This window comes from uncultured Allobosea sp., from assembly GCF_945957345.1.
GTDB lineage: Bacteria > Pseudomonadota > Alphaproteobacteria > Rhizobiales > Beijerinckiaceae > Allobosea.
In genome coordinates, this window is the sequence record NZ_CAMFKW010000014.1 from 56,623 (window position 1) to 108,251 (window position 51,629).

Here is a 51,629-nt window from a genome sequence, read left to right on the forward strand (position 1 = left end):
CGGGCAGTTCAGCGTGCTGGCGACCGATGCCTACCGGCAGGTTGTCGGCCAGCAGAATTTCCCGATGGGCGCCGTCGTTGGCATCATCCTGCTGGTGCCGGCCGTGCTCGCCTTCTTCGTCGACCGCGTCGTGCAGCGGCGCCAGAGCGCGATGCTCTCCGCCCGCGCCGTGCCTTACGTCCCGCGCGCCGACAAGCGCCGCGACCTCGCGCTACTCGGCTTCGTCAGCCTGATCGCGCTCGCCATCGTCGGTCCTTACGCGATCGCCTTCTGGGGCTCCTTCGTCAAATACTGGCCCTACAACCTGTCGCTGACACTGAGCAATTACGACTTCGCGCAGGTCGAGCCCGACGGCTGGGGCACTTACGCCAACTCGCTGATGCTGGCCTCGCTGACGGCGGTGATCGGCACGGCGTTGATCTTCACCGGCGCCTATCTGATCGAGAAGGTGAAGCTCTTCCCGCGCCTGCGTGCCTTCGCCCAGTTTCTCGCGATGCTGCCGATGGCGGTGCCCGGCCTTGTGCTCGGCCTCGGCTATGTCTTCTTCTACAATGCCGGCTGGAACCCGCTCGGCTTCCTCTATGGGACGTTGACGATCCTCGTGATCAATACGATCGCGCATTTCTACACGGTCGGGCATATCACGGCCCTGACCAGCCTGAAGCAGCTCGACGGCGAGTTCGAGTCGGTTTCTGCCTCGCTCAAGGTGCCGTTCTGGTCGACCTTCCGTCGGGTGACCGCACCGATCTGCCTGCCGGCGATCCTCGACATCGCCGTCTATGTCTTCGTCAACGCGCTGACCACGGTCTCGGCGGTGATCTTCCTCTACGGGGCTGACACCAAGCTCGCCTCGATCGCCATCGTCCATATGGACGAGGCCGGCGCCATGGCCTCCGCCGCGGGCATGGCCAGCATCATCATGGCGACCGCCATCGCCGTGAAGCTGCTCCATGTCGGCCTCGACCAACTGGTCTTCGGGCGCCTGCAGCAATGGCGCCAGCGCTAGGATGTCGAGTGTGCGTCTGGGCGTGATCGCCGACATCCACGGCAACCTGCCCGCGCTCGAAGCGGTGCTGGCGCGGCTCGACGCCCTCGCGCCGGATCACATCGTCAATCTCGGCGACTGCGCTTCCGGCCCGCTCTGGCCGGTCGAGACGACAGCACTGCTGAGATCGCGCACGATGAGCCATATCCGGGGCAATCACGACCGGGCGATGGGCGCGGCCTCGCCGGAAGGGCTCGGCGCTTCCGACAGCTACGCCTGGCAGGCTCTCGCGCCGGAAGCTCGCGCCTGGCTCGCGGGCCTGCCGGCTGGGATCACGGTCGAAGGCGCGCTCTGCTTCCACGCCTGTCCCGGCAACGACTCCGCTTATCTGATGGAAGAGGTTCAGAACGGCCATCTTGCGCCGTCACCGATCGCCACGATCGAGCAGCGTCTCGCCGGGCGGACGGCGCCATTGATGCTCTGTGGGCACAGCCATCTGCCGCGTGCCGCGCGGTTGAGTTCCGGCGTGATCGTGCTCAATCCCGGTAGTGTCGGCAATCCGGCTTATCGCGACACGAACCCGGCCCATGTCTCCGAAAGCGGCATGCCCCACGCCCGCTTCGCCGTGGTGACGCTCGGGGCTGAGATCGCGGTCGAGCATCACCTCGTCGCCTATGATTGGGAACGCGCGGCGCGGCGTGCCGAGGATAACGGGCGGGCTGACTGGGCCTATGCCTTGCGGACGGGAAGGGCGCTGCCCTAGCGCCGTCAGCCGCGCAGGGACTGCGCCAGCGCGAAGAAGGCCTGGATCGCCTTGCTGTTGCGGCGCTCATGCAGGCAGATCAGCTTCTCGTGCATCGGGAGCGTCGGCCCCTCAAGTGGGATGCGGACGAGCCTTGGATCATCCTCGCCGAACTCGGCTGCCGAGACGAAGCCGACCCCGCCGCCCGCCGCCACGATGGCCCGCACCGCCTCGCGCCCCTCGGCCTCGATCGCGTAGCTCAGCGCGATGCCCCGTTCCGACGCGCGCTGTTCGAGCAATTGCCGCGTGCGCGACCCGCGCTCGCGCATGACCAGTGGCCAACTCGCCAGCTCTTGCAGCGAAAGCGCTGAGCGCGCCGCGGCCGGATGACCTTTGGCGGCAAAGGCGATGATCGGGGAGACGTTGAGCGGCAGAACTTCGAAGGGCCGCTCGTCGGCGAGTTCGCCGAGGACGCCGATCTCGGCATCGTAGCCGATCAGCGTCTCGACAATGCTGCCGGTATTGCCCTGCGCGATCGAGATCTGGATGCCGGGATGGCGCGCGCGGAAGGCGGTGAGCACATCGAGCACGTGATGCACGGAATCGGCGACGATCCTGAGTGCGCCTGTCCGCAGCGAGCGCTCCTCTTGCAAAAGCTCCAGCGCCTCGCCTTCGGCCCCGAACAGGCGATGCGTGACGGAGAGCAGCCTCTGCCCCGCCGGGGTCAGGACGACCTGGCGATGGCGGCGGCTGAACAGCGCGACATCGTATTCCTCCTCCAGCTTCCGGACTTGGTCCGAGATCGCCGGCTGGGTGAGGTTGAGCGCGAGCGCCGCCTTCGAGAAACCACCGGACAGCGCGACCTGATGGAAGGCACGAAGCTGGACATGGCGCATGGTGGGCGAAGCCTCGTAGAGACGATGCAGAACGATATCGCTGAAATTTATACTTGGATATGAAATAGCGATTTTTCAGATCAATGCGGCGCAGGCATTGTGACCTTCGACAGCGCCCGACAGGCGCGAACCGAGGCTCTTCCATGCGCGCCGAAACCGCCGCCATCGTCCATACCGAAGGCGAATCCAACACATCCGCTGCCCGCAGCGACTGGTCGGCCGGGATCGGCGATGCCGGAACCCGCGAATTGCTCGCGCGCGACTCCGCAGTCTTCCTGCACCAGAGCCTGTCGAGCCCCTGTCTCACCGCCATAGCCAAGGCGGAGGGCATCTGGATCGAGGATACGATGGGGCGCCGCTACATGGATTTCCATGGCAACAGCGTCCACCATATCGGCTATGGCCACCCGCGCCTGAAGGAGGCGATCAAGGCGCAGCTGGACGATCTCTGTTTCGCGCCACGCCGCTTCACCTGCGAGCCGGCCGTCGAACTCGCCGAGACGCTCGGGCGGCTGGCGCCGGGCGATCTCGGCAAGGTGCTTTTCACCACCGGCGGTTCGGACGCGATCGAGGTGGCGCTCAGGCTCGCCCGCGCCGCGACCGGCCGCTTCAAGACGCTCTCATTCTGGGATGCCTTCCATGGCGCGGGCTTCGGCGCCTCCAGCGTCGGCGGTGAGGCGACTTTCCGCTCCGGCATCGCCGGGCCGCTCCTGCCGGGTGCCGAGCATGTTGCGCCCTGGGGCACCCGCAACTGCGCCTATGGCCATGATAATCTGGAGGATTCGGCGCGTGCCTGCGCCCGCATGATCTCCTATGTGCTGGCGCGGGAGGGTGATGTCGCGGCTGTTGTCGCCGAGCCGATGCGGGCGACGCCTTATCCGCCGGCGCCCGGCTTCTGGAAGAGCGTGCGCGAGGCCTGCGACCGGCATGGCACGTTGCTGATCTTCGACGAGATACCGACCGGGCTCGGCAAGACCGGACGCTTCTTCGCCCATGAGCATGACGAGGTGCAGCCCGACATGGTCGTGCTCGGCAAGGCGCTGGGCGGCGGCATCCTGCCGATCGCCGCGGTTATCGCGCGGCGCGATCTCGATGTCGCCGGCGGCTACGCGATCGGCCACTACACCCATGAGAAGAACCCGGTCACGACCCGCGCGGCGCTGACCACGATCAACATCATCCGCGAGGAGGGGCTGACCGAGCGCGCAGCCGAACTCGGCGCCTATGCGATGGAGCGCCTGCGGAATTTCGGCGCGAGCTGCCCGGCCGTCGGCGACGTGCGCGGACGTGGCCTGCTCTTCGGTGTTGAACTGGTCTCGGATCGCGATGCCTGGGCTCCGGACAACGCCTTGGCCGAGCGGGTCTATTACCGCTGCCTGGAAGCCGGGCTCAGCTTCAAGATCAGCCAGGGCAATGTGCTGACCCTGTCGCCGCCGATGATGATCGCGCGGGCCGATCTCGAACGCGCGCTCGGCATCGTCGAGCAGGCGATCCTGGCCGGCTGAGGGGAGGGGTGATGAAGGCTGTCCGCACCGACCGGGAACTGGAGTGCCCGGAGATCGATGACGGCTTGCGTGCGCGGGGCGTCGAACTCGTCACGCTGCCCGACGGGATTTCCGAGGAGGCGCTGACGCGGGAGGTCGCCGACGCCGACCTCCTGCTGATGTGCTACACCCCGGTCACCGCGCGCGTGATAGCCGCCGCGCCCAAGCTCAAGGGCATCGTCAAATACGGCGTCGGCATCGACGCGATCGATATCCCCGCTGCGATCGCGCGCGGCATCCCCGTGGTCAACGTGCCCGAATATGCCGAGGAGACGGTCGCCGAAGGCGCTTTCGCCCTGATGATCGCGCTGGCGAAGCGCCTGCCGGAGATCGGCGACGCCATGCAGAGCGAGGGCTGGATTTGGCCGGCTGCACGCTGGCTAGGCCGTGACATTTCTGGCGCGACGTTAGGGCTGGTCGGCACCGGTAAGATCGGGCGCAGCATGGCGCGGATGGCGGGGCAGGGGTTCCGGGCGCGCGTCCTCGGCTACGATCCGCATGTCGATGCCGCGACGATGGCGGCAGCCGGGATCGAGAAGGTCGACGACCTCCACGCGATGCTCAGGCAATGCGATCTGGTCTCGCTGCACAGCGTGCTGAACAACGCGACCCGTCATATCATCGGCCGGGCCGAGTTGGCCTGCCTCAGGCCGGATACGATCCTCGTCAACGTCTCGCGCGGCGCGCTGATCGACGAGGCGGCGCTGGTCGAGGCGGTGCTGGCGGGCAAGCTCGGCGGCGTCGGGCTCGATGTCTATAGCCAGGAGCCGCTCGCCCGACAGGGCCATCCGCTCAGCCCGCTCTTCGGCCGCGACGACGTCATCCTGTTCCCGCACCTGACCTTCTTCACGGTCGAGGCGATGCGGCGGCTTTCGGACGACACGCTGGCGCGCTGCTTCGAAATCCTCGACGGCAAGCCGGTCCAGATCCGCTCCCACGACCCGCGCCTGCGGGCGCAGGCGCGGAACGTGATCTTCGCCTGAACCTATCGGAAGATCACCGTTCGGCGCCCGGCCAGCATCACCCGGCGCTCGATGTGGAGCCTCAGCGCCCGCGCCAGCACCACCGCCTCGATATCGCGCCCGGCGTCGACCAGATCGTCCGGCGCCAGCGAGTGATCGGCGCGGCCGACGTCCTGGTCGATGATCGGGCCTTCGTCGAGATCGGGCGTGACGTAATGGGCGGTCGCGCCGATCAGCTTCACGCCGCGATCGTAGGCCTGGTGATAGGGCTTGGCACCCTTGAAGCTCGGCAGGAACGAGTGGTGGATATTGATCGCCCGCCCGTCCAGCGCCCGGCAGAGATCGTTCGACAGCACCTGCATGTAGCGTGCGAGCACGACCAGCGATGAATTCGTCTCCGCGACGATCTCGAGCAGGCGCGCTTCCTGTTCCGCCTTGGTCGCTGGCGTAACCGGCAAGTAGTGGAAGGGGATGCCGTAGCTCTTGGCCAGCGCCTCGAAATCACGGTGATTGGAGACGATCGCCGGGATTTCGATGTTGAGATTGCCGGTCGCCTGCCGGAACAGCAGGTCGTTCAGGCAATGGCCGAAGCGCGAAACCATCAGGAGCACGCGCGCCGGGGCGGCAGCGTCGATCGCGTCCCAATCCATGCGGAAGGTGCCGGCGATGCCATCGAATTCGCGCTCGAACGCGGCCTCGTCGAAGCGCTCGCCGGTCGCGAAGGCGACGCGCATGAAGAAGCGGCCGTCGCGCGGATCGCTGAACTGTGCACTCTCCAGGATGTTGCAGCCATGGCGGTAGAGCACGCCGCTGACGGCATGGACGATACCCGGCCGGTCCTCGCAGGATAGCGTCAGGATGCGGTCGGGCTTCTGCACCTTGAAGTCCCGCCCCGGAGCCGGGGCGTGCGCGGGATGGGCCTCTGTCATGGTCTCGCTTCCCCGCTACGCCTTGCGGTCGAGCGGCGCAGCGAGGCTGGCGCTGACCGGAATGGCGGTGCCGGCGAGGTCGATCGTCCAGCTCCGTGCATCGAGCCAGGCCTGGTCGATCGGCTGGTCGCTCGAGGCCCAGCCCAGCGCGACGATGCCGTCGAGGGTCGCACCGAAAGCCGCGGAGGTGATCTCGCCGACCGGCTTGCCATCCGCCAGGATCGCCTCGCCACCCCAGGCCATTTGCCCGTTCGGGCGCGGCCCGACAAGAGCGATCAGCCGTTTCGTCCGCGGCGCGGCCTTTGCGGCGACCAGCGCCTCGCGGCCGAGGAAATCGCCCTTGCCGAGCTTCACTGCGAACCCGAGCCCGGCCTCGTAAGGATTCACGTCCGGCGTCAATTCGCGGCCCCAGGCGCGAAAACCCTTCTCGATGCGAAGCGAGTCGACGGCGTAGTAGCCGGCATCGACCAGCCCGAGATCGGCCCCGGCCTCATGCAGCGCATCGTAGATCGCGGCGGTGAATTCGACAGGGGCATAGAGCTCGAACCCGTCGCCGAGATAGGAGCGGCGGCAGGCCCAGGTCGTGGCATAGCCGATCGTGATCTTGCGGATCGCGTTGGCCGGGAAATCGGCGAGGTCGAAGGAGGTCGGCGAGAGGCGGGCCAGAATCTCGGGGACCTTTGGCCCGGCGAGCGAGAGCACGGCATAGGACGAGGTCACGTCCGTCAGCGTCACGCCTTCCGGAAGCTGGCGCCTGATCCAGTGCGCATCGCGCGTCGCCTGTGCCGTGCCAGTGAGCAGGAGATAGGTATCGGGTGCGATGCGGGCGGCGGTGAGGTCACTCTCGAACGTACCTCGGCCATTGAGCAGCGCCGTGTAGACGGAGGTGCCGACCGGCACGGCGACGTCGTTGGCGGCGAGGCGTTGCAAGGCGGCCTCGGCCTGCGGCCCCTGCAGCAGGAACTTGGCGAAGCTCGACATGTCGACGAGCCCGGCCGCCTCGCGGCAGGCGCGATGCTCGGCAGCGACGGTCTCGAACCAGTTCTGCGGACCGAAGGAATAGCCGATCGTGCGCTCGTCCTCGGCCCGGGCGAAGTAGTTCGCTCGCTCCCAGCCCATCTTCGAGCCGAAGACAGCGCCCTTGGCCGCGAGCCGGTCGTAGAGCGGCGAGCGCCGAAAGGGGCGGGCGGTATCGAGCTCGCGGTTCGGCCAGGGCATGGCGTAATGCAGGCCGAGCGTTTCCTTGATGCGGTCCTTCAGCCAGGCCGGGTTGTTGTTGAAATCGGCGAAGCGGCGGATATCGACCGGCCAGAGATCGCTCGTCGCCTCGCCCTCGACGATCCATTCCGCCAGCGCCCGGCCGGCGCCGCCGGCGGAGGCGATGCCCATGGAGTTGAAGCCGGCGCCGACATAGACGCCGGCCACCTCCGGCGCCTCGCCAAGCAGGAAGTTGTTGTCCGGCGTGAAGCTCTCGGGGCCGTTGAGGAAGGTCTTGATCTCGGCGGTCTCCAGCGCCGGCACGCGCTGCAGCGCGTTCTCCATCAGGATGCCGAACTGGTCCCAGTCATCGGGCAAGAGCTGGAATTCGAACGGATGGGGGATGCCGTCCATGCCCCAGGGCTTCGCATCCGGCTCGAAGCCGCCCATGACGAGGCCGCCGACCTCCTCCTTGAAATAGATATAGCCGTCGGGATCGCGCATCACCGGCAGGTCCGGCGACACACCCGCGATCTTGCCGGTGACGATGTACATATGCTCGGCCGAATGCAGCGGCACCGAGACGCCGCACATCTGGCCGATCGTGCGCGACCACTGCCCGGCGCAGATGACCAGCACCTCGCATTCGACCCGACCCTGGTCGGTCTGGACCGCCTTGATCCGGCCCTTCTCCGTCTCGATGCCGGTGACGCGGATGCCCTCGCGCACGGTTGCGCCGCCGCTGCGGGCGCCGCGCGCCAAAGCCTGCGTGATGTCGGAGGGATTGGCCTTGCCGTCGCCGGGCAACCAGACGCCGCCGCCGAGATCGTCCGTGCGCATCACCGGCCATTTCTCGCCGGCCTCCTGCGGGCTCAACTCCTCGATCTCGACGCCCTGCGCGCGCGCCGCGGAGATCGTCCGGCGCAACTGCGTCATCCGCTCCTCAGAGCGGGCGACCGAGACCGAACCGCAGCGCTTCCAGCCGGTGGCAAGCCCGGTCTCGCTCTCCAGCGAGGCGTAAAGCTCGGTCGAATAGCGGATCAGCCGGGTCATGCTCGACTGGCTGCGGAGCTGCCCGACGAGGCCGGCCGCATGCCAGGTCGTGCCCGAGGAGAGGCGCCCCTGTTCGAGCAGCAGCACGTCGCGCCAGCCGAGCTTGGTCAGGTGATAGGCGACCGAGCAGCCGATGATGCCACCGCCGATGATGACGACACGGGATTGGGTAGGAATGGACATGAGCGCCTCCGCGATGGAGGGCAGCTTAACGAGTCGAATTCATAAAACAACAAAAAACCACAAAAACGGGCAATTCATCCAACGTGGATTCGGGCCCCTTGCTCCGACAGTTTCGCAGCGAGCGGGGCAGGTGGAGCCTGGTCGACCAGCAGGCCGGCGCAAGGCTTGTCGCCCCCGATGCGGCTGGGCAGGACGAGCCCGAACTTGCTGTGATCAGCCATCAGGTAGCCCTGCTCGGCGGCGTTCAGCAGGGCGGTTCGGGTCGCGGCGCCGGCGCGGGTATAGTCGGTGAGGTGCCCGTCCGGGCCGACGCCGCCGACGCTGACGAAGGCAAAATCGGCGGAGAGCCGCGCGATCGCCCTGAGCGTCTCCGACCCGGTGGTCGCATCCTCGTTGCGGTCGAACTCGCCGCCGATCAGAAAGACGCGCGTGCCCGTAAGGCGGCTGACGAGCCGGGCATTCTCCAGCGAGGTCGTGTGCACGATCAGGCGCTTGCGGTCGGAGCGTGCGAGCGCCCGTGCCAAGGCCTCGGTCGTCGTGCCGGAATCAAGCAGGATGGTCATGCCATCGCCGATCAGCGAGACCGCGAGATCGGCGATCGCCTCCTTGCCGGCGCGGTTCACGGTGCGGCGGCTGGCGAAGGAGGCCTCCGAACGCTCATTGCGGATCGCGCCGCCATGGACGATGGCCAGCGACCCGCCCGCCGACAAAGCCTTGAGATCGCGCCTGACCGTCTCGCGCGAGACGTCGAGCGCCTGCGCCAGCTCCTCGACGGTGACGGAGCCGGTCTCGTCGAGCTTCGCCAGGATGGCGTGGTGCCGTCGCGCTGCGATGTCGCGTGTCATGGCACCGGCATATGAATTTGCTCGGGCCTTGGCAATCGCAACGCAAAAGGGCGCGGCTCCTCGAAGCCGCGCCCTTCCCGAAAGCGTCCGAGGCCGGATGTCGCTGCGTTTAGCTGCCCGAACGGCCGGCGAGCTGCGGCACGAACATGTCGCTCCACTTTGTGGGCTTCACCTTGATCGAACCGGCCTTGTGCATGAACTCGGCGAACTTCATCACGCCCTCGGGCGTTGCCGTGAAGCGGGCGTCCTTGTCCTCGATCATCTCCTGAACCTCGGCGGCGTCGATCTTCACCTTCGAGGCCTTGGCGAAGATCTCGGCGGCGAGCTTCTTGTCCTTCTCGATCAGCGCGTTGGCGTCGTCCATCGCGTCGATGAAGGCCTGGGTCATCTTCGGATTGGCGTCGACGAACTTCTTCGGCGCGAAGGTGACGTCGAGCGTCAGGTTGCCGAGATAGTCGACCGAGTTGAGCACGCGGTGGATGCCGGGGCTCTTGGCCTCGATGTACTGGAAGGGCGGCGAGGTGAAATGCGCCTTGATCTCGGTCTTGCCGCCGACGAGCGCGGCCAGCGCCTCCGGATGCGGCAGGCTGACGGTCATCGGGTCCATCTTGGCGTAACCGGCATCGCCGAACTCCTTGGCGGCGATCATCTGCAGCACGACGGCGGCGAGCGAGGTCTTGATGCCCGGCAGCGCGATCTTGTCGGTCGCCGTGAAGTCCTTCAGCGACTTGAGCTCCGGCTTGTTCGACATCAGCCAGAGCGAGGTCGAGCTCATGCCGGAGACGCCGACGACCTCGACGCCCGGAATGCCCTTGGCCTTGGCCCAGAGCGTGACGAAGCCCGGCGCGCCGGTGCCGGCGAAATCGAGCGTGCCGGCCATCATCGCGTCGTTGATGACGTTGCCGCCGTCGAGCATCAGCCAGGTCACCTTGATGTCGCCGAGACCGGCGGCCTTGGCGCGCTTCTCGAGGAACTGCTGGTCCTGCATCACGAAGAGCGGCAGGTAGAGGATGCCGAAGCCCTTGGAAATGCGGACTTCCGAGACCTCGGCGCGGGCCGGGGCGGTGGCGAGCGCCGCGCCGAGCGCAGCGACCGTGAAGGCGGTACGCAGGAATGTCTTGAATGCCATGGGTATTCTCCTCCGATTGGTGGCCGTTCGGCCTTCTAAGTTCCCGTTTTAGTGCTGCATGCCCCAGCGGCGGATCGTCTTGCGCTCGATCGCGGCGAAGATGACGTTCTCGACGAAGAGGCCGATCAGGATCACGGTGAACAGGCCGGCGAAGACATTCGCCGTTTCGAGCTGGTTGCGGTTCTCGAAGATGAACCAGCCGAGGCCACCCGAGCCCGAGGAGACGCCGAAGACGAGCTCGGCCGCGATCAGGGTCCGCCAGGCGAAGGCCCAGCCGACCTTGAGGCCGGTCAGGATCGCCGGGAAGGCGGCCGGGATCAGGATGAGCCGCACCAGCTTCAGGCCGCGAAGGCCATAGTTCTGGCCGACCATGCGCAGTGTGTTCGAGACCGAACGGAAACCGGCATGGGTGTTGAGCGCGATCGCCCAGAGCACGGAATGGACGAGCACGAAGATCACACTGCCGGTGCCGAGCCCGAACCAGATCAGCGCCAGCGGCAGGAGCGCGATCGCCGGCAGCGGGTTGAACATGGAGGTCAGGGTTTCCAGGAGGTCGGCGCCGATGCGCGAGCCGATGGCGAGCGTCGTCAGCAGGGCGGCGAGCACGATGCCGATGCCGTAGCCGATGACGAGGGTCTGCAGCGAAACCAGCATGCGCTGCGGGATGACGCCGTTGGCGATGTTCTCGACGAAGGCCTGCACCGTCTGGCCGAAGGTCGGGAAGAGCAGCGGATTGCCGAGCCAGCGGCCATAGGCCTCCCAAGCGAGGGCGAGCACGGCGAGAATCAGGCCCTTGCGGACGAAGCCGATGCGATAGACCCGCTCGGCCCAGCCGATGGTCTTGGCGACGACGGGAGCATCGCTGGAATTGACGTCGCGGATGATTTCCGGACGGAAGCTGACGAGGTCGGTCATGTCGGTCTCCTCCGGTTCAATGATGCGCGAACAGCATGTCGTTGATACGCGTTTCGAGCGCGGCCTGCTTGCCGGTGCCCATCTCCTCGGGCGGCACGCTGTTGAGCTCGGCCTTGACCTCGCCGGGATGCGGCGAGAGCAGCAGGATGCGGGTACCGATCTTGATCGCCTCCTCGATCGAATGGGTGACGAAGAGCACGGTGAACTTGGTGTCGTCCCAGAGCCGCAGCAATTCGTCCTGCATCTTGCGGCGGGTGAGGGCGTCGAGCGCTGCAAAGGGCTCGTCCATGAGCAGGACGTCCGGCTCCATTGCCATGCCGCGCGCGATCGCGACGCGCTGCTTCATGCCGCCGGACAGCATATGCGGATAGCTGTCGATGAACTTGGAGAGGCCGACCTTGTCGATATAGGAGCGGGCGCGCTCCTCGGCCTCGGCCTGCGTGGCGCGGCCCGAGGCCGTCAGCGCGAAGACGACGTTCTCGCGCACCGTTTTCCAGGGCAGGAGCTGGTCGAATTCCTGGAACACCATCATCCGGTCCGGTCCGGGGCCGGAGACCTTGCGGCTCTTCAGGCTGATCTCGCCTTCGACCGGCGTGAGATAGCCGCCGATCGCCTTGAGCAGGGTCGACTTGCCGCAGCCGGACGGGCCGAGGAGGACGAAGCGGTCGGACGGATAGACATCGAAGGAGACGCGCCGCGTCGCGGTCACCACCACGTCGGGCGTCTTGTATTGCAGCGTCACGCCCTTCACCGAGAGGAGCGGAGTCGCAGTTGCAGCGTCGAATGGGGCCAGCATGTACCCTCCCTTGTTTCGTTTCCTTGCGCACTTATGGGCGCTTGCCGAGGGTGATAATCTGCGAGACTGACTCCAGCCTGACTCGGAGCCGGAAGGGAGATCTGCTTGCGCGTACTGGTCGTCGAGGACACCGCCGATATCGCGGAGGCCGTGGTGATGCGGCTGGAGAAGATCGGTCACGCCGTCGACTGGGAGCAGGACGGCATCACGGCGGCCGAGCTCCTGCATGTGCAGGCCTATGACCTCGTCGTGCTCGATCTCAGCTTGCCCGGCCAGGACGGCCTGGCGGTGCTCCGGCAGATGCGGGCGCGGCGCCTGAAGACGCCGGTGCTGGTGCTGACGGCTCGCTCGGCCGTGGACGAGCGGATTGGCGCGCTCGATCTCGGCGCCGACGATTACCTGGTCAAACCCTTCGACTATGGCGAGCTCGAGGCCCGCGCGCGGGCGCTGTTGCGACGCAGCGTTGGCCAATCCGACAACCTGTTGCGCGTCGGGCCTCTGGTCATCGATCGGGCGGGGCGCGTCGCCAGCGTCAATGACCGGCCGCTCAACCTGACGCGACGCGAATTGACGGTTCTCGAAATCCTCGCCGCGCGTCCGGACCGTATCGTGCCGAAGGAGGAACTGGTCGAGCAGCTCTTCAATTTCGATCAGGAAGCGAGCCCCAACGCGGTCGAGCAGTTCGTCGCACGCTTGCGTCGCAAGCTCGCCGATGCCTCGGTCGAGATCAGGACCCTGCGCGGATTGGGGTATCAGCTTGCGGTTGTCTGAGCTGCGCCTGTCGCTGCGTTTCCGCATCATCGCGGTGCTCGCGGCGGTGCTGGCGGCCGGCGCCGTCGTGCTCGGTGCTGCCGCCTGGCATTCCTCCTCGCTCGCGGCCCAGCAGGCCTATGACCGCTTGCTGCGCGGCGGTGCGGTGCAGATCGCCGAGAATGTCTATGTCCAGGGCGGCGTCGTCACTGTCGAACCGCCGGTCTCCACGATCGCGACCCTCGCCGATTACGACCTCGTCTTCTACAAGGTGGTCGATCCGCGCGGCATCGTCGTCGCCGGCTATGAGGACCTCGTATCGGACGCCGATCCGGTGGAGACCCGTGCCGGCGTCGTTCTCGAAGACGGTACCTATCAGGGCCAGCCGGTGCGCATCGCGACGCTCGCCCGGCAGATCGACATGCCCGGAACCAACAACTGGTCGACGATCGTCGTGGCCCAGACGACCGATGCCCGGCGCGCGCTGGCGCGCGACCTGACGCTCAAGGCACTCGGCGTCATCGCCGTGATGAGCGTGCTGGCGTTGCTCGCAGCCGCCTATGCGGTGACGCTGGCGCTGAAGCCATTGACCCGCATCGAGCGCGAGATCGCCAGCCGGCGGCCCGACGACCTGCGCCCGATCGAGGCCGAGCCGCCCAAGGAAATCCGCAATCTCGTCGAGGCGATCGACGACTTCATGCGCCGTCTTTCCGAACGGATGGCGATCATGCAGCGCTTCATCGCCGATGCCGCGCATCAGATTCGCACGCCGCTCGCCGCCCTCGACGCCCAGGTCGAGATTCTGGTCGGCACGCCCGCTTCCCGGCGCAAGGCCGATACCGTCAAGCGCATCCATGAGCGCACGGCTGAGCTCGGCCGCCTGACCGGGCAGTTGCTCGACCATGCGATGGTGATCCACCGGAAGGATGCGGCCACGGCGGCGCCGGTCGACCTGAACGAGCTGGCCAAGGCCGTGCTGGCCAAGGCCGTGCCGCTCTCGCTCTCGCGTGAGGTCGATATTGCTTTCGAGCCGGCAGAAGGCTCGCCGGTGGTAAACGGCGATGCGGTCAGCTTGCGCGAGGCCCTGGGGAACCTCATCGACAACGCGCTGAAGCACGGCGCCCGCAGCCGGCTCGTCGTAGCGGTGGGCGAGGGGGCAGGGAGCGCCTGGATCGAGGTCGCCGATGACGGAGAAGGGTTCGCCGCTCCGATCGCGGAGCTGGCGCGCCCCTTCGCCAAGGGGACGGACTCTTCCGGCTCCGGGCTCGGTCTCTCGATCGCGACGGAGGTCGCTGAAGCCCATGGCGGAAAGCTGACGGTGTCCCGGGAGGAAGGCATGACGCGCGTGCGGCTGGAACTCGGCCGCTCGTAGAAGGCTGCCCTTGCACCCGGTCAGCGATGCTCGCCTCCGGGTTGATGCTACAAAATTTGGAGCCGCCCTCAAATTCGGGTGATGCGGGTTTTAACTCCGGCAAAATAATATTATATAAATCAACGCCTTGGATCTTGGCACGGGCTTTGCCGAGGGGCTCGTGAAAAAAGCGAGGCTTTCGATGCAGATGCAGTGGCAGGCGATTGTCGATTTTGACGGCACGATCTCCCTGGCGGATACGACCGACCGGATTCTCGCGCGTTTCGCCGAGCCCGGCTGGGAGGCGATCGAGGAGGACTGGGTTGCGGGCCGGATCGGCTCGCGCGAATGCATGGAGCGCCAGATCGCGCTGCTCCATGTCTCGCCCGACGTGCTCGACACCTTCGTCGAAAGCTTCGAGATCGACTGGGGCTTCGTCGCCTTCGTCCGCACCTGCATGCGCCACGGCGTTCCGGTCACGGTGGTCTCGGACGGTCTCGACCGCACGATCCGCACCCTGCTGCGTCGCGCCGGCCTGACCGAGCTTCCAGTCATCGCCAACCATATCGAGCCGATCGGCGGGGATCGCTGGCGCCTGACCTCGCCGCATGCGGCCCGCGACGGAAGCTGCGCCAGCGGCACCTGTAAATGCGGTGTGGCGCGCAGCCTCGGCCGGCCTGCGACCATCCTGGTCGGCGATGGCCGCTCGGATTTCTGCATCGCGGAGCGGGCTGATCTCGTCTTCGCCAAGAACGGCCTGGTCGCGCATTGCGTCCAGGCAGGCGTGGAGCACCACGCCTTTTCCCAGCTCGCCGATGCGGCGCGTCTCCTGGAAGAGATGCTGACGGGCGTCGTCCCGGCCGTGGCGAGCCACCACCTCAAGGACAAGATCGATGGATGACGGCGTTCTTCAGCAGGACCGCTTGGCGGCTGCTGCCTCGGTGAACCTCGCCGGCCTTGCGGCCGAGGAGGCGCGCCTGCTCGCGCTCGAGGCCGAGTACTGCTCGCATGGCGACACGGTCCACTACACGCAGTTCCCGAAGATCTTCTCGGGCTGCGAGGGCTCCTTCATGCTCGACGCGGCGGGCAACCGCTTCCTCGACCTGCAGATGTGGTATTCGGCGGTCAATTTCGGCTACGCCAACCCGCGCCTCAACAACGCCCTGAAGCGCCAGATCGATACGCTGCCGCAGGTCGCCAGCCAGTATCTCCATCGCGAGAAGATCGAGCTCGCGGCGATGATCGCCAAGGATGCCCAGCGCAAGTTCGGCACCAAGGGCCGCGTCCATTTCAATGTCGGCGGCGCGCAGGCGGTCGAGGATTCGCTGAAGCTCGTGCGCAACGCCAAGGGCGGCAAGAGCCTGATGTTCGCCTTCGAGGGCGGCTATCACGGGCGCACGCTCGGCGCCTCCGCGATCACCTCCTCCTATCGCTATCGCCGCCGCTTCGGCCATTTCGGCGAGCGCGCCCATTTCATCCCGTTCCCCTACCACTTCCGCGGGCCGAAGGGCATGAGCAAGGAGGAGTACGGTGAGCATTGCGTGCAGCAATTCGCCCGGCTCTTCGAGAGCGAATATAACGGTGTCTGGGATCCCAAGGTCGGCGAGGCCGAATACGCCGCCTTCTATGTCGAGCCCTTGCAGGGCACGGGCGGCTACGTCATCCCGCCGCCGAACTTCTTCACCGGCCTGAAGAAGGTCCTCGACGACCATGGCATCCTGCTGGTCGTCGACGAGATCCAGATGGGCTTCTACCGGACGGGCAAGCTCTGGTCGATCGAGCATTTCGGCGTGCAGCCGGACGTGATCGTCTTCGGCAAGGCCGTCACCAACGGCCTGAACCCGCTCTCCGGCGTCTGGGCCAAGGAAGAGCTGATCAACCCGACCGTCTTCCCGCCGGGCTCCACCCACTCGACCTTCAACGCCAACCCGCTCGGCACTGCCGTCGCGCTGGAAGCGATGAAGATGATGGAGGAGGAAGACTACGAGACCATGGTCATGGCCAAGGGCAAGCATTTCCTTGCCGGCCTCCAGGAGCTCAAGCGCCGCCACAAGATCGTCGGCGAGGTCGATGGCCTCGGCATGGCGCTGCGCATCGAGATCTGCGAGCCGCATGACAGCTACACGCCGTCGAAGCGCCTCGTCGACCTGATGTGCGACGAGGGCATGAAGGCCGATCTCGAGATCGCCGGCAAGCGTTACGGGCTCGTGCTCGACATCGGCGGCTACTACAAGAACGTCATCACCCTCGCGCCGGCTCTGACCATGAGCTACGCCGAGATCGACCTGGCGATCGCGCTGCTCGACCAGCTCTTCGCCCGCGTCGCGACAGCCTGAACCAGGCCGAGGCGACGTTGCGATTGCGGGTCATCGATCTCGACGGCAGCCTGGCGGCGCAGGAGCCGCTTCGTCAACGTATCGATGCGGGCACCGCGAACCGCATCGATGCCGCCGATCTCGCCAAGCGACTGCGCATCGTCGCCAGCCGGTCGGCGCTGCAGGATCTGGCCACCCGGCTGCAATCCGCGGCCGGCGGCAAGACCACGGTGACCTTCTACGGGTCGGGTGATTTCCATCACCTGACCGCGGGTCTCGTGGCGGCGCTGGACGAGCCCCTGACCATCGTGCATTTCGACAACCATCCCGACTGGGTGCGCTTCCCGGCGACGGTCAATTGCGGCGCCTGGGTCAACCGGGCGCTGGAATTGCCGCATGTCCGCAAGGTCGTGACCATCGGCCCCTGCAGCGACGATCTGGTCCGGCCCGAACTGCAATTCGCCAATCTCGACGCGGTTCGTGACGGGCGCATCGTGCTCTATCCTTGGCGGCACCCGCCCTCACGCGTCTGGGGGCGTTACGGCCGCACGCGCTGCTACCGGCAGGAGGGCGGCCATCTCCACTGGCGCAATCTGGCGGATGAAAGCTGGACGGACTTCCTCGACGAGCTCGTCGAGGCGATCCCGACCCGCGCCGTCTGGCTGACCATCGACAAGGATGTGCTCGGCCGCACCGATGCCCTGACCAACTGGGACCAGGGCAGCCTGCCGCTGGACCATCTGATCGCAGCCATCGAGCGCCTTGCCGGCGAGCGCCGGATCGCGGGCGTCGATGTCTGCGGCGACTGGTCGGAGCCGCGCTTCGCCGACCCCTTCCGGGCGACGCTCGCCTATTTCGACCATCCGCCGCGATTGCGCCCTTCGGCCAAAGACCTTGCCGTCAACGCGCGGGTGAATGCTAAACTCATCGACTGCTTCGCGCAGGTGCTGTCATGACACTGACCATCGTGCTCTGGTTCATCCTCTCGATCGTCTGCGACGTGGTCGGCCAGCTTTGCCTGAAACTTGGCGCCGACAAGCTGCCTGATGGCGGCAATTGGCGTGAGATGGCCACTGCGCTCGGACGCTCGGGCTGGGCGCTCGCCGGCATCGCGACTTATGTCGCCGAATTCTTCATCTGGCTGCGCATCCTCGCCGAGGTGCCGCTCTCGATCGCTTTCCCGATCGCCAGCCTGAACTTCCTTGCCATCACCTTCGCCAGCGCCGTCTTCCTTGGAGAGCGTGTCGGCTCGCGGCAATGGCTTGGTGCCTGCTTCATTACGTGCGGCGTGGTCATCGTCGCGGGAACAGTCTGATGGAACAAGACGTGACGACGCCTGATTTCAGCCTGCGCTATCCTGGCGGCCGCACCGGCTTCCTGCTGATCCACGGCCTTGGCGGCACGCCGGTCGAGATGCGGGTGGTGGCGCGCGCGCTCCATCGCGCCGGCCATACCGTGCACTGCCCCCAGCTCGCCGGGCATTGCGCCGGTGAGGCCGAATTGCTGGCGACCGGCTGGCGCGACTGGGCCCGGAGCGTCTTCGACGAGCTCGACCGCATGCGCGCCATCTGCGACCGCGTCATCGTCGGCGGACTCTCGATGGGTGCGGTGATGGCGATGCATGTCGCCGCGGCGCGCCCCGAAGGTGTCGATGGCCTCGCGCTTTACGCGCCGACGCTCTGGTACGACGGCTGGTCGATCCCGCGTTATTCGTTCCTGCTCAAGTGGCTGATCAAGACGCCATTTGCCCGTCGCTACAGCTTCGTCGAGCGCGAGCCTTATGGCGTCAAGGACCTGCGAGCCCGCTCGGTGATCACGGCCGCGATCACGCGCGGCAACAGCGCCGAGGCCGGCCTGCTCGGCACGCCTTCGGGCGCGCTCCAGCAGATGTGGGCGCTGATCGCGCAGACGCGGCGCGAGATGCCGACGATCCGCTGCCCGGCCCTGCTTCTTCACGCGCGCGAGGACGATATCGCGAGCCTGTCCAACGCCTTCTACATCCAGCGCCATCTGGGTGGGCTCGTCGACGCGGTCATCCTGGACGACAGCTACCATCTCGTGACGATCGACCAGCAGCGGGACATCGTCATCGAGCGTTCGCTCGCCCTGGCGGCGCGGCTGGAGGCGGCTGCCGCTCACGAGAAGGCGGTCGAGCTGCGCGTCGTTGCTGCGGAATGAGCCCGTTTTCGGCCCGGATCGTGGCCAGCGTGGCGGATATCGATGCCGCTGCCTGGGATGCTTGCCTGCCGGGAGAGGCTGAGTGCCATGCCTATTACGTCGCCTGTGAAACGGCGGCTGCGGCCTCCGGCATCGGTTTGCGCATGGCCGCGATCGTTGTGGAAGCGGAAGGCGAGATCGTGGCCGTCGCCCCGTTCTTCCGCCTGAACTACCGGCTCGACACGCCGCTGCAAGGCCGGATGCGCCGCCTGGGCGATGCGCTGTTCCGCCATCTGCCGGGGCTCGTCACCCTGAAGGCGCTCTGCGTCGGCTCGCCCTATGCCGAGCGCTGCCATCTCGGCTTCGCGGCAAGGCTCGACGCGGCGGGCCGCGCCGCTGCCTTCGCTTGCGTGGCCGATGCGCTCCAGCGCCAGGTCACGCTCGAACGCGCTCATCTCTCGGTCTGGAAGGACCTGGCGCCGGTCGAGGATCGCGAGGCCGGTTTCCTGCCCGAACTGGGCTTCGCCCAGATCACGAGCCTGCCTGTCGCCGTGCTCGATCTGCCTTATGCGGATGAGGCTGCTTATCTGGCCTCGCTCTCGGCTCCGACCCGCAAGGATATCAGGCGCAAGCTCGCCAAGGCCGACAACGTTCGAATCGAGTTCCGAAGCGATATCAGCACTTTGGCTGATCAAATCGATTCTCTTTATGAAGAGACGCGTGCGCAGAGCGGCCTGGATTATGGCGACCTGGAACTTCTGCCGCCGGGCTATTTCGCTGCGATCTCCCGCGCGCTCGGGGAGCGGGCCGTCTTCGCGCTCTACTGGGTTGGCCAGGAACTCGCGGCCTTCAACCTGCTGCTGGTCGAGGCCGATCGCGTGATCGATAAGTTCCTGGGGATGCGCTATCCGCTGGCGCGCGAGCATAATCTCTATGTGGTCAGCTGGATGGCGAATATTCGCTTCTGCCTCGACCGGGGTATCAAGCTGTTCCAGAGTGGCCAAACGGCCTATGCATCGAAGCTTCGCTTCGGCAGCCGCCTCGTCCCGTCGACGATCTATGTCCGCCATCGAGCCGCGCCGCTGCAATGGGTGCTGCGTCGCCTGAGCCCCTGGCTTGGCTTCGACCGTTTCGATCACGATCTGGTCCGGCATGTTGAAAGGAAGGCCGCATGAGTGCCCTCGCGCCGTCCGAGGCGCCCGCCCGCTGGCGCCAGATTCTGATCTGGCTCGCCTTCATCGGGCTGGATACCGGGACCCAGATCGCCTTCAAATGGGGCGCTGATGGGCTCGGCGACATGGATTTCGGCCTTGAGATGCTGGCGCGCTCGGTGACGCTCCCCGGCGTCTGGTTCGCCGTGATCGGCTATCTCGGAACCTTCCTGGTCTGGATGGCGATCCTGCGCGACATGCCGCTGAGCCGAGCCTTCCCGATGACCGGCCTCGTCTATATCACGGTGCCGCTTTTCGCCTGGGGCGCCTTCGGTGAACATATCAGCCTGTTGCGCGCTGGCGGCATTGCCCTGATCATCTTCGGCGTCATCCTGCTCGGTTCGGAGGATGGACATGAAGTGGCGTAGCTTGCGGAGCTTGGTTTTGGCGGGGGCGCTAGCGGCAGCGATCCCCGCCCATGCCGATCCGATGACGCAGGTGGTCGGTCGCTGGCGCGATTCCGACGGCGAGTCGGAAATCGCTATCGCCCGTTGTGGGGCAGCGCTGTGCGGCAAGATCGTCTGGCTGAAGGAGCCGCGCATCGATCGGTTCAATCCGAAGGAAGAGCTGCGCACCCGTTCGCTCATGGGAATGCAGGTGCTCAGCGGCTTTGCCCCGGATGCGAATGGAATCTTGACCGGCAACGGCTATAATCCCGCGGACGGGAAGACGTATCGGACCACGCTGGAGCTGTCGGCGCCGGATGCGCTGGTGGTCCGCGGCTGCGTGCTCGGCGGCCTGATCTGTGACGACGACACCTGGACGCGGCAGCCGTGAGGCGCCGCTGCAGCCTCATGGGGGCGCGCGGATGACGTCGCTGAGGCTCCGGCTGGTTATCGGCTTCATGCTGGTCAGCGTGCCGGCGATGCTGGCCTCTGCCTTCATCGCGGCGAAGCTGATCTCGGACACGTTCGAGGACAATGTCGGGCATTGGCTGCGGGAAACCTCGCGCTTCTTCGCGCTCGAGGTCTCCGAAGCCGCGCAAGAGGCGCAGCGCGTTGCCGGCGTGATCGGGCATCGGCTCGAGCACAGCGCCGACGATGCCAGGATGCAGCGTACCGTCGAGCGCGAGTTCGCGGTGCTGAACTCGGTCGGCTACGATCTCATCGCGATCTACCGGCCCGGCGGCGAATTGATCTTTTCCTCGCGCCGCTTTTCGTCGATCGGCTCCCTGCCCGAGAAGACGGGGCTCGGGCTGTTCAAGATCTCGGCCGACAACAAGCGCTGGATCATGGCGGGTGCGGTGCAATCCGTGCAGATCAACGGCCAGCCGGCCAATCTCCTGGTCGGTTCCTGGCTCGACGACAGCTATCTCGGCGGCATCAAGGTCGTGACCTCGCTCGATGTGCGCCTGTTCTCCGATTTCGACGGAGAGCTGGAGCCGGTGGTGCAGACGCATCCCGACCACCCGGTCACGGTGCCCAGCGAAATCCGGGCGCGGCTCGATGCGGGCGAGGATGAGATCTTCGACCCGGATGCCGGCTCGGGCGCCTACCGGGCCGTCTATGCCGGGTTTCGCGGCATCGATGGCAAGCTCGCCGCGATCAGCTTCATCGGCATGCGCAGCGAGGCAGGCTTCTTCGAGCAGCTCGGCCGCGAGCGCCTGTTCCTGGGCATCTTCCTGATCGGCTGTTTCATCGCGGCGCTCGTCGGCAGCCTGATGTCCGACGTGCTGGTGCGCCCGCTGCGCGCCCTGACGCGTGGCGTCAGGGCGATTGCCGCAGGCGATTTCGGTCAGCGCGTCGGCGTCGGCGGCGGGCGCGAGATCGCCGAGCTTGCCAATGGCTTCAACGGCATGGCGGAGCAGCTGGGCAAGCTGCACGAACTGGAGATGGAGCTGCGGCGCAGCGACCGGCTCTCGGCGCTGGGGCAGGCAGCGATGGTCATCGCGCATGAGGTCCGCAACCCGCTCGGTATCATCAAGACCTCGACCGAAGTGGTGCGCAACCGCGCCAAGCTCGGCGATACCGAGGCGAAGATGCTAGGCTACGTCATCGACGAGGTCCGCCGCATCGAGACGCTGATGCGTGAGTTTCTCGACTTCGCCCAGCCGCGCCCCCTGGTCCAGAGCCGCTTTCCATTGCGCAACGTCATCGACAGGGTCGCGGCCATCGCCGAGCCGGAGCTGGCGCGGCGCAATATCGTCCTGCGCGTCGAGGATGGAAGCGGTGGCGCCGCGATTCTGGGCGATGCCGACCAGCTCCATCAGGCCTGCCTCAATTTGGTCCTGAACGCGATGGATGCCATGCCCGCAGGTGGCACGATCTTCGCGAATCTGACTGCCGACGCGAAGAACGTATCGCTGGCGATCAGCGACGAAGGCCCGGGCGTGCCGAAGGCGATCCGCACGGAGATCTTCAATCCGTTCTTCACCACCAAGGTCAAGGGGACGGGCTTGGGGCTGGCGAAGGTGCAGGGCGTGGCGGTCGCGCATGGCGGAACGGCAAGCTGCGAAGGCGAGGAAGGGCAAGGCGCGGTCTTCGTCCTCTCGCTGCCGCGCGCCGGGATGGGAGGGACCCCATGAGCCATTCCATCCTGGTGGTCGACGACGAGGAGCGGCTGGGTGACGTGCTGGCCGCTGCGCTGGAGGATCTCGGCTACAGCGCGACCGCGGTGACGAGCGCGAAGGCCGCGCTGCTGGCGCTGGAGCAGTCGCGCTTCGATCTCGTGCTGACCGATCTGCGCATGCCGGTGATGGACGGGCGTGGGCTGTTGCGTGAGGCACGCAGCCGCTGGCCCGACATGCCGGTCATCATCCTGACGGCCTTCGCCGCGGTGCGCGACGCGGTGGAACTCGTCAAGGAAGGCGCGTTCGACTATATCGCCAAGCCCTTCGAGATTGAGGATGTCGCAGCGACGATCCGGCGGGCGCTGCGCCTGGCTGATGTGGTGCGCGACAACGAGCGCCTGCGCACCGAGCTGGAGGGACGCCATAGCTTCGATACGCTCGTCGGCAACAGTGCTTCGTTCCGCCGTGTCATCGAGCAGGTCACCGAGGTCTGCGAGACCCGGGCGACGGTGATGCTCAACGGCGAGAGCGGCACCGGCAAGGAGCTCGTCGCGCGCGCGATCCATTTCAACAGCCCGCGGCGGACGCGGCCCTTTATCGCGGTCAATTGCGCCGCGATTCCCGAGACCTTGCTCGAGAGCGAACTGTTCGGGCACGTCAAGGGCGCCTTCACCGGAGCGGTCTCCAACCGTATTGGCCGTTTCGCGGCGGCCGATGGCGGCACGCTCTTCCTCGACGAGATCGGTGACATGCCGCTCGCCATCCAGGCAAAGCTTCTGCGCGTCGTGCAGGAGCGCAGCTTCGAGCCGGTGGGCGCCAATCGCAGCCAGGCCGTCGATGTCCGGCTTGTCGCCGCGACCCACAAGGATATCCGGCAGGCGGTCGAGCAGGGGAATTTCCGCGAGGACCTGTTCTATCGTCTGAACGTCTTCCCCATCCGCTTGCCGGCGCTGCGCGAGCGTTCCGAGGACATTCCGCTGCTGGCCGCGCATTTTCTCGCGGCGCTTTCCGAAGCCGTCGGAAAGCGCGTCTCGGGCTTCTCGCCCGCCGCGCTGGCCGCCATGGCGTCGCACGGCTGGCCGGGCAATATCCGCGAGTTGCATAATTGCATCGAACGCGCGCTGATCGTCGCCAAGACGGCCGTGATCGACGTTCAGGACTTGCCGAGGGACCTGTTCGAAGGGCAGCGTCGCGCCGGTCGCGATGGCCTGCCGCAGGATCTCGATGCCGAGCTCGAACGGATCGAACGCGAGTTCATCCTCGAAGCCCTGCGTCGCAGCGACGGGGTTCAGGTCAAGGCCGCGCGGATGTTGGGTATCGCGGAGCGGAGCCTCTGGCACCGCATCAAGAAACTCGATATCCGGTTGAATCGGACCGTCGCGGATTAAGGTCGCTGCAACAATCATGGCGCAAGCATCGATCATCAGGACATCGGGCGCCCGCCGGGCGCGTGAGGAGCGGGTGTTGCGTCATCGCTTTGGATGGGTCGGCGGGCTGGTCCTGCTTTCGATCACGACAGCCGCTGCCGAAGAGGCTACGCCGGCGCTGACGGACCCGACTCCGGCGAAGGGCTGGGTCATTTCGGTCGGCGGTTCGCTGCAGCTCGGTCCCAAATACGACGGGGCCAATGGGGCAGGTCCGTCCTTTATGCCCTCGGTCACCTGGCGCCGCGTCGGCGAGCCGGAGGGCTTCAGCGCGCCGGACGACAGCTTCGACTATGCGCTCTACGAGAGCGATCGTTTCAGTTTCGGCCTTGCCGCAAGCTGGCGGGCGGGGCGCTACTCGTCCTCGGAGCGCCGCCTTTTCGGCATGCGGGATATACCGTGGACGGTCGAGGGCGGCGTCTTCGCCGAATTCTGGCCGATCCTGGAGCGTCTGCGCACGCGTGTGGAGGTGCGTCAGGGTTTCCATGGCCACCACGGCATGGTTGCGGATTTCTCCGCGGATTGGGTTGAGAAGTTCGGCCGTTTCACGCTGTCCGGCGGGCCGAGGTTCACCCTCGGCAATGCGGCCTATATGCGTCGCAATTTCGGCGTAACTCCCAGGGAGTCCTTGGCAAACGGCTTCCTGGCGCCGTACCGGCCCTCCGCTGGCGCCAAGAGCGTCGGCGCAGCGGCGGCGGTGGAATATGCGTGGTCGGACGCTTGGTCGACCACCCTGTTTGCCCGCTATGATCGCCTGATCGATGAGGCAGCCCGTTCGCCGCTGGTGCAGACGGTCGGCCAGCGCGATCAGGTCACGGTCGGCGTGGGCGCGACCTATTCCTTCACGATCAATCCCTGAGAGGCAACGCCCCAGTCATTCCGGGTTCGCGCCCCAGGCGCGCCCCGGAATGACAGGGGCTGCTGGGGCAAGCGCCCGCGCAGATTCTAACGTCCTGCGCCGATGCCGCCGATGCAGGTGTATTTCACGTCGAGATAATCCTGCAGGCCGTATTTCGAGCCTTCCGAGCCCAATCCCGATTCCTTGACGCCGCCGAATGGCGCGACCTCGGTGGTGACCAGCCCCTCGTTCACGCCGACGATGCCGTATTGCAGCGCCTCCGAGACCCGGAAGGTGCGGCCGAGGTCGCGTGTGTAGAAATAGCAGGCGAGCCCGTACTCGGTGTCGTTGGCGAGGCGGATCGCCTCGTCCTCGGTCTCGAAGCGGAAGACTGGTGCGACCGGCCCGAAAATCTCCTCGCGCGCGAACTGCATGGCGCTGGTCGCGCCCGCGATCACGGTCGGCTCGTAGAAGCTCAGGCCCAGATCCGAACGCTTGCCGCCGGTCGCGACGGTGCCGCCCTTGGCCTTGGCGTCGGCGACCATCTCCTCGACCTTGGCAAGCGCCTTGTCGTCGATCAGCGGGCCCTGCGTCACGCCGGCCTCCAGCCCCGAGCCGAGCGTGAGCTTGCGGGTCGCGGCCGCGAGCTTCTCGACGAAGGCGTCGTAGATGCCGGCCTGCGCGTAGAAGCGGTTGGTGCAGACGCAGGTCTGGCCGGAGTTGCGGAATTTGGCGGCCATCGCGCCTTCGACCGCGCGGTCGAGATCGGCATCGTCGAAGACGATGAAGGGCGCATTGCCCCCGAGCTCCATCGAGACCTTCTTCACCGTCTCGGCCGCCTGCTTCAGCAGCACTTTCCCGACCGGGGTGGAGCCGGTGAAGGTGATCTTGCGCACCAGCGGATTGCCGGTGAGCTCGCCGCCGACCGCGCGGGCGTCACCCGTCACGACATTGACGACGCCGGCCGGAATGCCGGCCTTTTCGGCAAGGATGCCCCAGGCCAGGGCCGAATAGGGTGTCTGCGATGCAGGCTTCGCGACGACGGTGCAGCCGGCTGCCAGCGCCGGGCCGATCTTGCGGGCCAGCATCGAGGAGGGGAAGTTCCAGGGTGTGATCGCGCCGACCACGCCGAGCGGCTGCTTGGTCACGATGATGCGCCGGTCGGCCCAGGGCGAGGGGATGACGTCACCGTAGACGCGCCGGGCTTCCTCCGCGAACCAGAGCACATAGGCCGCGCTCATGCCGACCTCGCCCTTCGCCTCGGCCAGGGGCTTGCCCTGCTCGCGGGTCAGGAGCTCGGCCAGCGCATCCTGGTGCGTCATGATCTCGTCGGCGAGCCTGCGCAGCAGCACCGCGCGCTCCTGCGCGGTCTTGGCGGCCCAGGCCGGGAAGGCGGCATGCGCGGCCTCGATCGCGGCGCGCGTCTCTTCCACGCCGGCCGAGGGCACCGAGCCGATCGTCTGGCCGGTGGCCGGATCGGTCACGGGGATCGTCCCGCCCGACGCCTGGTCCAGCCAGCGCCCGCCGACGAAGATCGCGTCCCGCCTGAAATCGCTCCACTGAGACATGAGACAGCCTTTCATAAAAGCGGGCACCATGGCCGCGTGTCCTCGCAGATTGCGGGGCACGCATCGTCCGAGGCTCTTCTGACGAGACCTCATGTGCCCTTTCTAGTCGGCGGCCGGCGTCATGGGAACAAGCCGACGCCTCGGCTTGCGCAGGGATCCGCTGCCGTCGGGACATGACGGCAAGCTGTTCCGGACGGCGGCGCTCGGGCTATGGTCCTCGTCATGCGCCGCGATTGATTCCGAGGCGTGAGAAAGGTGCTCCGATGACCGATAGCCCCCGCCCGTCCGCTGCAGAGCGCCTCGACCAGGCACTCGCCCGGATCCGGGATCCCAGGCGCGAAGGCGGGAAGGTGTTCACAGTTCTCTATGAGGCGTCGGCGCGGCGCGAGGCGGCGGCGTCCGACGCGCGGATCGCTGCCGGAAAGCCGCTGGGGCCGCTGGACGGGCGCATCGTCTCGATCAAGGATCTGTTCGACGTGGCCGGCGAGACGACGCGTGCCGGTGCGGCCGTGCTGCGCCGCCAGCCGGCTGCCATGGCCGATGCCCCGATCGTGCAGCGCCTGCGCGCTGCCGGCGCCGTCATTGTCGGCAAGACGCAGATGACGGAATTCGCCTTCTCGGCGCTCGGCACCAACGCGCATGACCCTGTCGCCGGCAATCCGCATGACCGCAACCGCGTGCCCGGCGGTTCCTCCTCCGGCGCCGTGGTTTCGGTGGTGGACGGCATGGCCGAGATCGCGATCGGCAGCGATACCGGCGGCTCGATCCGCATCCCCTCGGCCCTGACCGGCGCGGTTGGCTTCAAGCCCACCTCCGGCCGCGTCCCGACGAGCGGCGCCTTCTCCCTCTCCAGCACACTCGACACGGTCGGCCCGATCGCCCTGAGCGTCGCCGATTGCGCGATGACCGACGCCGTCCTCGCCGGAGAGGCGCCGGAGCCGCTTTCACTGCGGCCGCAAGCCCGCTTCGTGGTCGCGCGGGGCCGCCTGTTCGATGCGATGGAGCCTGAAGTCGCCGAGGCTTTCGAGGCCGGGCTGGAGCGGCTGCGGCGTGCCGGTCTGAAGATCGAGGACGGCTCGCTCGACCCGAGCCTCGATGCGCTGGCCGCGCTCGATAAGATCGGTGGCTTTCCCTCGATCGAGCTGGGCGCGACCTTGCGCGATCTCGGCGTGGCCGGCCTCGACGAGGTCGATCCCAAGACGCGTGTGCGCATCGAGGCCGGTGCGGGCATCCTCGGCATCGATTATGTCCGCATGCAGCGCCGCCGCGCAGCGGCGGTCGCGGCCTTCGCAGCCTCGATGACCGAAGATACGGTCTATTTGCTGCCGACGACGCCGATCCGCGCGCCGCTTCTGTCCTCGGTCGCCGATGATGCCGGCTTCCACCACGCCAATGGCCTCGTGCTGCGCAATCCGCGCGTTGGCAACCTGTTGGATACGCCGTCGCTCTCGCTGCCTCTGCCGGTTCCGGCCGGCGCGCTCCCGGTTGGCATGATGCTGATCGGCCGGCGCGGCGCGGACCGCGCGCTGCTGGCGATCGCCGCGAGCGTAGAGGCGGCCCTCAACCGCTGACGAACGACGACGGAGGCCGGATATACCGGCCTCCTTTCCGCACTGGCTTGAGGTTCAGGCGGGAATTCCCGAAGTCTCAACCGAGCTTGCGGCTGGTGGCGAAGGAGCCCATGCGCCAGCCGAGCTTCTCCTCGATGCGACGGGCCGCGGCCTTCACCGCCTCGACGAAATTCGCGTGCTCCTCGTTCACGCGGAACTCGGGCAGGACGATCGAGACCGTGATCGGGCAGGCGCCGGCTTCGTCCAGCACAGGTGCCGCGATACACGCGACGGCGTAATCCGACTCCCCGGCCTGGATCGAGACGCCTGCAGCAAGCGAGTCGCGCGCCTGCGCAAGCAAGGTGGCGAGATCGGTGACGGCGCGCCCGGTCGGCGACGCCTTGGCGCTCTTGCGGAAGAGTGCTGTCCGCTCGGCTTCGTCGAGCCCGGCGACCAGCAGCCGGCCTGAAGCCGTCCAGTTCAACGGCACGCGCGTGCCGACGCGCGAGGTAATGACGAAATGGCCGGGGCCCTCGGCCATGGCCTCGACCACCATCATGCCGCCGTCGCGGCCACAGATCTGCACGGTCTCGCCGACCTCGCGCGCCAGCACATGCATCTCATGCGTCGCGACATTGATGACCTGCAGATCGCGGGCATAGGCGAGGCCGTAGTGATAGAGCCGCGGTCCGAGCCAGACGCCGCTGTCGCCGGAACGTGCCAGCAGGCTCTTGTCCAGCAGGTCCTCGACGATGGCATAGACCGTCGAGAGCGGTGCGCCGATCGCGCGCGCGATCTCATAGGCGGTCAGCGCCCGGCCCTCCTGCTGGAGATGGTCGAGGATCTGCACGGCTCGGTCGATGCCGCTGACGCGCGAGCGCCGCTGTCCGGTCGGTTCCGGTGCGCCTTCGCCATCCTGCGTCGTCGGGGCCTTGCTCATACCTGCGCTTTCGTACCTACGGCTCGCCAAGTCAACGCCAAGACACAAGTCAACGCCACGACAGGCCGTGGCTGTGCCGGACGAGCCGGCGTGGGCGCGGCACATAGCGGCTGGCGGTGACTGCTTCCGCGCCGATCACCGCATGGCGCGGCTCGAACAGCCGGGTCAGCTTCGAGACGTCGCCATTTGAATCGGTCGCTTCCAGATCGCTGTCGATGATGTCGAAGATCGTGAAATCGGCGCGCTGGCCGACGGTCAGCCGGTCGGTCATGTCGAGCTTGATCACCGAGGCCGGAGCGTGGGTCACGGCCTGGATGATGGCGTCGAAGGGCATGCCGACCGACAGCAGCTTCGACATCGTCGTCGCCAGGTCCCAGACCGGGAAGTTCATGCAGCGGTTGTGCAGATCGGTCGAGATCGAGAACGGCATCAGCCCGCGCTCGATCGCAGCCTCCGCCACCTTGAAGGAGAAGGAGGCGCCGCCATGGCCGATATCGAGCCGCACGCCCTCGGCCGCGCAGCGTTCGGCCAGCTTGAACAGGTCCTCGTCTTCCAGGATGCTCGAACCGGCCTTGCCGTTGAAGCAATGGGTGACGACGTCGCCCGGTCCGAGGATCTCCAGCACCTCGTCATAGAGGGCAGGCGGCTCGCCGACATGGACCATCATCGGCAGCTTCAGGATCTTGGCGATCTTCTTGCCGAGCTTGACCGGCGTCACGCCCCAGGAGCCGGTGATGACATGGCTCGCCCGCACCTTGAGGCCGACGATGTGCTCGCTGTTCTCGGCATAGCATTCGATGATGCGGTCGAGATCGATATCCCCAATGTCGCGCAGCTCCGGCACCCGATTGCAGGCGACCAGCCCGATCGAGCCGAGATTGAGGAAGGCCTTGATCCGCTCGCGCGCCGGCTCGATGACATACTCGCGGAAGCCGTGGAAATTGGCTTCGCCGGCCGAGCCCGCATCGACCATGGTGGTGACGCCGCGCTCGGCTCCGCAATCGCTGGGCCGGAGCGAAATGTCGGTGCCGCCATGCCAGACATGGACATGGAGATCGACCCAGCCCGGCGAGACGAAGGCGCCCTTGCCGTCGACGCGCTCCGCATCGGCTGGGGCAGCCAGCCCCGCACCGATCGCCGCGATCTTGCCCTCGCCGCCGACGAGGATGTCGGTAGCTGTGGTGGGGATGGCCGGCCCGAAGGCGACCGGCTTCACATTGGCGATCAGCAGTGGCTGCCGCGTGGCAGATGTCATGTCAGAGATCCTTCCGCAGGCGCGGATCGAGCAGGTCGCGCAGGCCGTCGCCCACCATCTGAAGGGAGAGCACGGCGAGGACGATCGCGAGGCCGGGGAAATAGGTCATCCAGTCGGCCTGGCCGATATATTGCCGCCCTGCCGAGATCATCGTGCCCCAGGTCGGGATATCCGGGCTGACGCCGAGCCCGAGGAAGGAGAGCCCGGCCTCGGCCAGCATGGCGCTGGCGAAGATGAAGGTGGCCTGCACCGTGATCGGCGAGACGATGTTGGGCAGGACATGCCGGACCATGATCCGGAAGGTCGGGTTGCCGAAGGCGCGCGCCGCCTCGACATAGGGCAGTTCGCGGATCACCAGCGTCGCGGCCCGCACGATGCGCGCGAGCCTGGGCGCATAGACGATCGAGAGCGCGATGATCACCGTCATCAGCGAGGGACCGAGCGCCGCGACCAGCGCGATCGCGAGCAGGATGTCGGGGAAGGCCATCATCGCGTCGATCAGGCGCGCGATCGGCGTGTCCAGCCGCTTGAAGAAGCCGGCGAGCAGCCCGAGCGTCACGCCGATCAGCGAGGACAGCACGACGACGGCGGCGCCGACCGAGAGCGACAGCCGGCCCGCATAGAGCATGCGCGAGAAGATGTCCCGGCCGAACTCGTCCGTACCGAACCAGTAGATCGCCGAGGGCGGCTTCAATCGGTTGACGATCGAGAGCTTGCCCGGCGCATAGGGCGCGAGCAGCGGCGCGAAGGCGGCGAGCAGCACGAAGACGATCAGGATCGCGAGGCCGATCGCCACCATGCGGCGCTTCAGCAGGTGGCGCAGGAAGGTCCGGCCGCGGTTCGGCGCCGGTGCGTCGGGGGCGAGATCGGTCATCAGTAGCGCACCCTGGGATCGACCAGCAGATAGAGCATGTCGATCGCGAAATTGATCAGGACATACAGGCCCGCGATGACGAGCAGCGCGCCCTGGATCACCGGATAGTCGCGCCTGAGCACGGCCGAGACGACGAGATTGCCGACGCCGGGCAGGCCGAACACGGTCTCGGTCACCACCGCGCCGGAGATCAGCACGGCGGCGGTGAGGCCGAGCACGGTCAGGATCGGGATCAGCGCATTCTTCAGCGCGTGCCTGAGGACGACCTTCTGCTCGCCCAGCCCCTTGGCGCGGGCGGTGCGGATATAGTCGTCGCCGAGCACGTCGAGCATCGAGGCGCGGGTGAAGCGCATGACCAGCGCGGAGGAGACGAGCCCGAGCGCGACCGCCGGCAGGATCAGGTGCTTGATGCGCTCGAGCAGGCTGGTATCGGGTCCGCCATAGCCGGAGACAGGCAGGATGCCCAAGCGCACCGCGAAGATCTGCATGAGGATCAGGCCGAGCCAGAAGCCCGGGATGCTGGCGCCGAGCATGGCGAGCGTCGTCGCGGCCTGGTCGATGAAGGAGCCGCGCCGATAGGCGGCGTAGATGCCGACCGGCAGCGCGATGACGCTCGCGATCGCGAGCGAGAGCAGCGTCAGGAAGAAGGTCGGCTCCGCCCGCTCCATCAGCGCCGAGGTCACCGGCATGTTCAGGAAGATCGATTGGCCGAGATCGCCGCGCAGCAATTGCCCGACATAGATCACGTATTGCGACAGGATCGAGCGATCGAGCCCGAGCCGCGTGCGCAGCTCGGCGACGTCATGCGCCGTCGCCTCGGGGCCGAGCATCACCGCGGCGGGGTCGCCGGGCGTCACGCGCACGATCACGAAGACGATCGTGACGACGAGCAGCATGACCGCGATCATGCCGGACAGGCGTTGCAGGATGTAGCCGAGCATGGCGCGACCTCTCGTTGCTCGCTATCCGGCCGCAATCGAGCGGCCGGATAGCGAGGGGGATCACTTCTTGAGCGTGACGTTCCAGAAATAGGGCCAGGGCGCCGGCACGATGCCGTCGAGCTTGGCGGATTTCGCCGAGAGCGCGTTGAAGTCACCGATCTTGATGAAGGGTACCTCGTCGTAGATCACCTTCTGCACGTTGGCCCAAAGCGCGGCGCGCTTGGCCGGGTCGGCCTCGGAGGTGAAGGCGTCGACGGCGGCCTTGCGGGCGGGCGTGTCCCACCAGCCGGGCGAGCTGGTCGAGAGCGAGCCGATCAGCGCCGGCTCCGGCAGGAACGGGCTATGGGTGATGTAGATGTCCCAGAGCGCCTTGTCGGTGCGCCGCTGGGTCAGCGTCGCCCAGTCGACCACCTGCAGGTCGACGGTGAAGCCGGCAGCCTTCAGATACTCGGCCGCGACCTGCGCCATCTTGTAGTGGAACTCGTACTGACGGCTGGTCAGGATGCGGATCGGCTCGCCCTTGTAGCCGGCCGCCTTGGCGGCGGCCTTCGCCTTGTCGGCATCGCCGAGATTGTAGTTCCCGGCGACGCCGGCATCCGTGCTCCACGCGTATTCCGACGGATAGATATTGCCGTCGAGCGCGTAGAACTCCTTGGTTCCGAACGCCGCCGCCAGCATGTCCTCCATGCTCAGCGCCGTGCGGATCGCCTTACGGACGCCGAGATTCTTGGCCGCGCCCTCGGCAGTGTTCATGACGAAGACGGGGTAGCCGAAGGGCTTCAGCACCACAGGCTGGGAGGTTGCGCCCTTGAGCCGGTCGAAGGACTCCACGGGGATCGCGTCGACATAGGAATACTGGCCGGAGACGGAAGCCTCGACGCGGGTATTGGCATCCGGAACCGGCACGAAGCGAACCTCGTCCAGCAGCGGACGCCGCGCCCCGCCATAGCCGTCGGCTGCGCCGTCGCGCGGCTTGTAGCCGGCGAAGCGGACGAGCTGGATATACTGGTCGGCCTTGCGCTCCTTGAGCATATAGGGGCCGGTTCCGATGAACTCCTTCATCGGCTCGTCCTGCTTCTTGGCGGGGATGATGATCGCCGCGGAATTGTTGAAGGCGAGCAGCGAAAGCAGCGGCGCGTAGGGCTCCTTCAGCGTGATGACGAGCGAAGCCGGCCCGGAGGCCTCGACGCTATCGATGAAACCCGCCGCCTGCTTGCCGCGCGAGGCGAGCTTCATCCAACGCCTCAGCGAGGCGACGGCGTCCTCGGCGGTGAGGTCTGAGCCGTCATGGAATTTCACGCCCGCCCTGAGCGCGATGCTGTAGCGCTTCCCGTCCGCGCTGATCGTCGGCAGCGCATCCGCGAGCAGCGGCGTCACCTTCCAGCTCTTGTCGAAGGTGTAGAGCGTCTCGAAGACATGCTGGGTGATCGTCCCGACGAGGTCGGCAGTCGAGACCATCGGGTCCAGGGTCGGCGGCTCGCCGACGGTCGCGACCGTGGCGATGCCGCCCGTCTCCTGTGCGGATACGAGGGACGGGGCGGTGAGCAGGCTGCAGGCGAGCAGGCATCCAAACAGGCGTTTCATGGTCCCTCACATTCTTTTATTATGTATTAGAGTGCTTAATAACAGAATGTCGCCGCGCTGCCAATGCCAACGCGGCTGGCGCTTAGTCAGGCCATTTCGCCAGCGAGGCGGCACGCCGGTTGCGGCGCTCGATCAGCGGGCTCGCGATGATCGTGTTGCTGCGCCGCGCCGTCTCCAGCTCGGCGACGATGCGCTCGGCGACGATTTCCTCCTGGCCCGGATGCAGGTTGCAGGGGTCGAGATAGAAATAGCCGTGCTCGACCTCATGGTCCCGGACGATCACCGGCTGCGGGCCGCTCGCCAGCGCGTCGGCGAGGTCCCATGCGGTGATATGCGCCTGCTCGGGATCGATGGAGAGCTTCATCCGGTCGAGCGGGTTATGGGTCGGGTCGGGCTCGATCACGGCGGTGACGCCGGGCCGCTCTGCAAAGCGGGCGAGCCAGAGATCGAGCGCGCGCTGCTCGCGCGCCCTGATGCCGGCATGGTCGCGCTTCTCCCAAGCCTCCAGCGCCGCCATCGTGCCGAGCACGCTTTCCTTGCCGATCTTCATGCCGCGGCCGATGCCGCCATTCTGGATATAGGCGGCCCGGACCATGTCCTTGCGCCCGGCGACGATGCCGCCGGTCGGCCCGCCCAGGAACTTGTGCGAGGAATAGAGCACGATATCGGCACCGGCCGCGAGAAAGCCGCGCAGGTCGTATTCGGAGGCCGCGTCGACGATGACCGGCACGCCGTGCTCGTGGCAGACCGCCGCGAACTCGTCGAGCGGCATGAGCCCGTACTGCACCGTATGATGCGAGACGACATAGAGCGCCGCCGCCGTCCGCTCCGTGATCGCTCCGGCGAGCTGGTAGGCACGAGCGCTGGTGGCCTGTCCGACGACGACCGGCGTCGCCCCCGCGAGCCGGATCGCCTGGTCGACCGGCGCGCCATAGCCGACCATATGGCCCATCATGATCACCACCTCGTCCTGGAGGTTGCTGGCATCCGGCAACTGCTCGACGGCGTAGAGATCGTCGCCGGTCATGGCGCCCGCGATTGCCAGCGTGATGCCGGCCGAGCAGGAGGCGGTGACGAAGCCGGCCTCGCTGCCGCAGAGCCGCGCGATCACGGCGCTGGCCTTGCGCTGGAGATCATCGATCTCGACAAACTGCGGCAGGATTGCCGTCATCGCCGCGATCGCCTCGGGCACGACGATCGAGGCACCGAGCGAGGTCATCGTCCCGGAGACGTTGATGACGGGGCGCAGGCCCAGCGAAGGGCGGATATCGGAAGCAGACATGATATTCTCCTGGAAAGCGGGGGGCGGGGCATCTGCCCCGGTGAGAGCATCAGTCTGATGCTCTAGGACACGGCGACGATCGCCTCGATCTCGACGGTGATCTGGCGCGGCAGCGAGCCGAAGCCGACTGCCGAGCGGGCATGCTTTCCGGCCTCGCCGAAAACGGCGACGAAGAGGTCGGAGCAGCCATTGATGACGGCGGGATGGTCGTTGAATTCCGGGGTGGCATTGACCATGCCGAGCAGCTTGACGACGCGCCTGACACGGCCGAGATCGCCCAGCGCCTCGTGCAGCACGGCGAGCAGGTTGAGCCCGGTCAGCCGGGCATGCTCGTAGGCCTCGGCGACCGTGACGTCGCGGCCGACCTTGCCGGTATGGAGCCGGCCGTCCTCATGCGTCGGCCCCTGTCCGGAGAGATAGATCAGGCCGCCTTCCTGGACATGAGTGGCGAAATTCCCGATCGGCCGCGGCAATTCGGGCAACGCGAGGCCGAGCTTCGTCAGCCTTTGGTAGGGCGTGGTGTCGGGAAAGGTGGACAGGACTGCGTTCATGGGTTCCTCAGGCCGGATCGGGACGGAATCCGGCGAAACGTGACAGGAAGGAGCGCAGCCGTTCGTGCGGCTGCTCGCCGAAGACCTTTGCAGGCGGAGCATCGATGACGATCCGGCCCTGGTCGGTGAAGACGACGCGATCCGCCACCTCCTGCGCGAAGGCCATCTCATGGGTGACGAGGATCATGGTGCGACCCTCGGAGGCGAGTTCCTGCACTACCGCCAGCACTTCGCCGACGAGCTCGGGATCGAGCGCGGAGGTGATCTCGTCGAGCAGCAGCACCTTCGGTTCCATCGCCACGGCGCGGGCGATGCCGACGCGCTGCTGCTGGCCGCCCGACATCTGCGAGGGCAGGGCATCGACCTTGGCCGCGAGCCCGACGCGGGCGAGCCATTTCTCGGCGATGGCGCGCGCCTCGGCCTTGGAGCGTCCGCGCGATTTCATCAGGCCGAGCATGATGTTCTCAGCGGCGGTGAGATGCGGGAACAGATTGAACTGCTGGAACACCATCGCAGCATCGACGCGGATCGCCGCGAGTTCCCGGTCGCCGCGGCGCTTGCGGCCGCCCGCGCCGTCGCGATAGCCGACCTCGGTGCCATCGATGCGGATCGAGCCGCCGTCATACTCTTCCAGGAAATTGATACAGCGCAGCAGCGTGGTCTTGCCGCTGCCGGAGGGGCCGATGATCGCGACGACCTCGCCCTTGCCGACGCTGAGATCGACGCCCTTCAGCACCTGATTGGCGCCGAAGGATTTTGTCAGGCCCTCGATCGCGATCACCGGCGTCCCGGCGGCAGCACGGGCATCCGTCTCGGCCATGGATGCCTCCTTTCAGACGAAGCGCTTCTCGAGCCGGCGGCTGAGCGCCGAGAGCGGGAAGTTGATGGCGAAATACATCAGCGCGCCGATGAGATAGAGCGGCAGCGCGACATGGGTGCGCCCGATCACCTGCTGCAGCGACAGCATCAGGTCGACGATCCCGAGCAGCGAGACCAGCGAGGAGCCCTTCACGGTGTCGACGACGCTGTTGACGAAGGGCGGCAGGAAACGGCGCACGGCCTGCGGCGCCAGCACATGCGTGAAGCGGTCGAACAGCGTGAGCCCGATCGCCTTGGCGGCTTCGGTCTGGCCGGTCGGGATCGACTGGAACGAGCCGCGCGTGATCTCGATGATCTGCGCCGATTTGAACGCTGTCAGCGCCACGATCGCGGCAAGCAGGCTCGGCAGGTTCAGCTTGATCGCCGGCAGGCCGTAATAGACGAAATAGAGCAGCACGAGGATCGGCACGCCGCGCACGAAATCGGCATAGAGCCGGATCGGTGCGCGCGCCCAGAGCGGCCCGAAGGCGAGCACGCAGCCGAGCGGCAAACCGACGATCAGCGACAGCGCGATCACGCAGGCCGAGACCAGCAGGGTCGTCAGCAGGCCGTCGACGAGGAAGGGCAGGGTCTGGATCAGCGTCGCCATGCCGTCACCGCGCGATGGAATAGCGCCGCTCGGCGAGGCGCAGCAGCAGCAGGATGGCGTAGCTGGTGATCAGGTAGATCGGCGTCGCCAGCAGATAGACCTCGACCGTGCGGAAGGTCTGGGTCTCGATCCAGCGCATGCCATAGGCGAGCTCGGGCACGGCGATGGCCGAGGCGATCGAGGTGTCCTTGAACAGCGAGACATAGGTGTTCGACAGCGAGGGCAGGGCGATGCGCATCGCGGTCGGCAGGCGCACATGCCAGAGCACCTTCATGGGGGTGAGGCCGATCGCCTTGCCGGCCTCGATCAGCCCGCGCGGCACGGCCTCCAGCCCGGCCCGCATCACCTCGACGAGATAGGCGCCGGAATAGATCGAGAGCGTCGCGACAAAGGAGGTGACCGCGTCATATTGCAGGTCGACGGCGCTCGGGATGCCGTAGAACACCAGATAGACCAGCAGCAGCAGCGGCACGTTGCGGACGAATTCGACATAGGCCGCGATCAGCGGGCGCGCCCATTTGGGGCCATCGAGGCTGATCAGCGCCAGTACGAGGCCGATCGCCATGCCGATCGCGATGCTGGCCGCCGCCAGTTCGAGACTGAGCCAGAGCCCGTCGAACAGCTTGCCAGCATAGCGCCAGACGATCGCGAAATTGAAATGATAGTTCGCCATGGTCCCGAGGATCAGCCGGGCATCGGGGACGGAAGGGCGTGGAGCACGCCCTTCCTTGTGCGAAATGTGGAACGCTCAGAAGCGCGGCAGGCCGGGCTGGCGCTGCGGCGGCTCGGCGCCGAAATAGTCCTTCACCGCCGCGTCGTAGAGTTCGTTCTGGTGGCCGAAGATCGCGATCTCGAAGGTGGTGTTGACGAAACGCACCCAGTCCGGGTCGCCCTGCTTCATGCCGGCGCCATAGAGCATCGTGTTCCAGGACTTGCCGGCATCGGCATATTTGTCCGGATGGCGCTTGGCGAGCCACCAGACGGTGGAGAGATCGACCGCAGCCGCATCGGCCCGCTTGGAATCGAGCGCCAGGATGACGTTGGCCTGGCTGTCGAGCTGCATCACCGTCGCCTGCGGCAGAACCTTCTTCACCGAATCCTCGGCATCGACATTCTGCAGGATCGAGACGCGGGCCGAGGAGCCGGCCTTGAGCAGCGCGTCGAAGCCCTTCTTGTCGCTGTCCGGGCGGGTCAGCAGCGCGATACCCTCGACATAATAGGGGCGCGAGAACGCGATGAGCTGTGCACGGGCCGGCGACATGGTCATGAACTGGATGACGATGTCGACCTTGCCGGTATTGATGTTGGGGATGCGCTGGGCCGCGTCCTGCCGGACGAACTCGACCTTGCTGGCATCGTCGAACAGCCCCTTGGCCAGGATCCGGCCCATGGTGATGTCCATGCCGACGAGCTGGCCCTTCTCGTCCTCGAAATGCCAGGGCGCGTTGGTGGAGCCCGTGCCGACGATCAGCTTGCCACGATCCAGCACCGTCCGCAGCAGGCTGTTCGGCGCCGACTGCGCCGCAGCCTCGCGAGCCGTACTGGCCGCGGCAGCCAATGCGAGGCCGCCGACCAGTCCACCCTTCAGCAGAAGCCTCTTGCCTTCATCCGTCTCGCTCATTGGCGGTACCCCTCTTTGCAAGATTAGTCCGTAATTGCAGAATATATCTTGTAGTAAGGGATGCTAGAGAGGCTTTCGCTTGGGAGTCAAGCGTTGGGCGCGCCCATTCCGGCGTGCGGCTGCAGCAGCAGATTATTTGGTATACACCATCAAATTGGCTCGACCTTGCCAAGGCAAGGCCTCGGATGCGGTGCCAAGGAGAGCTGGAGAAGCGGTGATGCCTGAGCTTCTCGGGCTGCAATAGTGGGGGCAGCAATCCCGACACGGCTGAAGCGCTCTGCGTGCTGCTGCCGTTTGGTCACATTGTCCGCCCGACGATCTGCAGGAAGCATTGACAGTTGGTATACACCAAACCATTCTGCCCTTTCGGCCGCTCAGGTCGCCAAAAATGGAGAGGGGTATTTGATGCAGCCGATCTCTCGTCGCACTGTGCTCGCTGCCGGCGCAGCGCTGCCTCTCCTGGGCTTGCGGGCTCATGCGCAAGCCGCCGGCAAGGTGCTCCGCTTCGGCCTGTCGAGCTTTCCGCCGAGCCTCCAGCCCTGGCTCCATACCGGCACCGCGGCGCTGACCGTCAAGCTCCTGATCTTCCGCGGCCTGACCAGCTTCGACGAGAACGGCGAGGTCAGGCCGGAGCTAGCGGAGTCCTGGCAACGCGAGGGCGAAACCGCCTGGGTCTTCAAGTTGCGCCAAGCCACCTTCCAGAACGGCAAGCCGGTCACGTCCGAGGACGTGAAATGGACGCTGGAGCAGGTTGCCGCGCCCAGTTCCACCGCCTTCATGAAGGCCGAGTTCGGTGGCGTCGAGCGCATCGAGACACCTGATGCCCGCACGGTCCGCATCGTCATGAAGCAGCCGACGGTCACGCTGCCGATCTGGCTCGCCAGCCCGCATATGCCGATCATCGCCAAGGATTCGATCGAGGGGCGGGCCGGGCTCGGCGTCGGCGCCGGGCCGTTCATGATCAAGGGGCAGGAGCGAGGCGCCTCGATCGAGGTCGTGAAGTTCGACAAGTACTATAAGCCGGGCCTGCCGAAGCTCGATGGCATCAAGATCGTGGCCTATGCCGACGAGAACCTGCGCGTCGCCGCGCTTCAGGCCGGCGATATCGACCTGATCGAATATGTGCCCTGGCAATCCATGGCCACCATCGAGAAGGATCCGCGCCTGCGGCTCGTCGCGGTCGACGGCCCCTTCATGGGGCTCAACTTCAACGGCGGCGCCGGGCCTTTCAAGGACGTGCGTTTGCGCCAGGCGGTGGCCCATGCCATCCGCCGCGACGAGATTGTGCAGGCCGCTTTCTTCGGACGCGGCAGCAAGCTCGAGGGCATCCCGATCCCGTCGAACAGCCCCTATTTCGACAAGGCCCGATCGGAATACTGGAACTACGATCCGGCCAAAGCGAAGAAGCTGATGGCCGAAGCCGGCGTGCCCAACGGCTTCGCCTGCACGCTGCTCTCGACCGCGCAATACGGCATGCACAAATCGACCGCCGAGGTCGTGCAGGCCAATCTCGCCGAGATCGGTATCCAGGTCACGCTGAACCTGCCGGACTGGGCGGCGCGCGTCGATCTGGCCGGCAAGGGGCGCTACGATTTCATGGTGCAGGGCACCACGGCCGACAATAACGACCCCGACGGCCTCGCGCCGCTGATCGACGGCGATCTACCCGCCAACATGGCGCGGAGCTGGCAGATCCCGACGCCCGAGATGCACGCCCTCTTCGCCAAGGGCCGCGCTGAGTTCGACCCGGCCAAGCGCAAGGCGATCTATGCCGAGCTGGAGAAATACGCGCTCGAGCAGGCGCCGCTCGTCGGCCTCGCCTGGCGTTCGCAAGGCTATGCGATGGTGAAGGGCCTCAGCGGCTTCAAATGCTATCCGGGCGGAACGAACTTCTTCTCGGCTTACTCGCTCGACGAAGCGGCCCTGGCGTAGCAGCGCTGGCGGTTGAATGCAGACGGCCCGCTTCTCGCGCGAGAAGTGGGCCGTTTCCTCTGGTTCACCCCGCGCGCGTCGTACGCTCCAGTCGCGAAAAGCGCTCCAGCCGGAAGGGCTTGGGATCGATCATCGGCGTGCGGCCGCTGACAAGGTCGGCGATCAGCCGGCCGGCACCGGGGCCGATGCCGAAGCCGTGGCCCGAGAATCCGGTGGCGAGGAAGAAGCCCGGCAGACGCGGTACTTCGCCGATGATCGGCACGGCATCGGGCGTCGCGTCGATCAGGCCGCCCCAGCTCTCCTTGATCGTGAGATTGGCGAAGGCAGGGAAGGCGGCGATCAGGTTGCGCTTCGCCTCTTCCAGGATGGGCGCTGACGGCTTCGGGTCGAGGATGCGCGCGCGCTCGAACGGCGTTTCCTCGTCGAGCGTCCAGCTGGTCTTCCGGCGTGCCTCCTCGATGAAGCGCTCGCCGAGCCGCAACCGCAATTCATCGCGCTGCCGGGCAAAGGACGGCAGGAAGTCGAACAGCAATCGAAAGCTGTCCGGCACGATCTCGGCGACGCTGGCTCCGCGATGGGCGATCGTGTAGCCGCCGTCCTGTCGCTTGCGGAAGGCGAAGTCGGAGGCGCCCACTGCATGGGTCGGTGGCCCGTCGAGCGGCTCGGTCCGGAACACCGAGCCCAGCACCTTGAGCGCCGGCAGGTCGATGCCGAGATTGCCGAGGAACAGCCGCGACCAGGCGCCCCCCGCCAGCACGACGCGCTGGCAGGCGATGCGGCCGCGCTCGGTGACGACGGCGCTGACGCGTCCGCCGGCCGTCTCGATGCCGCGCACCGCGCAGCGCGTCAGCACGGTGCCGCCATGGCGGCGCAGTGCTCGCGCCATGGCCGGCACAGCCTTCTGCGGTTCGGCGCGGGCATCGCTCGGCGTGAACATCGCCCCTGCGAAGGCGCGCTTTCCGCCCGGGATGACGTCGTCGATCTCGCGCGAGCTGAGCAGCCGCGAATCGAGCTGGTAGGTCTTGGCGTGCTCCAGCCAGGCCTCGTGCTCGGCGAGCTTCGCCAGGGTATCCGCGACATAGACGATGCCGGAGCGAGTGAAGCCGGTATCGCCGCCGACGAGCCGGTCCATATCCTCCCAGAGCCGCATGCTTTCGAGCCCGAGCGGGATCTCGCCCGGGTCGCGACCCATGACGCGGACCCAGCCCCAATTGCGCCCGGACTGCTCATGCCCGACTTCGCCCTTCTCGCAGACGGTGACCGAGATGCCCTCGCGTGCCAGGAAGAGTGCGGTGGTGATGCCGATGATGCCCCCGCCGATGACGACCACGTCGCTTGCGGCCGGAAGGGACGGGTCCGGCTCGATGGTTTCGATGGTGATGCCCATCAGGAAGGCTCCGGCGGCGGATGGAAGGTGGAGAAGTCGGCTTACGTCGCTCAGGAGCGGGTAGGGGGCGCGGAACTGCGGAAGACGACGTGGTGGGGATGGTTGACCGAGCGCATGTATTCGACAGGCCGGCCTTCGCCGTCGCGCGCCACGATCCGCAGCACCAATGTCGGCGAGCCCGGCGCCAGCGCGAGCAATTGCGCCTCCCGCTCCGTCGCCGTGCCGACGCTGATCTCGCGGTCGCGGATGCTGATCTCGATGCCGTAGCGCTGCCGCAGCAATTCGTAGAGCGACTGGCCGGAAAGCAGGTCCTCGGCCGAGAGACCGGGCACGCTCCCGGCCGGCAGATAGCTCGTCTCGATGCAGAAGGCTTCGTCGTTCACGCTGCGCAGGCGGCGCGCCATGATCAGCGTGCTGCCGGATGCCACTTCGAGCCGCTGGGCGATGCTCTCGCTCGCGCCCTCCTCGCCGAAATGCAGGAGCTTGCTGCCGGGCTCGCCGCCGGCATTGCGGATGATGCGGGTGATGCCGAGCGAGGCCGGCGCATCGATCGGTCGCGAGACCTGGACCAGCGGAATCCGGGTGCCGCTGGTGCCGTTGCGTTCCAGCACATTGCGATCGACCAGCCGGTCGATCGCCTTGCGCACGGTCATGCGATTGATGCCGAGCGCGTCGGCTAGCGTCCGCTCCGAAGGAATCCGGTCGCCGGGGCCGTATTCCGGTCCACCGATGAGGTCGAGGACATAGTCCTGCACCTCGACATAGATCGGTTTGACCCCCTTCAGCGGGTTGGACATGCCTTGCGTCTCGATTCCTGTGCCTTTCGGCGCGCGTCCCAGCCGGAATCCAAGCCGCGGCGCCTTTTTCGTCTTTAAGGCGAAACGGTCGCGCAGCGCTACTGGTCGAGAGGGGCGTTTGGACGGCATGGGAACAGGCTTGACAGTGATTGGTATATGGAATTGGTGTATACCAATTCCATCGCCCCATTGAAAGCCCGTCCGGGAGCCCGTTCATGTCCATCGCCTTCGACCGCGACGCCGTCCTGTCCGGGCTGGAGCCGACGCGCGCCGCGCTGCCGAAAGCCTATGCGCTGGGACAGGAACTGGCCCCCAGGATAGACCGCGTCTATCTCGTCGCCTGCGGCTCGGCCAACCGCGCGATGCTCGGCATCCAGTACTGGCTGGAGCGCTATTCGCCGGGCATCGAGGTGCGCCGCTATTTTCCGGCCGAGTTCATGGCGATCGACCCGCCCCGGCTGAACGAGCGGACTTTGGTCCTGCTCGCCTCGAAATCCGGCACGACGCCGGAGACCGTCGCCGCCGCGCATTTCCTCAAGGACAAGCCGTGCCGGGTCATCGCCTTCAGCCAGTATGGCGAGAAGCCGCTGGCGCAGGCGGTGCCGCGGCATTTCCTCGTCGGCGACACCAGCGAATCCTTCGCCGCCATGTTCATGCTGATGCAGGCGTTGATCGGGGGGCTGATGGCGGCCAAGGAAGGCTGGTCGCTCGGCGAGAAGCTTCTTGCTTCGCTCGACGCGCTCCCGGCGGCGATGTGCGACGCGGCCGAGCAGAACGAGGCCCGCGCTGCGGCTGATGCCGAGACCTATGCCGGCGATGACCGCATCTATCACGTTGCCTCGGGGCCGGGCTTCACCACGGCCTATGTCTTCGGCGTCTGCATCCTCATGGAGATGCTCTGGCTGCACAGCTACCCGATCGAGGCCGCGGAATTCTTCCACGGCCCCTTCGAAATCGTCGACAAGCAGACGCCGATGATCCTGATCACCGGCGAGGACCCGAGCCAGCCCCTGATGGAGCGCGTCATCAAGTTCTGCGACACCTATGCCGGGCGCGTGATGAACTATGATTCCCGCGATTACGCGATGAAGGGCATCGATCCCGAAATCCGTGCGATCGTGGCGCCCTATGTCCTGCAGGTGGCGCTCAAGCGCTTCTCGGCGCATCTCTCCGTGTTGCGCAATCAACCCCTGACCACCCGTCGCTACATGTGGAAGGTGGCGTACTGAGCCGGGGGAGTGGCCGCGATGGTACAGAGGCTGCTGGGGCTGGGCGACAACACGGTCGACACCTATGTCGATCGCGGCCTCCAGTTCCCTGGCGGCAACGCGGTCAATGTCGCGGTGCAGGCGAGGCGCCTCGCAGCGGAAACGGGTTATCTCGGCTGCCTGGGCTCGGACGAGGCCGGCGTGCTTCTGAGCGACGCGCTGAGGCGGGAAGGCGTTGACATCGCGCGCTGCCGGATCAGGCCCGGTCCCAACGCTCGCGCCTTCATCGGCCATGAGGGGCAGGACAGACGATTCCTGCGCTCTGAGCGTGGCGTGCGTGGTGAATGGGGCTCCTTCGACGCCGAAGACCGCACTTATATCGCCGGCTTCGACCTCGTCCATTCCAGCATCTACAGCGAGCTCGGCGAGGCCTTGCCTGCCGTTCGCGGCGCGGCCCGGCGCCTGTCCTACGATTTCTCCGAACGCTGGACGGACGAGAACCTCGCGGCGACGCTGCCGGCGGTCGATATCGCCTTCCTGTCGCATCCTTCCGCCTCCGACGCGGAATGCGGCGTCCTGCTGGAGCGTTGCATCGGCTGGGGCGCGGGAATGGTCGTGGCGACGCGCGGCGTGAAGGGGGCGCTGGCGCTCTCGGCCGGCAGCTTTCACGAGCAGCCGGCCCGCCCTGCATCCGTGGTGGATACGCTCGGCGCCGGTGACGGTTTCATCGCCGCATGCCTGCTGGCCATACTCGACGGAGCCGGTGTCGCCGCCGCCCTGGCGGCGGGAGCCGAGCATGCGGCTGATGTCTGCGGCTATCAGGGCGGCTTCGGCCATGGTGTCGCGTGGGCGCCTGCCGAGGCGCCGGTGATCTGAGGGAGGAAGACAGAGATGGCGTGGCGGATCGGGATCGATTCCGGGGGCACATTCACCGATGTCTGCCTGTTCGAGGACGCAACCGGCATGGTCGCGGTCTGGAAGGTGCCCTCGACGCCTGACGACCCCTCCCGCGCCATCGCGCGCGGCACGCAGGAAGGCGTCGAGCGCGTCGGCGCCAGCCCCGCCGACATCGCCTATTTCGGCCATGGCACCACGGTCGGCACCAACGCGCTGATCCAGCATCGCGGCGTCAAGACCGGCCTTGTCACCACCGAGGGTTTCCGCGACCTGATCGAGATCGGCCGGCAGAAGCGGCCGGACCTCTACGATCTCCAGGCCGACAAGGCCCCGCCGCTGGTCACCCGCGACCTGCGCTTCGGCGTTGCCGAGCGCGTCCGGCATGACGGCTCGGTCGAGACCCCGCTCGACGAGGAGGCCGTCCGGCAGGCGGCGCGGGCGCTGAAGGCGGAAGGCGTCAAGGCCGTCGCCATCGGCTTCCTCTACGGCTTCGTCCGGCCGGAGCATGAGGAAGCCGCCAAGCGGATCGTCACCGAAGAATTTCCCGAGGCCTTCATCTGCGCCTCGCACGAGGTCGCGCCCGAGTTCCGCGAATACGAGCGCATCTCGACCACCGTCGTGAACGCCTATCTCGGCCCGGTCATGCAGGGCTATATCCGCCGCCTCGCCGACCGTCTGACGGAACTCGGCCTCAAGGCGGTGCCGCATCTGACGCAGTCCAATGGCGGCGTCATCGGCTTCGACATGGCGGCGCGTTTGCCGGTGCGCACGGTGCTCTCCGGTCCCTCGACCGGCGTCGTCGCGGCGCAGGCGATCGGTGCCATGATCGGCATCGCGAACCTCATCACCTTCGACATGGGCGGCACCTCCTCGGATGTCGCCCTGCTCGACGACGGCGAGGCCAAGCTCGCCTCCGAGGCCAATGTCCACGGCTATCCGATCAAGGCGCCGATGCTCGACATCCACACGGTCGGCGCCGGCGGTGGCTCGCTCGCCGCGATCGATTCCGGCGGTTTGCTCAAGGTCGGGCCGCGTTCGGCCGGCGCCGATCCCGGCCCGGTCTGCTATGGGCGCGGCGCGACCGAGCCCGCCGTCACCGACGCCAATGTCGTGCTCCAGACCCTGAACCCGACGCATCTGCTCGGCGGCCGCATGCCGATCGACCAGGCGCTGTCGAAACAGGCGATCGGCCGGTTGGCCGAGGAGCTCGGCCTCGACCTGATGGCGACGGCGCAGGGCATCATCTCGGTCGTCACCGCCAACATGGCCAAGGCGATCCGGGTCATCAGTGTCCAGCGCGGGCATGATCCGCGCGACTACGCGCTGGTCGCATTCGGCGGTGCCGGGCCGCTGCACGCCGCGCGGCTCGCGCGCGAACTCGACATGAAGCGCATCGTCGTGCCCCGCAATCCCGGCATCGGCTGCGCGCTCGGCCTGCTGCTCACGGACCTGCGCGCCAATTTCGCCACGACGCGGCTCGCGACGCTGTCCGAAGCGTTGGTTCCCGACATGGCGGAGATCTTCGTCACCTTGCAGGAACAGGCGGATCACTGGTTCGCGGAGGAGGGCGTCGCCGCGGCCGATCGCCGGCTGAAGCGCACCGCCGACCTGCGCTATCACGGCCAGAACTACGAGCTCGCCATCGACGTGCCTGACGGGCCGATCACGCCGGCGACCATCACGGCGCTGGCCGAGGGCTTCGCCGCAGCCCACAAGCGCCTCTACGGCTTCGTCGCGGAAGGCGAGGCGGTCCAGCTCGTGACCTATCGCGTCGAGGCGGTCGGTCTCGTGCCGAAGGCCGCCTTCCGGCCGGAGCCCGATGGCGGACGGGACGCCTCCCACGCCGTTATCGGCAGCCGCGAGGTCTGGTTCCCCGAGGCAGGCGGCTTCGTCGCCTGCCCGATCTACGATCGCGACAAGCTCAAATCCGGCAACCGCTTCACCGGCCCGGCCATCGTCGAGCAGATGGATTCGACCACCGTGCTGCTGCCGGGCATGACCGCGACGGTCGAGCCCTATCTCAACCTGATCCTGGAGATGCCGTGATGACCGCGACCGCATCCGTCAGCGTCGACCCGATCACCGTCGAGGTCATCGGCTCCTCCTTTGCCTCGATCGCCGAGGAGATGGGCGAGGCCCTGGTCAAGGCGAGCTATTCGACCAACATCAAGGAGCGCCGCGACTGCTCGACCGCGCTCTTCGACGTCGAGGGGCAGACGCTCTGCCAGGCCGAACATATCCCGATGCATCTCGGCTCCTTCATCGGCATCATTCCGCATATCCTGAAGCGCCATTCGGTCGCGGATATGAAGCCGGGCGACGTCTTCATCGGCAACGACGCCTATGAGGGCGGCGGTACGCACCTGCCCGACATCGTCCTGGCCGAGCCGGTCTTCCACGAGGGCGTGATGATCGCCTGGGCGGTCAACACCGCGCACCATTCCGATTTCGCCGATCGCGGCCACGCCCATATCTACCAGGAGGGCCTGCGCATCCCGCCGATCCGCCTCTATGACGGCGGCGTGCTGATGAAGGACGTGCAGGAACTGATCCTGCTGAACTGCCAGGTCCCGCGCGAGCGCCTGTCCGACCTCCGCGCCCAGATGGCGGCTAACCGTCTCGGCGTCGAGCGGCTGCGTGCGCTCTGCGACAAATATGGCCGCGACACCGTCCTCGCAGCCGGCAAGGCCTTGCAGGACTATGCCGAGCGCAAGATGCGCGCCGGCATCGCCTCGATTCCCGACGGCACCTATCGCTTCTCGGATTCCTTCGACAATCCCGAGATCGACGAGGCCCTGACCTTCTCGGTCGCGATCACCGTCGCGGGCGAGGAGATGACACTGGCCTTCGACTCGCCGCCGCAGATGCGGGCGGGCTTCAACATGGTCTACACCGCGCTGCTCTCGACCGTGTATTACGCGGTCAAGACCGTGGCCGATCCGACCATCCCGCCCAATGCCGGGTTGGCGCGCCCGCTGACGGTCACCGCGACGGAAGGCACGGTGTTGAACTGCGTGCACCCGGCCGCCGTCAACGGCCGTATCGCCGCCTGCCAGCGCGTGGTCGACCTCATTCATGGCGCGCTTGCTCAGGCCGTGCCGGATCGGGTGATCGCCGCCTGTTCGGGCGCAGTCGCTTCCGCGACCTTCGCTGGCGAGCAGCCGGGCAGCGGCGAGCTCTGGGTCTATCTGGAGACGATCGGTGGCGGCTCCGGCGCCCGCATCAACAAGGACGGGCTCCACGGCGTCCATGTCCACATGACCAACACCTCGAACCTGCCGGTCGAGGCGCTGGAGCTCGAATATCCGCTGACCCTGCTGCGCTACGAGCTGGTCGACGGCTCGGGCGGCGACGGTCGCCAGCGCGGCGGCATGGGCCTGCGCCGCGTCTACCGGGCGGAGGCGCCGTGCCGGCTCAATGTCGACAACTCGCGCCTGACCTCGCGGCCCTGGGGCTTGGCCGGCGGCGGCGAGGGGCAGGGCGGCTCCTTCGCCTTCAGCGAGGGCGTCGTGCCCTTCTTCAAGGGCGACGGCGCTCTGGAAAAGGGCCAGATCGTCGAGATCATCACGCCCGGAGCGGGGGGCTACGGCCCGGCCGCGGAGCGTAGCGCCGAGGCGCGGGCACGCGACAAGGCCGAGCAGCGGGGGTGAAGTTGGGAGCTCCCAACTTCCTGCTTGTTCTGGGAGAACCACGCCGTCATTCCGGGGCGAGCGCGTAGCGCTCGAGCCCGGAACCCATGAACACGACCTTTCCGTCATGGTCGGGCTTGTCCCGACCATCCACGTCTTCGCTGGTCGCAGGCCGAGTTCAAGACGTGGATGCTCGCCACAAGGGCGAGCATGACGAACTGAAGCAACGTTGTGTTCATGGGTTCCAGGCTCTTCGCTGACGCGAAGCCCCGGAATGACGGGTGAGTTACGTCCAAACGCGGCGCTACCTAAGCCGCCAACCACAGCAGCGCGTGTGGCGACAGCCTGAGCGTCGCCCCGCTCCCGACCTCGAACAAGCCGCTGCCGGACTGGAACGGCACGTCCACCGCCACTTCCGTCGTGCCGATCCGCACGCCATAACGCACGCTCGCGCCGAGGAACTCGCGATTGGCGACGGTGCAGGGCAGGGCCAGCATCTCATCGCCGGCCGGGCCTGCATCGCCCAGACTGGCATGCTGCGGCCGGAAGACCAGCTTCGCGCCCTCCGGTACGATCGCCTCGCTCGGCACCGGCACCCGCGTCCCGCCCTCGATCTCGAAGACTCGGGTCCCGCCGCTGCCTGCGAGCTTGCCGCTGAGGATATTGGCAGTGCCAAGGAAGCCGGCGACGAACAGGTTCGCCGGCCGCTCATAGAGATCCATCGGCGTGCCGACCTGCTGGACGATGCCGTCGTTCATCACGGCGATCCGGTCGCAGATCGTGTTCGCCTCCTCCTGGTCATGGGTGACGAAGATCGTGGTCAGGCCGAGGCGCTGCTGCAGGTCGCGCAATTCGCGGCGCACCTGCAGGCGCATCTTCGCGTCGAGATTGGAGAGCGGCTCGTCGAGCAGCAGCACCTTGGGTTCGACTGCGACGGTGCGCGCCACCGCGACGCGCTGCTGCTGCCCACCCGAGAGCTGCGAGGGCCGCCGCTCGGCGAGATGGGCGAGGCCGACCAGCCCCAGCGCCGCCTCGACGCGCCGCTCCACCTCGGCGCGCTTCACGCCGCGCTCCTCCAGCCCGAAGGCGACGTTGCGGCGCACCGTCATATGCGGCCACAGCGCATAGGACTGGAAGACCATGCCGACATCGCGCTTCCACGGCGGCAGGTCGGTGATCGGCTTGCCGCCGATCCGGACCTCGCCGGTACCGGCATGGTTGAAGCCGGCGATCAGGCGCAGCAGCGTGGTCTTGCCGCAGCCGGAGGGGCCGAGGAAGGCGAAGAATTCGCCCGGCTTGATCGCCAGGTTGACGTCCTTGAGCACATGGTTGGTGCCGTAGGACAGGTTGACGCCTTCGATGTCGACGGCGACGGCGGGCGTGGTCAGGGAGACGGTCGCGTTCATGATCAGTGGCCCATTCCCTTGGCCTTCTGGCTGCGTTCGATGATGAGGTGGGAGAGGAAGGTGCAGGCCGCGACGAGGATCACCGCGACGACGCCGAGGGCGGCACCGGGGCCGCGCCCCGCCGCCGACTGCATGAAGACATAGAGCCCATACGCCAACGGCGCGTCCGAGTTCGACTGCACCAGCATCAGCGTCGCCGATAGCTCGACGGCGGCCGTCGAGAACGAGGTGACGAAGCCGGCGAGGATGCCTCCCGCCATCAGCGGCACGACGATGCGCCGGACCGTGCGCGCCTTGGTGGCTCCCAGATTCTCGGCCGCTTCCTCCAGCGAGACCGAGATCTGCTGGAGCGCCGCATAGCAGGCGCGCAGCGCATAGGGCAGGCGCCGGATCGCCAGCGCCATGACGATGGTGATCCAGAGCGCGGCGAGCGGCGTCCCGTCCGGCAGGGTTATGCCGTAGAAGGTCCTGAGATACCCGATACCGAGCACCACGCCGGGGATGGCGAGCGCGGCGGTCGCCATCCAGTCGAGCCATTCGCGGCCGATGAGTTTGGTCCGCAGCACGAGATAGGCGATGGCCACGCCGAGCACGACGTCGATGCCGCCGGCGATCGTCGCGTAGATCAGCGTGTTCTTGATGTAGACCGAGCTCTCGCCGAAGACGCGGCCGTAATGCGCGATCGTGTAGGCATCTGGCAGCGGCGAGAACGACCAGATCGTGGCGAAGGAAAGCAGCAGCAGGCCCAGATGCGGCGCCAGCACCAGCGCCAGGATCAGGATGACGATGCCGTAGCCGAACACGGCCTCCATCGGCGTCATCACCCGCTTGGCGAGGCCGCCGCCGCCGCGCTGCGTCGTGGCGTAGTCGCGGCCCTTTAGCGCTCGCGCCGAGAGCCACATCGCCAGCACGGAGGCGATGATCAGCACGACCGAGATGACATAACCCATCGGGTCGGCGATGCCGATCGAGGTCACCCTGAGATAGGCCTGCGGCGCCAGCATGTCCTTGACGTTGAGCAGGAGCGGCGTTGCGAGATCGTCGAAGACCTTGACGAAGACCAGCGAGGCGCCGGCGAGGTAGCCCGGCATCGCCAGCGGGAAGACGATGCGCCGGAACAGTCGGAAGCCCGACGAGCCGAGATTCTGCGCGGCCTCTTCCATGGCGCGGTCGACATTGCGTAGCGCCGCCGAGAGATTGATCAGGATGAACGGGAAATAATGGACGGACTGGACGAAGATGACGCCGTTCAGCCCCTCCATGAAGTCGATCTTAAAGCCGAACCAGTCGTCGAGCAGCAGGTTGATCGAGCCATTGCGGCCGAAGAAGAGCTGCATCGCCACCGCACCGACGAAGGGCGGCATGATCAGCGGCAGGAAGCCCAGCGTCTGGACGATTGCCGCGCCGCGGAAGACGAAGCGCGTCGTCAGATAGGCCAGCGGCAGAGCGAAGACCGAGGCCCAGACCACAGACATCGCAGAGACATAGAACGAGTTCCACAAGGAGCGCATGAACAGCTCGGTGCGGACGAAATCGTAGAAATTCACCAGCGTGAAGGTCGAGGTGCCCTTCTCGGTGAAGGCGACATAGATCACCGTCGCCACCGGCAGCACCAGGAACATCAGGAGGAAGGCGGCGATCGCCAGCGCCAGCGCGATCTGGCCGGGCGTGCCGGCGATGCGACGGGGGCGGGGAGCCGAGGTCGGAATGGCTGTCATGGGGTGCCGGGCTGTCATCCCGTGCGCGCTGCGGCATGCAAATGCCGCTGCGCAGACACGGGACCGTTGTCAGGAAAAGGCGCTTACTCGTGGCGCTTCAGGAAGAGGCGCCTGCTGGTCGCACGGTCCCGTGTCTGCGCCGCAGCGTTTCACGCTGCAGCGCGCACGGGATGACCCGCGTGACGACGATGAGGCGCGCGCTTACTTCGCCGCCTTCAGAGCCTCTTCCGCCTTGGCCTTGGCCTTGGCGTAGTTGTCGCGGGCGAAGCTCGCCCATTGCGCCTCGACCT

General features: G+C 66.8%; 46 protein-coding genes (1 of these 46 running past the window's edge). 23 read left to right on the plus strand and 23 right to left on the minus strand.

Annotated elements, in window-relative coordinates:
- Both Q0Q36_RS09355 and Q0Q36_RS09360 read left to right on the plus strand, forming a co-directional pair.
- Positions 1-1,006, plus strand: partial view of a putative 2-aminoethylphosphonate ABC transporter permease subunit gene (locus tag Q0Q36_RS09355; RefSeq protein ID WP_293797611.1) — the 3' portion only. Its footprint begins 710 nt before the window's first position; the window shows 1,006 of its 1,716 coding nt (coding positions 711-1,716); the start codon falls outside the window, past its left edge; it ends in the stop codon at positions 1,004-1,006.
- A gap of 1 nt (position 1,007) precedes the next feature.
- Positions 1,008-1,748: a metallophosphoesterase family protein gene (locus tag Q0Q36_RS09360; RefSeq protein ID WP_293797613.1), complete on the plus strand. Its 741-nt coding sequence runs from the start codon at positions 1,008-1,010 to the stop codon at positions 1,746-1,748.
- 5 nt (positions 1,749-1,753) lie between these two features.
- Here Q0Q36_RS09360 and Q0Q36_RS09365 read toward each other — a convergent pair whose 3' ends face one another.
- The gene (locus Q0Q36_RS09365) at positions 1,754-2,623 is read right to left on the minus strand and encodes a LysR substrate-binding domain-containing protein (protein WP_293797614.1); all 870 of its coding nucleotides are present in this window, start codon (positions 2,621-2,623) and stop codon (positions 1,754-1,756) included.
- A 143-nt stretch (positions 2,624-2,766) separates the two neighbouring features.
- Between Q0Q36_RS09365 and Q0Q36_RS09370 the strand changes: the two genes are divergently transcribed.
- Together Q0Q36_RS09370 and Q0Q36_RS09375 are read left to right on the plus strand one after the other, a co-directional pair.
- Positions 2,767-4,128 (plus strand): aspartate aminotransferase family protein, encoded by a 1,362-nt coding sequence (locus Q0Q36_RS09370; RefSeq protein ID WP_293797616.1) that lies wholly within the window; start codon positions 2,767-2,769, stop codon positions 4,126-4,128.
- An 11-nt stretch (positions 4,129-4,139) separates the two neighbouring features.
- A complete protein-coding gene (locus Q0Q36_RS09375; protein ID WP_293797618.1) occupies positions 4,140-5,150 on the plus strand; it encodes an NAD(P)-dependent oxidoreductase in 1,011 nt (336 codons plus the stop codon).
- 2 nt (positions 5,151-5,152) lie between these two features.
- On the opposite strand, the gene purU is transcribed toward Q0Q36_RS09375, so the two are convergent.
- The 6 genes from purU to Q0Q36_RS09405 all read right to left on the minus strand — a co-directional run bounded on the left by purU (position 5,153) and on the right by Q0Q36_RS09405 (position 12,176).
- Positions 5,153-6,058 (minus strand): formyltetrahydrofolate deformylase, encoded by a 906-nt coding sequence (purU, locus tag Q0Q36_RS09380; RefSeq protein ID WP_293797620.1) that lies wholly within the window; start codon positions 6,056-6,058, stop codon positions 5,153-5,155.
- Between the two features lie 15 nt (positions 6,059-6,073).
- On the minus strand, positions 6,074-8,491 hold the full coding sequence (locus Q0Q36_RS09385) for an FAD-dependent oxidoreductase (RefSeq protein WP_293797621.1): 2,418 nt from the start codon (positions 8,489-8,491) through the stop codon (positions 6,074-6,076).
- A gap of 74 nt (positions 8,492-8,565) precedes the next feature.
- Positions 8,566-9,336 carry a DeoR/GlpR family DNA-binding transcription regulator gene (locus tag Q0Q36_RS09390; RefSeq protein ID WP_293797622.1) on the minus strand — a complete coding sequence of 257 codons (771 nt, stop codon included), beginning with the start codon at positions 9,334-9,336 and terminating at the stop codon, positions 8,566-8,568.
- 109 nt (positions 9,337-9,445) lie between these two features.
- A complete protein-coding gene (locus Q0Q36_RS09395; protein ID WP_293797623.1) occupies positions 9,446-10,465 on the minus strand; it encodes an ABC transporter substrate-binding protein in 1,020 nt (339 codons plus the stop codon).
- Between the two features lie 48 nt (positions 10,466-10,513).
- Complete coding sequence (locus Q0Q36_RS09400; protein ID WP_293797625.1) at positions 10,514-11,380, minus strand: ABC transporter permease; 867 nt, start codon at positions 11,378-11,380, stop codon at positions 10,514-10,516.
- A gap of 16 nt (positions 11,381-11,396) precedes the next feature.
- Positions 11,397-12,176 (minus strand): ABC transporter ATP-binding protein, encoded by a 780-nt coding sequence (locus tag Q0Q36_RS09405; RefSeq protein WP_293797627.1) that lies wholly within the window; start codon positions 12,174-12,176, stop codon positions 11,397-11,399.
- A gap of 105 nt (positions 12,177-12,281) precedes the next feature.
- Here Q0Q36_RS09405 and Q0Q36_RS09410 point away from each other — a divergent pair, with 105 nt between their 5' ends.
- The 13 genes from Q0Q36_RS09410 to Q0Q36_RS09470 all read left to right on the plus strand — a co-directional run bounded on the left by Q0Q36_RS09410 (position 12,282) and on the right by Q0Q36_RS09470 (position 24,752).
- Positions 12,282-12,947 (plus strand): response regulator transcription factor, encoded by a 666-nt coding sequence (locus tag Q0Q36_RS09410; RefSeq protein WP_293797629.1) that lies wholly within the window; start codon positions 12,282-12,284, stop codon positions 12,945-12,947.
- Positions 12,934-14,298: a sensor histidine kinase gene (locus Q0Q36_RS09415; protein WP_293797631.1), complete on the plus strand. Its 1,365-nt coding sequence runs from the start codon at positions 12,934-12,936 to the stop codon at positions 14,296-14,298. Before Q0Q36_RS09410 ends, Q0Q36_RS09415 begins: the two co-directional genes overlap by 14 nt.
- A 181-nt stretch (positions 14,299-14,479) precedes the next feature.
- A complete protein-coding gene (locus Q0Q36_RS09420; RefSeq protein WP_293797633.1) occupies positions 14,480-15,178 on the plus strand; it encodes an MtnX-like HAD-IB family phosphatase in 699 nt (232 codons plus the stop codon).
- Entirely contained in the window at positions 15,171-16,613 is a 1,443-nt protein-coding gene (locus tag Q0Q36_RS09425) for an aminotransferase class III-fold pyridoxal phosphate-dependent enzyme (protein WP_293797635.1), read from the plus strand. The genes Q0Q36_RS09420 and Q0Q36_RS09425 overlap by 8 nt, the downstream gene beginning before the upstream one ends.
- A 17-nt stretch (positions 16,614-16,630) precedes the next feature.
- Positions 16,631-17,548: an arginase gene (locus tag Q0Q36_RS09430; RefSeq protein WP_293797637.1), complete on the plus strand. Its 918-nt coding sequence runs from the start codon at positions 16,631-16,633 to the stop codon at positions 17,546-17,548.
- A complete protein-coding gene (locus Q0Q36_RS09435; RefSeq protein WP_265059130.1) occupies positions 17,545-17,907 on the plus strand; it encodes an EamA family transporter in 363 nt (120 codons plus the stop codon). Before Q0Q36_RS09430 ends, Q0Q36_RS09435 begins: the two co-directional genes overlap by 4 nt.
- Positions 17,907-18,770 (plus strand): alpha/beta fold hydrolase, encoded by an 864-nt coding sequence (locus Q0Q36_RS09440; RefSeq protein WP_293797640.1) that lies wholly within the window; start codon positions 17,907-17,909, stop codon positions 18,768-18,770. The genes Q0Q36_RS09435 and Q0Q36_RS09440 overlap by 1 nt, the downstream gene beginning before the upstream one ends.
- Entirely contained in the window at positions 18,767-19,924 is a 1,158-nt protein-coding gene (locus Q0Q36_RS09445) for a GNAT family N-acetyltransferase (protein ID WP_293797642.1), read from the plus strand. The genes Q0Q36_RS09440 and Q0Q36_RS09445 overlap by 4 nt, the downstream gene beginning before the upstream one ends.
- The gene (locus tag Q0Q36_RS09450; RefSeq protein ID WP_293797644.1) at positions 19,921-20,328 is read left to right on the plus strand and encodes an EamA family transporter; all 408 of its coding nucleotides are present in this window, start codon (positions 19,921-19,923) and stop codon (positions 20,326-20,328) included. Before Q0Q36_RS09445 ends, Q0Q36_RS09450 begins: the two co-directional genes overlap by 4 nt.
- Positions 20,315-20,737: a DUF2147 domain-containing protein gene (locus Q0Q36_RS09455; RefSeq protein WP_293797645.1), complete on the plus strand. Its 423-nt coding sequence runs from the start codon at positions 20,315-20,317 to the stop codon at positions 20,735-20,737. Before Q0Q36_RS09450 ends, Q0Q36_RS09455 begins: the two co-directional genes overlap by 14 nt.
- Before the next feature lie 31 nt (positions 20,738-20,768).
- Positions 20,769-22,484, plus strand: a complete 1,716-nt coding sequence (locus tag Q0Q36_RS09460) for an ATP-binding protein (protein ID WP_265059135.1) — start codon at positions 20,769-20,771, stop codon at positions 22,482-22,484.
- A complete protein-coding gene (locus Q0Q36_RS09465) occupies positions 22,481-23,857 on the plus strand; it encodes a sigma-54 dependent transcriptional regulator (protein ID WP_293797647.1) in 1,377 nt (458 codons plus the stop codon). Before Q0Q36_RS09460 ends, Q0Q36_RS09465 begins: the two co-directional genes overlap by 4 nt.
- A gap of 16 nt (positions 23,858-23,873) precedes the next feature.
- Entirely contained in the window at positions 23,874-24,752 is an 879-nt protein-coding gene (locus tag Q0Q36_RS09470; RefSeq protein WP_293797649.1) for a MipA/OmpV family protein, read from the plus strand.
- Positions 24,753-24,838: 86 nt separating this feature from the next.
- Here the strand turns inward: Q0Q36_RS09470 and Q0Q36_RS09475 are convergent, their stop codons facing one another.
- Positions 24,839-26,299 carry an NAD-dependent succinate-semialdehyde dehydrogenase gene (locus tag Q0Q36_RS09475; RefSeq protein ID WP_293797651.1) on the minus strand — a complete coding sequence of 487 codons (1,461 nt, stop codon included), beginning with the start codon at positions 26,297-26,299 and terminating at the stop codon, positions 24,839-24,841.
- Positions 26,300-26,562: 263 nt separating this feature from the next.
- On the opposite strand from Q0Q36_RS09475, the gene Q0Q36_RS09480 reads away from it, so the two are divergent.
- Positions 26,563-27,870, plus strand: coding sequence for an amidase family protein (locus tag Q0Q36_RS09480; protein ID WP_293797653.1), 1,308 nt, complete (start codon positions 26,563-26,565; stop codon positions 27,868-27,870).
- A 76-nt stretch (positions 27,871-27,946) separates the two neighbouring features.
- On the opposite strand, the gene Q0Q36_RS09485 is transcribed toward Q0Q36_RS09480, so the two are convergent.
- The 11 genes from Q0Q36_RS09485 to Q0Q36_RS09535 all read right to left on the minus strand — a co-directional run bounded on the left by Q0Q36_RS09485 (position 27,947) and on the right by Q0Q36_RS09535 (position 38,365).
- On the minus strand, positions 27,947-28,789 hold the full coding sequence (locus Q0Q36_RS09485) for an IclR family transcriptional regulator (protein WP_293797655.1): 843 nt from the start codon (positions 28,787-28,789) through the stop codon (positions 27,947-27,949).
- A gap of 49 nt (positions 28,790-28,838) precedes the next feature.
- Positions 28,839-30,044 carry an amidohydrolase/deacetylase family metallohydrolase gene (locus Q0Q36_RS09490; protein ID WP_293797656.1) on the minus strand — a complete coding sequence of 402 codons (1,206 nt, stop codon included), beginning with the start codon at positions 30,042-30,044 and terminating at the stop codon, positions 28,839-28,841.
- A gap of 1 nt (position 30,045) precedes the next feature.
- Positions 30,046-30,918, minus strand: a complete 873-nt coding sequence (locus Q0Q36_RS09495) for an ABC transporter permease (RefSeq protein ID WP_293797657.1) — start codon at positions 30,916-30,918, stop codon at positions 30,046-30,048.
- On the minus strand, positions 30,918-31,859 hold the full coding sequence (locus Q0Q36_RS09500) for an ABC transporter permease (RefSeq protein ID WP_293797659.1): 942 nt from the start codon (positions 31,857-31,859) through the stop codon (positions 30,918-30,920). Before Q0Q36_RS09500 ends, Q0Q36_RS09495 begins: the two co-directional genes overlap by 1 nt.
- Before the next feature lie 60 nt (positions 31,860-31,919).
- Complete coding sequence (locus Q0Q36_RS09505; RefSeq protein ID WP_293797660.1) at positions 31,920-33,443, minus strand: ABC transporter substrate-binding protein; 1,524 nt, start codon at positions 33,441-33,443, stop codon at positions 31,920-31,922.
- A gap of 82 nt (positions 33,444-33,525) precedes the next feature.
- A complete protein-coding gene (locus tag Q0Q36_RS09510; protein WP_293797662.1) occupies positions 33,526-34,725 on the minus strand; it encodes an aminotransferase class V-fold PLP-dependent enzyme in 1,200 nt (399 codons plus the stop codon).
- 62 nt (positions 34,726-34,787) lie between these two features.
- The gene (locus Q0Q36_RS09515; protein ID WP_293797663.1) at positions 34,788-35,276 is read right to left on the minus strand and encodes a RidA family protein; all 489 of its coding nucleotides are present in this window, start codon (positions 35,274-35,276) and stop codon (positions 34,788-34,790) included.
- A 7-nt stretch (positions 35,277-35,283) separates the two neighbouring features.
- Positions 35,284-36,096, minus strand: a complete 813-nt coding sequence (locus Q0Q36_RS09520) for an amino acid ABC transporter ATP-binding protein (protein WP_293797665.1) — start codon at positions 36,094-36,096, stop codon at positions 35,284-35,286.
- A gap of 12 nt (positions 36,097-36,108) precedes the next feature.
- Positions 36,109-36,744, minus strand: a complete 636-nt coding sequence (locus tag Q0Q36_RS09525; protein WP_293797667.1) for an amino acid ABC transporter permease — start codon at positions 36,742-36,744, stop codon at positions 36,109-36,111.
- Positions 36,745-36,748: 4 nt separating this feature from the next.
- Positions 36,749-37,417, minus strand: a complete 669-nt coding sequence (locus tag Q0Q36_RS09530) for an amino acid ABC transporter permease (protein WP_293797669.1) — start codon at positions 37,415-37,417, stop codon at positions 36,749-36,751.
- Positions 37,418-37,492: 75 nt separating this feature from the next.
- Positions 37,493-38,365, minus strand: a complete 873-nt coding sequence (locus Q0Q36_RS09535; protein ID WP_293797672.1) for a transporter substrate-binding domain-containing protein — start codon at positions 38,363-38,365, stop codon at positions 37,493-37,495.
- Between the two features lie 405 nt (positions 38,366-38,770).
- Between Q0Q36_RS09535 and Q0Q36_RS09540 the strand changes: the two genes are divergently transcribed.
- Positions 38,771-40,297: an ABC transporter substrate-binding protein gene (locus Q0Q36_RS09540; protein WP_293797673.1), complete on the plus strand. Its 1,527-nt coding sequence runs from the start codon at positions 38,771-38,773 to the stop codon at positions 40,295-40,297.
- 64 nt (positions 40,298-40,361) lie between these two features.
- Here Q0Q36_RS09540 and Q0Q36_RS09545 read toward each other — a convergent pair whose 3' ends face one another.
- Together Q0Q36_RS09545 and Q0Q36_RS09550 are read right to left on the minus strand one after the other, a co-directional pair.
- Entirely contained in the window at positions 40,362-41,684 is a 1,323-nt protein-coding gene (locus Q0Q36_RS09545) for an FAD-binding oxidoreductase (RefSeq protein ID WP_293797674.1), read from the minus strand.
- A 50-nt stretch (positions 41,685-41,734) separates the two neighbouring features.
- A complete protein-coding gene (locus Q0Q36_RS09550) occupies positions 41,735-42,481 on the minus strand; it encodes a GntR family transcriptional regulator (RefSeq protein ID WP_293797676.1) in 747 nt (248 codons plus the stop codon).
- Between the two features lie 215 nt (positions 42,482-42,696).
- Here Q0Q36_RS09550 and Q0Q36_RS09555 point away from each other — a divergent pair, with 215 nt between their 5' ends.
- From Q0Q36_RS09555 to Q0Q36_RS09570, 4 genes are read left to right on the plus strand one after another with little or no spacing between them, the layout of a single operon-like run.
- Positions 42,697-43,710, plus strand: a complete 1,014-nt coding sequence (locus Q0Q36_RS09555) for an SIS domain-containing protein (RefSeq protein WP_293797677.1) — start codon at positions 42,697-42,699, stop codon at positions 43,708-43,710.
- An 18-nt stretch (positions 43,711-43,728) separates the two neighbouring features.
- A complete protein-coding gene (locus Q0Q36_RS09560) occupies positions 43,729-44,565 on the plus strand; it encodes a PfkB family carbohydrate kinase (protein ID WP_293797678.1) in 837 nt (278 codons plus the stop codon).
- 15 nt (positions 44,566-44,580) lie between these two features.
- Entirely contained in the window at positions 44,581-46,632 is a 2,052-nt protein-coding gene (locus Q0Q36_RS09565) for a hydantoinase/oxoprolinase family protein (protein WP_293797679.1), read from the plus strand.
- Positions 46,632-48,236 (plus strand): hydantoinase B/oxoprolinase family protein, encoded by a 1,605-nt coding sequence (locus Q0Q36_RS09570; RefSeq protein WP_293797681.1) that lies wholly within the window; start codon positions 46,632-46,634, stop codon positions 48,234-48,236. The genes Q0Q36_RS09565 and Q0Q36_RS09570 overlap by 1 nt, the downstream gene beginning before the upstream one ends.
- 287 nt (positions 48,237-48,523) lie before the next feature.
- Here Q0Q36_RS09570 and Q0Q36_RS09575 read toward each other — a convergent pair whose 3' ends face one another.
- Both Q0Q36_RS09575 and Q0Q36_RS09580 read right to left on the minus strand, forming a co-directional pair.
- Complete coding sequence (locus Q0Q36_RS09575; protein ID WP_293797683.1) at positions 48,524-49,621, minus strand: ABC transporter ATP-binding protein; 1,098 nt, start codon at positions 49,619-49,621, stop codon at positions 48,524-48,526.
- Positions 49,622-49,623: 2 nt separating this feature from the next.
- Positions 49,624-51,339, minus strand: a complete 1,716-nt coding sequence (locus Q0Q36_RS09580; RefSeq protein WP_293797684.1) for an iron ABC transporter permease — start codon at positions 51,337-51,339, stop codon at positions 49,624-49,626.
- Positions 51,340-51,629 lie beyond the last annotated feature (290 nt).

Excerpts from the sequence above, each read along its gene's own strand:
- Q0Q36_RS09455 (WP_293797645.1), top strand. The coding sequence starts at position 20,315 with ATGAAGTGGCGTAGCTTGCGGAGCTTGGTTTTGGCGGGGGCGCTAGCG.
- Q0Q36_RS09460 (WP_265059135.1), top strand. The coding sequence starts at position 20,769 with ATGACGTCGCTGAGGCTCCGGCTGGTTATCGGCTTCATGCTGGTCAGC.
- Q0Q36_RS09440 (WP_293797640.1), top strand. The coding sequence starts at position 17,907 with ATGGAACAAGACGTGACGACGCCTGATTTCAGCCTGCGCTATCCTGGC.
- Q0Q36_RS09550 (WP_293797676.1), bottom strand. The coding sequence starts at position 42,481 with ATGTCCAACCCGCTGAAGGGGGTCAAACCGATCTATGTCGAGGTGCAG.
- Q0Q36_RS09515 (WP_293797663.1), bottom strand. The coding sequence starts at position 35,276 with ATGAACGCAGTCCTGTCCACCTTTCCCGACACCACGCCCTACCAAAGG.
- Q0Q36_RS09505 (WP_293797660.1), bottom strand. The coding sequence starts at position 33,443 with ATGAAACGCCTGTTTGGATGCCTGCTCGCCTGCAGCCTGCTCACCGCC.
- Q0Q36_RS09490 (WP_293797656.1), bottom strand. The coding sequence starts at position 30,044 with ATGACATCTGCCACGCGGCAGCCACTGCTGATCGCCAATGTGAAGCCG.
- Q0Q36_RS09555 (WP_293797677.1), top strand. The coding sequence starts at position 42,697 with ATGTCCATCGCCTTCGACCGCGACGCCGTCCTGTCCGGGCTGGAGCCG.
- Q0Q36_RS09445 (WP_293797642.1), top strand. The coding sequence starts at position 18,767 with ATGAGCCCGTTTTCGGCCCGGATCGTGGCCAGCGTGGCGGATATCGAT.
- Q0Q36_RS09425 (WP_293797635.1), top strand. The coding sequence starts at position 15,171 with ATGGATGACGGCGTTCTTCAGCAGGACCGCTTGGCGGCTGCTGCCTCG.
- Q0Q36_RS09385 (WP_293797621.1), bottom strand. The coding sequence starts at position 8,491 with ATGTCCATTCCTACCCAATCCCGTGTCGTCATCATCGGCGGTGGCATC.
- Q0Q36_RS09510 (WP_293797662.1), bottom strand. The coding sequence starts at position 34,725 with ATGTCTGCTTCCGATATCCGCCCTTCGCTGGGCCTGCGCCCCGTCATC.
- Q0Q36_RS09360 (WP_293797613.1), top strand. The coding sequence starts at position 1,008 with ATGTCGAGTGTGCGTCTGGGCGTGATCGCCGACATCCACGGCAACCTG.
- Q0Q36_RS09545 (WP_293797674.1), bottom strand. The coding sequence starts at position 41,684 with ATGGGCATCACCATCGAAACCATCGAGCCGGACCCGTCCCTTCCGGCC.
- Q0Q36_RS09400 (WP_293797625.1), bottom strand. The coding sequence starts at position 11,380 with ATGACCGACCTCGTCAGCTTCCGTCCGGAAATCATCCGCGACGTCAAT.
- Q0Q36_RS09470 (WP_293797649.1), top strand. The coding sequence starts at position 23,874 with ATGGCGCAAGCATCGATCATCAGGACATCGGGCGCCCGCCGGGCGCGT.
- Q0Q36_RS09575 (WP_293797683.1), bottom strand. The coding sequence starts at position 49,621 with ATGAACGCGACCGTCTCCCTGACCACGCCCGCCGTCGCCGTCGACATC.
- Q0Q36_RS09375 (WP_293797618.1), top strand. The coding sequence starts at position 4,140 with ATGAAGGCTGTCCGCACCGACCGGGAACTGGAGTGCCCGGAGATCGAT.
- Q0Q36_RS09465 (WP_293797647.1), top strand. The coding sequence starts at position 22,481 with ATGAGCCATTCCATCCTGGTGGTCGACGACGAGGAGCGGCTGGGTGAC.
- Q0Q36_RS09450 (WP_293797644.1), top strand. The coding sequence starts at position 19,921 with ATGAGTGCCCTCGCGCCGTCCGAGGCGCCCGCCCGCTGGCGCCAGATT.
- Q0Q36_RS09475 (WP_293797651.1), bottom strand. The coding sequence starts at position 26,299 with ATGTCTCAGTGGAGCGATTTCAGGCGGGACGCGATCTTCGTCGGCGGG.
- Q0Q36_RS09390 (WP_293797622.1), bottom strand. The coding sequence starts at position 9,336 with ATGACACGCGACATCGCAGCGCGACGGCACCACGCCATCCTGGCGAAG.
- Q0Q36_RS09395 (WP_293797623.1), bottom strand. The coding sequence starts at position 10,465 with ATGGCATTCAAGACATTCCTGCGTACCGCCTTCACGGTCGCTGCGCTC.
- Q0Q36_RS09570 (WP_293797681.1), top strand. The coding sequence starts at position 46,632 with ATGACCGCGACCGCATCCGTCAGCGTCGACCCGATCACCGTCGAGGTC.
- Q0Q36_RS09520 (WP_293797665.1), bottom strand. The coding sequence starts at position 36,096 with ATGGCCGAGACGGATGCCCGTGCTGCCGCCGGGACGCCGGTGATCGCG.
- Q0Q36_RS09500 (WP_293797659.1), bottom strand. The coding sequence starts at position 31,859 with ATGCTCGGCTACATCCTGCAACGCCTGTCCGGCATGATCGCGGTCATG.
- Q0Q36_RS09435 (WP_265059130.1), top strand. The coding sequence starts at position 17,545 with ATGACACTGACCATCGTGCTCTGGTTCATCCTCTCGATCGTCTGCGAC.
- Q0Q36_RS09485 (WP_293797655.1), bottom strand. The coding sequence starts at position 28,789 with ATGAGCAAGGCCCCGACGACGCAGGATGGCGAAGGCGCACCGGAACCG.
- Q0Q36_RS09535 (WP_293797672.1), bottom strand. The coding sequence starts at position 38,365 with ATGAGCGAGACGGATGAAGGCAAGAGGCTTCTGCTGAAGGGTGGACTG.
- Q0Q36_RS09420 (WP_293797633.1), top strand. The coding sequence starts at position 14,480 with ATGCAGATGCAGTGGCAGGCGATTGTCGATTTTGACGGCACGATCTCC.
- Q0Q36_RS09540 (WP_293797673.1), top strand. The coding sequence starts at position 38,771 with ATGCAGCCGATCTCTCGTCGCACTGTGCTCGCTGCCGGCGCAGCGCTG.
- Q0Q36_RS09495 (WP_293797657.1), bottom strand. The coding sequence starts at position 30,918 with ATGACCGATCTCGCCCCCGACGCACCGGCGCCGAACCGCGGCCGGACC.
- Q0Q36_RS09480 (WP_293797653.1), top strand. The coding sequence starts at position 26,563 with ATGACCGATAGCCCCCGCCCGTCCGCTGCAGAGCGCCTCGACCAGGCA.
- Q0Q36_RS09530 (WP_293797669.1), bottom strand. The coding sequence starts at position 37,417 with ATGGCGAACTATCATTTCAATTTCGCGATCGTCTGGCGCTATGCTGGC.
- Q0Q36_RS09370 (WP_293797616.1), top strand. The coding sequence starts at position 2,767 with ATGCGCGCCGAAACCGCCGCCATCGTCCATACCGAAGGCGAATCCAAC.
- Q0Q36_RS09405 (WP_293797627.1), bottom strand. The coding sequence starts at position 12,176 with ATGCTGGCCCCATTCGACGCTGCAACTGCGACTCCGCTCCTCTCGGTG.
- Q0Q36_RS09565 (WP_293797679.1), top strand. The coding sequence starts at position 44,581 with ATGGCGTGGCGGATCGGGATCGATTCCGGGGGCACATTCACCGATGTC.
- purU (WP_293797620.1), bottom strand. The coding sequence starts at position 6,058 with ATGACAGAGGCCCATCCCGCGCACGCCCCGGCTCCGGGGCGGGACTTC.
- Q0Q36_RS09580 (WP_293797684.1), bottom strand. The coding sequence starts at position 51,339 with ATGACAGCCATTCCGACCTCGGCTCCCCGCCCCCGTCGCATCGCCGGC.
- Q0Q36_RS09365 (WP_293797614.1), bottom strand. The coding sequence starts at position 2,623 with ATGCGCCATGTCCAGCTTCGTGCCTTCCATCAGGTCGCGCTGTCCGGT.
- Q0Q36_RS09560 (WP_293797678.1), top strand. The coding sequence starts at position 43,729 with ATGGTACAGAGGCTGCTGGGGCTGGGCGACAACACGGTCGACACCTAT.
- Q0Q36_RS09525 (WP_293797667.1), bottom strand. The coding sequence starts at position 36,744 with ATGGCGACGCTGATCCAGACCCTGCCCTTCCTCGTCGACGGCCTGCTG.